At 64.5% G+C, this 51,885-nt stretch carries 40 protein-coding genes and 2 pseudogenes; 15 read left to right on the top strand and 27 right to left on the bottom strand.

Annotated elements, in window-relative coordinates; genetic code table 11:
* Positions 1–78: 78 nt before the first annotated feature.
* A complete protein-coding gene (gene bdcA / locus B146_RS0122225) occupies positions 79–792 on the bottom strand; it encodes an SDR family oxidoreductase (RefSeq protein WP_019994348.1) in 714 nt (237 codons plus the stop codon).
* Between the two features lie 73 nt (positions 793–865).
* Here bdcA and B146_RS0122220 point away from each other — a divergent pair, with 73 nt between their 5' ends.
* Positions 866–1,459: a TetR/AcrR family transcriptional regulator gene (locus tag B146_RS0122220; protein ID WP_019994349.1), complete on the top strand. Its 594-nt coding sequence runs from the start codon at positions 866–868 to the stop codon at positions 1,457–1,459.
* Positions 1,460–1,645: 186 nt separating this feature from the next.
* On the opposite strand, the gene B146_RS0122210 is transcribed toward B146_RS0122220, so the two are convergent.
* Positions 1,646–2,353, bottom strand: a complete 708-nt coding sequence (locus tag B146_RS0122210) for a helix-turn-helix transcriptional regulator (protein ID WP_019998690.1) — start codon at positions 2,351–2,353, stop codon at positions 1,646–1,648.
* An 84-nt stretch (positions 2,354–2,437) separates the two neighbouring features.
* Here B146_RS0122210 and B146_RS0122205 point away from each other — a divergent pair, with 84 nt between their 5' ends.
* Positions 2,438–2,863: a VOC family protein gene (locus B146_RS0122205; RefSeq protein ID WP_019998689.1), complete on the top strand. Its 426-nt coding sequence runs from the start codon at positions 2,438–2,440 to the stop codon at positions 2,861–2,863.
* A gap of 167 nt (positions 2,864–3,030) precedes the next feature.
* Here B146_RS0122205 and B146_RS0122200 read toward each other — a convergent pair whose 3' ends face one another.
* Positions 3,031–3,924: a LysR family transcriptional regulator gene (locus B146_RS0122200; RefSeq protein WP_019998688.1), complete on the bottom strand. Its 894-nt coding sequence runs from the start codon at positions 3,922–3,924 to the stop codon at positions 3,031–3,033.
* 110 nt (positions 3,925–4,034) lie between these two features.
* On the opposite strand from B146_RS0122200, the gene B146_RS0122195 reads away from it, so the two are divergent.
* A complete protein-coding gene (locus B146_RS0122195; protein ID WP_019998687.1) occupies positions 4,035–4,919 on the top strand; it encodes an SDR family oxidoreductase in 885 nt (294 codons plus the stop codon).
* Positions 4,920–5,207: 288 nt separating this feature from the next.
* On the top strand, positions 5,208–7,400 hold the full coding sequence (locus B146_RS28065) for a DNA cytosine methyltransferase (protein WP_019998686.1): 2,193 nt from the start codon (positions 5,208–5,210) through the stop codon (positions 7,398–7,400).
* Positions 7,401–8,009: 609 nt separating this feature from the next.
* Here the strand turns inward: B146_RS28065 and B146_RS0122185 are convergent.
* Positions 8,010–9,178 (bottom strand): IS3 family transposase gene (locus B146_RS0122185; protein WP_155897660.1). Its coding sequence is split into 2 segments (ribosomal slippage): positions 8,010–8,914 and positions 8,914–9,178, totalling 1,170 coding nucleotides; the frame shifts between segments, so codons are not numbered across the junction.
* Between the two features lie 447 nt (positions 9,179–9,625).
* Here B146_RS0122185 and B146_RS0122175 point away from each other — a divergent pair.
* Positions 9,626–10,408, top strand: a complete 783-nt coding sequence (locus B146_RS0122175; RefSeq protein WP_244498271.1) for a transporter substrate-binding domain-containing protein — start codon at positions 9,626–9,628, stop codon at positions 10,406–10,408.
* A 65-nt stretch (positions 10,409–10,473) separates the two neighbouring features.
* On the opposite strand, the gene B146_RS0122170 is transcribed toward B146_RS0122175, so the two are convergent.
* The gene (locus B146_RS0122170; protein ID WP_019998682.1) at positions 10,474–11,349 is read right to left on the bottom strand and encodes a LysR family transcriptional regulator; all 876 of its coding nucleotides are present in this window, start codon (positions 11,347–11,349) and stop codon (positions 10,474–10,476) included.
* A gap of 207 nt (positions 11,350–11,556) precedes the next feature.
* Between B146_RS0122170 and B146_RS0122160 the strand changes: the two genes are divergently transcribed.
* Positions 11,557–12,737 (top strand): IS3 family transposase gene (locus B146_RS0122160; protein WP_155897659.1). Its coding sequence is split into 2 segments (ribosomal slippage): positions 11,557–11,818 and positions 11,818–12,737, totalling 1,182 coding nucleotides; the frame shifts between segments, so codons are not numbered across the junction.
* 283 nt (positions 12,738–13,020) lie between these two features.
* Here the strand turns inward: B146_RS0122160 and pyk are convergent.
* From pyk to B146_RS0122125, 7 genes are all read right to left on the bottom strand, one after another.
* Positions 13,021–14,457 carry a pyruvate kinase gene (pyk, locus tag B146_RS0122155; protein WP_019998679.1) on the bottom strand — a complete coding sequence of 479 codons (1,437 nt, stop codon included), beginning with the start codon at positions 14,455–14,457 and terminating at the stop codon, positions 13,021–13,023.
* A gap of 106 nt (positions 14,458–14,563) precedes the next feature.
* Positions 14,564–16,069 carry a tripartite tricarboxylate transporter permease gene (locus B146_RS0122150; protein WP_019998678.1) on the bottom strand — a complete coding sequence of 502 codons (1,506 nt, stop codon included), beginning with the start codon at positions 16,067–16,069 and terminating at the stop codon, positions 14,564–14,566.
* 12 nt (positions 16,070–16,081) lie between these two features.
* Positions 16,082–16,570, bottom strand: a complete 489-nt coding sequence (locus tag B146_RS0122145; RefSeq protein ID WP_019998677.1) for a tripartite tricarboxylate transporter TctB family protein — start codon at positions 16,568–16,570, stop codon at positions 16,082–16,084.
* 32 nt (positions 16,571–16,602) lie between these two features.
* Positions 16,603–17,889, bottom strand: a complete 1,287-nt coding sequence (locus B146_RS0122140) for a glycerate kinase type-2 family protein (RefSeq protein ID WP_019998676.1) — start codon at positions 17,887–17,889, stop codon at positions 16,603–16,605.
* A 13-nt stretch (positions 17,890–17,902) separates the two neighbouring features.
* Positions 17,903–18,982, bottom strand: a complete 1,080-nt coding sequence (locus B146_RS0122135; protein WP_019998675.1) for a tartrate dehydrogenase — start codon at positions 18,980–18,982, stop codon at positions 17,903–17,905.
* A 74-nt stretch (positions 18,983–19,056) separates the two neighbouring features.
* Entirely contained in the window at positions 19,057–20,028 is a 972-nt protein-coding gene (locus B146_RS0122130; protein ID WP_019998674.1) for a tripartite tricarboxylate transporter substrate-binding protein, read from the bottom strand.
* 88 nt (positions 20,029–20,116) lie between these two features.
* Positions 20,117–21,424, bottom strand: coding sequence for an MFS transporter (locus tag B146_RS0122125; RefSeq protein ID WP_019998673.1), 1,308 nt, complete (start codon positions 21,422–21,424; stop codon positions 20,117–20,119).
* Between the two features lie 118 nt (positions 21,425–21,542).
* Here B146_RS0122125 and B146_RS0122120 point away from each other — a divergent pair, with 118 nt between their 5' ends.
* Complete coding sequence (locus B146_RS0122120; protein WP_019998672.1) at positions 21,543–22,457, top strand: LysR family transcriptional regulator; 915 nt, start codon at positions 21,543–21,545, stop codon at positions 22,455–22,457.
* A gap of 140 nt (positions 22,458–22,597) precedes the next feature.
* Here B146_RS0122120 and B146_RS0122115 read toward each other — a convergent pair whose 3' ends face one another.
* The gene (locus tag B146_RS0122115) at positions 22,598–25,171 is read right to left on the bottom strand and encodes an HWE histidine kinase domain-containing protein (RefSeq protein WP_019998671.1); all 2,574 of its coding nucleotides are present in this window, start codon (positions 25,169–25,171) and stop codon (positions 22,598–22,600) included.
* Positions 25,172–25,412: 241 nt separating this feature from the next.
* Here B146_RS0122115 and B146_RS0122110 point away from each other — a divergent pair, with 241 nt between their 5' ends.
* Together B146_RS0122110 and lov are read left to right on the top strand one after the other, a co-directional pair.
* A complete protein-coding gene (locus tag B146_RS0122110) occupies positions 25,413–26,144 on the top strand; it encodes a Crp/Fnr family transcriptional regulator (RefSeq protein WP_026358857.1) in 732 nt (243 codons plus the stop codon).
* A gap of 96 nt (positions 26,145–26,240) precedes the next feature.
* Complete coding sequence (gene lov, locus B146_RS27100; protein ID WP_040408882.1) at positions 26,241–27,275, top strand: blue-light-activated histidine kinase; 1,035 nt, start codon at positions 26,241–26,243, stop codon at positions 27,273–27,275.
* A gap of 240 nt (positions 27,276–27,515) precedes the next feature.
* Here lov and B146_RS27095 read toward each other — a convergent pair.
* Positions 27,516–28,085, bottom strand: a pseudogene (locus B146_RS27095) (helix-hairpin-helix domain-containing protein); the annotation flags it as partial.
* Between the two features lie 850 nt (positions 28,086–28,935).
* On the opposite strand from B146_RS27095, the gene B146_RS29210 reads away from it, so the two are divergent.
* Both B146_RS29210 and B146_RS28055 read left to right on the top strand, forming a co-directional pair.
* Entirely contained in the window at positions 28,936–29,283 is a 348-nt protein-coding gene (locus tag B146_RS29210; RefSeq protein ID WP_019998667.1) for a hypothetical protein, read from the top strand.
* On the top strand, positions 29,240–30,004 hold the full coding sequence (locus B146_RS28055; protein WP_081631102.1) for a nucleotidyl transferase AbiEii/AbiGii toxin family protein: 765 nt from the start codon (positions 29,240–29,242) through the stop codon (positions 30,002–30,004). The genes B146_RS29210 and B146_RS28055 overlap by 44 nt, the downstream gene beginning before the upstream one ends.
* 511 nt (positions 30,005–30,515) lie before the next feature.
* On the opposite strand, the gene B146_RS0122085 is transcribed toward B146_RS28055, so the two are convergent.
* On the bottom strand, positions 30,516–30,851 hold the full coding sequence (locus B146_RS0122085) for a DUF5983 family protein (RefSeq protein ID WP_155897658.1): 336 nt from the start codon (positions 30,849–30,851) through the stop codon (positions 30,516–30,518).
* Between the two features lie 330 nt (positions 30,852–31,181).
* Here B146_RS0122085 and B146_RS27085 point away from each other — a divergent pair, with 330 nt between their 5' ends.
* Positions 31,182–32,849, top strand: a complete 1,668-nt coding sequence (locus tag B146_RS27085; RefSeq protein ID WP_019998664.1) for an ATP-binding protein — start codon at positions 31,182–31,184, stop codon at positions 32,847–32,849.
* A 411-nt stretch (positions 32,850–33,260) separates the two neighbouring features.
* Here the strand turns inward: B146_RS27085 and B146_RS0122075 are convergent, their stop codons facing one another.
* The 10 genes from B146_RS0122075 to B146_RS0122030 all read right to left on the bottom strand — a co-directional run bounded on the left by B146_RS0122075 (position 33,261) and on the right by B146_RS0122030 (position 46,399).
* Positions 33,261–34,325, bottom strand: coding sequence for a DUF3800 domain-containing protein (locus B146_RS0122075; protein ID WP_019998663.1), 1,065 nt, complete (start codon positions 34,323–34,325; stop codon positions 33,261–33,263).
* A gap of 139 nt (positions 34,326–34,464) precedes the next feature.
* On the bottom strand, positions 34,465–34,857 hold the full coding sequence (locus B146_RS27080; protein ID WP_019998662.1) for a DUF6527 family protein: 393 nt from the start codon (positions 34,855–34,857) through the stop codon (positions 34,465–34,467).
* Between the two features lie 6 nt (positions 34,858–34,863).
* On the bottom strand, positions 34,864–36,261 hold the full coding sequence (locus B146_RS0122065; protein ID WP_019998661.1) for a ThiF family adenylyltransferase: 1,398 nt from the start codon (positions 36,259–36,261) through the stop codon (positions 34,864–34,866).
* A gap of 1 nt (position 36,262) precedes the next feature.
* The gene (locus B146_RS0122060) at positions 36,263–37,129 is read right to left on the bottom strand and encodes a multiubiquitin domain-containing protein (RefSeq protein WP_019998660.1); all 867 of its coding nucleotides are present in this window, start codon (positions 37,127–37,129) and stop codon (positions 36,263–36,265) included.
* 88 nt (positions 37,130–37,217) lie between these two features.
* Positions 37,218–40,574 (bottom strand): ATP-dependent helicase, encoded by a 3,357-nt coding sequence (locus B146_RS0122055; protein ID WP_019998659.1) that lies wholly within the window; start codon positions 40,572–40,574, stop codon positions 37,218–37,220.
* A 3-nt stretch (positions 40,575–40,577) separates the two neighbouring features.
* On the bottom strand, positions 40,578–41,123 hold the full coding sequence (locus B146_RS0122050; protein WP_019998658.1) for a hypothetical protein: 546 nt from the start codon (positions 41,121–41,123) through the stop codon (positions 40,578–40,580).
* Positions 41,120–41,779 (bottom strand): RNA polymerase sigma factor, encoded by a 660-nt coding sequence (locus B146_RS0122045; RefSeq protein ID WP_155897657.1) that lies wholly within the window; start codon positions 41,777–41,779, stop codon positions 41,120–41,122. Before B146_RS0122045 ends, B146_RS0122050 begins: the two co-directional genes overlap by 4 nt.
* A 257-nt stretch (positions 41,780–42,036) precedes the next feature.
* The gene (locus B146_RS27075) at positions 42,037–42,915 is read right to left on the bottom strand and encodes a TfuA-like protein (protein ID WP_019998656.1); all 879 of its coding nucleotides are present in this window, start codon (positions 42,913–42,915) and stop codon (positions 42,037–42,039) included.
* Positions 42,912–44,180 carry a YcaO-like family protein gene (locus B146_RS0122035; RefSeq protein WP_019998655.1) on the bottom strand — a complete coding sequence of 423 codons (1,269 nt, stop codon included), beginning with the start codon at positions 44,178–44,180 and terminating at the stop codon, positions 42,912–42,914. The genes B146_RS27075 and B146_RS0122035 overlap by 4 nt, the downstream gene beginning before the upstream one ends.
* Positions 44,181–44,449: 269 nt before the next feature.
* Complete coding sequence (locus B146_RS0122030; RefSeq protein WP_019998654.1) at positions 44,450–46,399, bottom strand: tetratricopeptide repeat protein; 1,950 nt, start codon at positions 46,397–46,399, stop codon at positions 44,450–44,452.
* 379 nt (positions 46,400–46,778) lie between these two features.
* Here B146_RS0122030 and B146_RS27070 point away from each other — a divergent pair, with 379 nt between their 5' ends.
* The 3 genes from B146_RS27070 (at position 46,779) to B146_RS27060 (ending at position 49,656) form a co-directional block, all read left to right on the top strand.
* On the top strand, positions 46,779–47,123 hold the full coding sequence (locus tag B146_RS27070; RefSeq protein ID WP_026358854.1) for a hypothetical protein: 345 nt from the start codon (positions 46,779–46,781) through the stop codon (positions 47,121–47,123).
* Complete coding sequence (locus B146_RS28050; protein WP_019998652.1) at positions 47,116–48,213, top strand: type II TA system antitoxin MqsA family protein; 1,098 nt, start codon at positions 47,116–47,118, stop codon at positions 48,211–48,213. Before B146_RS27070 ends, B146_RS28050 begins: the two co-directional genes overlap by 8 nt.
* A gap of 453 nt (positions 48,214–48,666) precedes the next feature.
* Positions 48,667–49,656, top strand: a complete 990-nt coding sequence (locus tag B146_RS27060) for a putative phage abortive infection protein (protein WP_019998651.1) — start codon at positions 48,667–48,669, stop codon at positions 49,654–49,656.
* A gap of 37 nt (positions 49,657–49,693) precedes the next feature.
* Here B146_RS27060 and B146_RS30320 read toward each other — a convergent pair.
* Positions 49,694–50,110 (bottom strand): annotated as a pseudogene (locus B146_RS30320) (integrase core domain-containing protein); the annotation flags it as partial.
* 948 nt (positions 50,111–51,058) lie between these two features.
* Positions 51,059–51,813, bottom strand: a protein-coding gene (locus B146_RS28675) for an IS5 family transposase (RefSeq protein WP_155897655.1) whose coding sequence is annotated in 2 segments (ribosomal slippage) — positions 51,059–51,490 and positions 51,493–51,813 — 753 coding nt in all. Because the reading frame shifts where the segments join, the coding sequence is not laid out codon by codon here.
* Positions 51,814–51,885: the final 72 nt, after the last annotated feature.

The following is a 51,885-nucleotide window of genomic DNA, read 5'->3' as shown; positions in this document are numbered from 1 at the left end:
GGGTGGAAAGGCGACTGTCCGCTTTCCGCCGACCGAGGCAGAAAGCGGACCATTTCCTCACTGGTTGAGGGAGAACTGCTAAGCGCCGAAGGCCCCGTCTATCGTATGCATGGCCCCTGTCACGAAGCCAGCCTCTGGACCGGCGAGCCAGGCGACCATGGCGGCGACCTCTTCGGGCCGGCCGTGGCGTTTGATCGCCATGAAGCCGTGCATGAGGTCCCGCATCGGTCCGTCCGCCGGGTTGGCATCGGTGTCGATGGGGCCGGGCTGCACGATGTTGATCGTGATGCCGCGTGGCCCGAAATCGCGGGCTAGACCCCGGGCCAGCCCCTGAAGGGCCGACTTGCTCAGCGCATAGGAGGCCATGCCGGGCACGGGCATGCGGTCGCCGTTCACCGAGCCGATCACGACGATCCGCCCGTCCGACGGCATGTGTCGCGCCGCCTCGACCGAAGCATGGTAAGGCGCATGGACGTTGACACGGAACAGGCGGTCGATCTCGTCCGGGTCTTGGTCCAGCGCATCGCCGAAGATCGCGAAGCCGGAATTGACGATCAGGACGTCGAGCGGACCGCTTTCGCGCACGGTCGCAATCACCGCGTCCCGGTCGGCGCTGTCGGTTCGAAGGGTACGGCTTCCGGTCTCGGCAGCCAGCACCTCGGCCGCGGCCTGTGAGCCGCTATAGGTAAAGGTCACGGCCGCGCCGTCGGCTGCAAAGCGCCGCACGATCGCGGCGCCGATCCCGCGGCTTCCACCCAGAACCAGAACCGTCTTGCCTTGAAACGTCGTCACGTCCGCCTCCTTGAGGAATAACTTAGGAGTCGCTACATAAATATGGGCCTTTAGGCCGTCAACGAGTTCTGTAATGTCTAATACAAAAATACCCCGGTCCCGCGGACGGCCCCGCGGCTTCGACACGGAGCAGGCGGTCGCGGTCGCCGCCGATCTCTTTCGCGCCCGCGGCTTCGATGCCGTAAGTGTTGCCGATGTCATCGATGTTCTGGGCATCAAGCCGCCGAGCTTCTACTCGGCCTTCGGCAGCAAGCAGGGGCTCTACGCACGGGTGCTGGAACGCTACGCAGCGATGGGAGCAATCCCGCTCGACGATATCCTGAGACAGGACCGTCCCGTGGCAGACAACCTGACGGCGCTGTTGGATGCAGCAGCCCACCACTATGCCGCCGATCCGGAGACAGCCGGTTGTCTTGTGGTGGAAGGCACCCGCTGCAACGATGCGCAGGCCCGCGAGGCGGCTCTGGCCTACAACCTTGCCGTGGAAACACAGATCCGGGACCACATTGCGAAGCGCCATGCAGCGGAAGCGGCGGTCCTGACGGACTTTGTGGCGACGACCCTGTTCGGCCTGTCGGCCAAGGCACGCAGCGGCCACCGTCTCGACCAGCTTCGCACGACGGCACGCCTAGCGAGTTCGGCGATCCGGTCCGCGCTGATGGAGTAGGCTCGGTTCGAACGACCGCTTTTGATCGCCGTGTGTAACGAAGTGGATGTCTGCGAAGGGTCGGTTGCGGATGGACCGCTTTCAGGTGTCCGCTTCCAAGGCGCCGATCGGCGCGATCGGGTGGTTTTGAGACGGTCCGCTATCAAAGATAAAAGTATGATAGCGGACCTGCACTTGGCGACAGCCTCATATGCGCGCATCCGGCGTTGGATGCTGCCGCTTCAGTTCCGCTATGTAGTCTCGCAGGAGCGCAGCCCGGCGCGGCCGAAAGCTTGACCCGGCCAGGGAGACGCTCTGAATGCGGTCGGTACGGAACATGCGGAAGTCCTCTCGCAGGCAGCACCACGCGAGCATGGTCTGCGTCCGGTCGGTGTAGACGACGGCGAGAGGCAGGACCATCCGTTCGCTGACCGCGTCGTTCTTGTCGGCATAGCCGATCCGTAGCGCTTCCTCCCGCCAGCACGCCCCGCGCACGATCTCCATGTGAGGCGTCATCTCATAGCGCGGTGTCGGCCGGAAAACCTGTGAGATGGCGTGCAGGAGATACTGCTCGCGGTCGTCGGGCAGCGTAGCGGCGACCTTGGCGAGGACCGATGCCGCCGCCTTGGCCAACACGGGGTCGCCCATGCTGGCGACCTCCGCCATCCCGAGCGCGATCGCCTCGATCTCGGCACGCTCGAACGTCTGGGGCGGAAGCGCGTAGTCTTCGATCAGGCGGTAGCCGTAGCCTCGCTCGCCCTCGATCCGAGCCCCTGCCGCGCGTAGGGCGTCGATGTCGCGGTAGAGCGAGCGCTGCGAGACCTCGGTCGCTTCCGCCAGCCGCGCCGCGGTGATCGGGGCGGCCACGGTGCGCATGGCCTGGAGAAGACGGAACAACCGATCCGACCGCGCCATGCCATCGCCCCCTCGCCAACTGCCGCAAACTGTCAGTTGGGTCGGTCTAACGTGTTTTCTGTCAGACACGAAGAGGCAACTGCCATGACCATCCAGACCGTCACCCACCTGAACTTCCGCGGGCAAGCTGGCGCGGCGCTCGCCTCCTACCAGTCCGTGTTCGGCGGGCGGCTGACGCTCGTCACCTTCGCCGACGCGGGGGCCGTCACCGATGTGGCCGAGGCCGACCAGGTGATCTGGGGCGAGGTCTCCTCCGAGGACGGCTTCCACGTTATGGCGATGGACGTGCCGGCCGCGCGGGACTGGAACCCCGGAACGATACCCGTCTTTGTGTCGGTGCGCGGCACCGACGCCGATCAAATCACTCGCTACTGGAACGGGCTCGGGGAAGGCGGCACGATCATCCAGCCGCTGGGTCCGGCTGGCTTCTCGCCGCTCTACGGCATGGTGCGCGACCGCTTCGGCGTCACCTGGGTGTTGGACGTGCAGGCACCGCAGGTTCGCTCCTAGCCGTCGCGGGTAAATGCAGGGCGTACGGCGTTCGATTCACGGAAGGTGTCTATTCCCGCAAAGTAGCTTCGGGGGACGCGCACTGGTTTTGCATGCCCGTTTGTCGACCCCTTCAGATGTCGTGATATGGGGTCCGAGACGGCACTTGCCTCGTCGCATCGGTTGGCTCAACCGTCGACATAGGTCGCCAGCTCCTCCGGGGTGCCCCGGGGGAATGCCTCTCTCAACAGATCGAGGAAGGCGGACACGCGAGCGCTAAGTAGGCGTCGCGAGGGGTAGAGCGCCCACAACGTGATCTCGGATCCCGGTACCTCACCCCAGCCGACCAATCGTCCACCGGCGAGATCGCCACTGACGAGCGAGACGGGCAGGCGCGCCGCCCCGACGCCCGCGCGCACCGCATCGCGAACCATCACCAGCGACGACAGGCGCATGACCGGGTCGACGGCCACGTGCATCTGGCCTTCAGCGATCTCAAGCTCCCAGATCGCGTTCGGATCGCCCGATCCGCGAAGTACCACCGGGAGGGTGTCGTCGTGCGAGGGACGCGCGAGGGCGGGGCTCGCCACGGTCACCAGCCGATCGTGCAGGAAGGCGCGCCCCACCAGAGCGTCGTCCGGCGCCGGGTTCACCCGGATCGCGAGGTCATACCTTTCTTCGATCATGTCGACCGGGCGATCGTCGGTCGTCACCTCCAGTCGGACCGCCGGATGCCGAAGGGCGAACGCCACCGCCAGGCGTCCCATCGCGGTCTGCGAGAACAGGAGCGGCGCGCTGATCCGGAGCCGGCCGCGGACTGCTTCGCCGCCCGACGCGATCGCCGCGGTGGTCTCCTCGAGTTCGGTCAGGAGGCTGCCCGCCCGCTCGAACAGGGCCCGCCCTTCCTCCGTCAGCTTGAGGTCGCGTCGCCCCCGCTCGAACAGGCGCAGGGACAGAGCGGCTTCGAGTTCGGCTACGCGACGTGACAGCGTTGCCTTGGGTCGTGCGGCCGCTCGGGCGGCCTTTCCGAACCCGCCATGCTTGGCGACGAGCGTGAAGTCGACGAGGGCGAGGAGATCCATACTGTTCCACCAGCGAGACGGCGCGTCCCAATATGCCGGCTATTGGTACGGATGTGGATCGACGATCTTTGGGTCAGCCAAACCGGCTCGAACCGAAAGGACCCCCTCCCATGACCATCCTCGTCACCGGTGCCACCGGCCGCGTCGGCCGCAACGTCGTCGACCAGCTTGTCCAGCGCGGCGCGAGCGTCCGCGTCCTGACCCGCGACCCCGCCAGGACCGCCTTCCCCGACGGCGTCGAGGTGGCGAAGGGCGACCTACTCGACCTCGATGCTCTGCGCGCCGCCTTCTCCGGGGTCCGCACGCTCTTCCTCCTGAACGCGGTGGCGGGCGACGAATTCACCCAGGCCCTCATCGCCCTCAACATCGCCCGCGAGGCCGGTATCGATCGCATCGTCTACCTGTCGGTGTTCGAGGCCGATCGCGCCGTCAACGTCCCGCACTTCGCGGTGAAGTACGGCGCCGAGCGGATGCTGGAGGCGATGGGCTTCGGCGCCACGATCCTGCGGCCGACCTACTTCATCGACAGCGAGGTGATGGTGAAGGACGTGATCGTCCAGCACGGCGTTTACCCGATGCCGATCGGCTCGAAGGGCGTCGCGATGGTGGACGCACGTGACATCGCGGAGGTCGCGGCGCTGGAGCTGATCCGCCGAGACTCGGCGACGGAGAAACTGCCGATCGAGACCATCAATCTCGTCGGCCCCGACACGCTAACAGGCGACGATGTCGCCGGCATCTGGTCCGAGGCGCTCGGTCGACCCGTCGTCTACGGCGGCGATGACCCGAGCGGGTTCCAGGCGAACATGGCGAGCTTCATGCCCAAGTGGCAGGCCTACGAGATGCGCCTGATGGCCGAGCGCTATGTCAGCGACGGCATGATCCCGGCGGACGGCGACGGCGAGCGTCTGACCAGGATGCTCGGCCGCCCGCTGCATTCCTATCACGAGCTCGCTTCGGCGATCGTCGCCTTCGGCGTTAGCGGTGAGGCATGAGCGCTAGGGTGCCTCTGGGTAGTCTCGCAGCACCCTGGTATCATGCGGAATGGATGTCTGCTTCGCGGACGTTTTGGCGGCAGCCCCAGCGGCAATGTTGGGTCGCTTGCTGCCATCAGCATGCACGAGCCACCAATTCGGGCGGTTCGTAACCATGGCATCGCCGTTGTCCGCGGCAGTCGCCACCTCCGAGCCATCACCGCCATCCCTAAACCTTTACGATCCTCCTTCCCGGGCCCTTAGGGACCAGCAGCTAGCGTTTCATTTCGGGAAACGGAGCGAATCAGCATGGCGAGAAAGTCGGTCGACGAGAAGCGTGCGGAGGACCGCAGGATCGCGCGGCGCCTGGACAAGCTGAAGAACAAGGTCGGCTCGTTGGGCAAGCGCGGCCTCGAGGACACGTTCGCAGCCGGCGAAGCCTTGGAGGAAGCGGCGGTCCTGCTCCGCGGCGGCTTCACGGGATGGGTGCGCGAGGAGTGCGGCATCGATCCGCGAACGGCCCTGAACTTTCGGAAAACATTTCGCGTCCTCGGCCCCCGGAAGGAGTGGCTGCTCGAGATGGGTGTCGCGCCCAGCGTCGCCATCACCCTAGCGGCCGCCCCGCCCGAGGGTCGCGAGCGTGCGCTCGAGGAGATCGCCGCGGGACGCAAGCTCACCGCGGCCGACGCGAAGCTACTTGTCCGGGTCGTTTCCGCCGAGCGTCCTGGGAAGCGCGCTGCCGGCCCGAAGGCGCTGGAGCGTTCGGCCCGAGCGTTCTGCACGCACGTGCTTACGGAGGCCGGCCGGATCGTCGAAGCGGCATCCCGAGCGGACGACGCGGACGAAGCCGCGCTCGCGGACCTCGCCGCGGCGGCGCGCAGCCTCCACCCCCTCGCAGCCGTCCTCGACCGCGACACCGCGGGAAGCGGTCAGACCGAGGTACAAGGTTTCAACTCGGCGTTGGCCACCCTGGCTGCCGCAGAGCGACCGGACGACGTTCGCGCCGCGGCGGCGGCGTTAGTGCGGGTATACGAGCTTGCTGAGCCGGACCCGGCATCTGTCGAAGCGGCGCCCTTCATCGTCGATGCAGATCGCGTGCCTGCCGGCTCGCCGCGGTCGCGAACCAGCTTGGTGTCCTCGACCTTCAAGCACGGCCTGACCGCGTTCGAACTCTGCGCCGGCGGCGGAGGCCAGGCTGCCGGGCTCGCTAAGGCCGGCTTCCGCCACGTGGGCCTCCTCGAGCGCGAGATGGCGCCCTGCAAGACGCTGCGCGCGGCCTTCGGCCCAGAGCACGTCATCGAAGCCAGCCTGGTCGGATACGAGCCGGGCGACGTCGGGCCGGTCGACCTCCTAGCGGGAGGGGTGCCCTGCCAACCGTTCTCGCCGGCCGGCGAGCAGAACGGAGAACACGACGACCGCGACCTCTTCCCCGAGGCGCTCCGGCTGGTGAAGCGGCTTCGCCCCCGCGCCGTCATGCTCGAGAACGTGAAGGGCATCCTGTACGCGGTGAACGACAGCTACCGTGCCCGGATCCTCTCCAAGCTGTCGCGCATGGGCTACCAGTGGGACTGGTGGGAGCTGAACTGCGCGGACTTCGGCGTGCCTCAGAGGCGTCGCCGTGCGATCCTCGTCGCCTTCAGGGAGCCTGCGGCCTGGGCCCGCTTCAAGCGCCTCAAGTCCATCGGGGACTTCGCCGAGGACCCCGTCACGGTAGCCGAGGCGCTTCAGTCCTACCTCCGCTCGCGAGGCTTCGATCCGACGCCGGAACTCCTCGAGCGGATGCGGCGCGTTGCGCCGACCGTCATCGGCGGCAGCCTCCAGAAGCAGAGCTCCGACCTCGGGCAGGAGAAAGCCCGAGCTGAATGGGAGAAGATGGGCTTCTACGGGAAGCGATGGAGTGTCGCCGCGCCCGGCCACGAACATGTCGGCGAGATCCTGCCGACGAACGAGATGATGGCGCTCTTGCAGTCTTTCCCTGCCGGATGGCCCTTCCAGGGCGAGACGCGCGACGTGAACCGCCAGATCGCCAACGCCTTCCCGACGCCCGTGGCGTTCCGGCTCGGCCTCGCCGTCGCCGAGGCGCTGACGGGCGAGTGCTTCGATCCGATGGACCAGGTTGTCCATGAGGCGATGCGCTGGAACCATGTTCCCCTTTCAAGATCCGGACCTCCAGCGGCCGCGCTGGAAGCTCCGCCTCCAGCCGCCTCGTCGGCGGGCGAGCCCTCAAGAATACCACTCGCGAAGCTTCGTGAGGCCTCGTCGATGGCAGAACCGGAAGGCGTCAGCCGCTACGCAAGGTACTCGGACGAAGACGTGGACGACCACAACGTCGACGAGGAGGACCACGACATCGACGACGACAGCCACATCGACGGGGAGGACCACGACATCGACTACGAACTCCTCGGCCTCCGGTTCGGCCCGTGGCCCAAGCACCTCTGGGCACATCAGAGGAAGTTCGGACGCCTTGGACGTAGACCGTCCAATCGGTCGCCCAACTGATTGAAGGCTTGGAGCGGTGTAGTCTTCGGCGAGGACGGCATCAACGGTCGTCCTCCCGCCTCTCCAGTCAGCTGGCAGTTGACGCGGCACCTGCGATCGGGCGGGAGTACGGCCCCGTACCCTACCCGTCGTCGTTGGGTCGCTTGCCCAAACAAATCAGTTCCACCGCGTCCACATTGGCCTATTCCTTGCCGAGCTAGGCTCGCTTGGACCGCCACTGGGGGGCGCGTTCGCCAGCACGTGACGCGCGCCCTGCCCCTCCCTCGCATTGTCGAGATGTTCGGCCTGCATCACACCGACCTGCCGCAAGACAAGACAGCATTGTGCTCGAGCGTGTCGCCTGACGGACGTACGTGGTCAGATCGGACGCGGTGCCGATACGGGTCAGCGCCGGGCGCGCATTCTGAGGACTGGCGACTTGCATGAAACTTCTGTCGCTCGAAGCTTAGTCGATGCATCCCGTCCTGTATGAGAGGCCCTTGGCGGTCTGTCGGTCTTCCACCGCGAGTTGGCGTCCTCGATGAGCGGCAGGATGCGATGGCGCATTATTGATACGAAGCCGCGAGGCGGCGGGACTGGCCTGCCCCCGTTAGGTGGCCCGGTTCAAATCTAATGCATGGTGGGCTTGTCGGCGACGTTTGAGGTGGCCGGCGAAGCGGGCTGGGGTAGCGCAGCCGGCCACGGCACGGCGGTGGGAGCGGGTGGACGGTAGCCCAGGCTCGAGTGTGGACGTTTGGTGTTGTAGTGCTGGCGCCAACTCTCGATGACGATCCGGGCTTCGGCGAGGCTGTAGAAGATCTCCCCGTTCAAGAGTTCGTCCCTGAGCTTGGAGTTGAAGCTCTCGCAGTACCCGTTCTCCCAGGGACTGCCTGGTTCGATGAACGCAGTCCTGGCTCCGACCGCGGCGATCCACTCGCGCACCGCCTTGGCGATGAACTCGGGACCGTTGTCGGAGCGAACGTGCCCCGGCACGGCGCGTAGGATGAAGAGGTCCGACAAAACGTCGATGACGTCCGAGGACTTCAGCTTCCGGTCGATCCGGATGCACAGGCACTCGCGGGTGAACTCGTCGATCACATTGAGCATACGGAACTTACGGCCATCATGGGTTCGGCCCTCTACGAAGTCGTAGGACCAGACGTGGTTCGGCCGCTCTGGCCGAAGCCGAACACACGAGCCGTCGTTCAGCCAGAGCCGCCCTCGCTTGGGCTGCTTGGCTGGCACTTTCAGACCTTCCTGTCGCCAGATGCGCTCGACCCGCTTCACGTTGACCACCCACCCGGCATCTCGCAGCAGGGCCGCGATCCGGCGATACCCGTAACGCCCATACCGCATCGCCAATTCAATGATGTCGGCGGTTAGCGCGGCATCGTCGGCTCGACCCTTCGGTGCCTTGCGCTGCGTCGATCGGTGCTGCCCCAGAACCCGGCACGCCAGCCGCTCCGACACACCGAACCTCAAAACGGTATGGTCGATGCAGCGACGGCGCCGGGCGGGGCTCACCAGTTTCCCGAGGCGGCTTCCTTGAGGATCAACTTCTCAAGCGTCAGGTCCGACACGGCCTTCCGCAGCCGCTCGTTCTCCTTCTCAAGATCCTTCAGACGCTTCACCTGGTCCGACTTCAGCCCGCCGAACTCCTTGCGCCATCGGTAGTAGGTAAACGGTGTCACGCCGATCGCGCGGATCGCTTCGGCAACCGGACGACCTTGCGACAGCAGCACGTCGACCTGCCGGAGCTTCGCGACGATCTCTTCGGGCTTGTGCTTCTTCTGCGGCATTCTCGGCCTCCTCCAAAGGCTCAAAAACCTACTTCACGGAGGGCCACTTTTCAGGGGGCAGACCAGGTCATCCCCGACGAAGGCGACCTCTCCTTAGTTGATGCAGGCAATGGTCGTGGGATGGTGGTCGCGGACATCGACATCGACCGCGTCACCCTAGCAGGAGCACGACGGCCTACGGTTCGAGAACGGTCGCGGCAGGTCCGCAAAGCCACCCCCTCTCATTTCGCGAGGCCCGAGAAGGAGCGTTGGCACCGCCTAACGCATCGACCTAGGTCCGGATCGCCCGGTGCGTACAGGCGGCGCAAACCAGGTACCACGGCGCCATGATTGCAAACTCGGAACGCTCGGACTTGGCACGGCTATGTCCGCGAACTGGACGGTGCATGCAGCGCACCATAAGCTGCGGCCATCGGAATCGCATCGGCAGGGACAGGCGAAATGGTTATGGCTCCGCAAGCATGGATGTTGGCGGTCTCTACGGCGGCGGCACTCGCGTCCACGCCAGCGTTCGCGCAGGAGTCAGCATCCCGTCTGGACCAAATTCTCGAACGGAAGACGCTGAACGTGTGCACCACCGGCGACTACCGACCCTTTTCGTATCGTCCCGATGGGGCGAACGACTTCGTTGGCATCGACATCGATCTCGCCCGTTCGCTGGCCAAGTCGCTCGATAGCGAGGCGGTTTTCATCCATACCAAATGGTCCGACTTGCTCGCCGACTTCAAGACGAAGTGCGACGTGGCCATGAGCGGCATCTCGGTGACCCTGCCGCGCCAACGCGAGGCGTCCTTCAGCGAGGGCTACCTCGTGAACGGCAAGGCCCCCATCGTCAGGTGCGAGGACGTCTCCAAGTACCAGACGACCGAGGCGATCAACCAGCCGTCAACCCGTGTCGTCGTGAACCCTGGCGGTACGAACGAGAAGTTCGCCCGAGCAAACCTTGCGAACGCGCAGATCCAGCTTTTTCCGGACAACAGGGTCATCTGGCAAGAGATCGCGGACAAGCGCGCCGACGTCATGGTGGCGGAGTCCGTCGAGGTGAAGCTTCAGGAAAAACTGCACCCCGGTCTGTGCGCGGTGAACCCCGACCAGCCGCTTCAGTACGGTGAGATGGGTATACTGCTGCCGCGCGGTGATGTCGCGTTCAAGGCGTACGTCGACCAATGGCTGCACCTCGCTAAGGCAACGGGCGAGTTCGACCGGATCTTCGACGCAAACATGAAATGAGACGGCGCCGCTGCGGCAACAAGACATCGGACGGAATGTTTCGGTCCGCCCGATGTACGGAGCCGTCACGTTGCCTGGACTGCGGCGTCCGAAGCTGCCATGGCCCGGCCGAAAGCGGCCGCCAGCGCACCTCCCTTGCGGTCCTGTCGCTCCAACAGCACGACGCGCCGACACAACTGAGGCTCGCCAAACGGTAGGCAAGCGAGATCGGCGGGTCTGTGTCTGAGCGGCAGCACCGCCACTCCCAGTCCCTTCGCGACCATCCTGAGGATCACCTCTTGGCTGTCGAGAACCATTTCCTCGCGAACCACGAGGCGTAGGCGCCGGAGTTCCCTGTCGATGGTACGCCCCGCCCAAGCACGACTGTCGAACCGAATGAAAGGTCGATCGCCGAGGACATCCCGCACCGTGGCAGCGGAGCAGCCAGGTGGTGCCACAAGCCAGAAGTTGTCCTCGTAAAGTGTCGACCAGATCAAACCCGGAGGGTAAGGGCGAACCGGCTCCGTTGTCACCGCAGCATCGAGATCGCCAGCGGCAACCGCCACCGCGAGTTCTGCGGACATCCCCGCAGCGACGTGGACACGCACCCGTGGATGGGCACGGCTCATCGTGATCAGCGCGTCCGGCAGGCTGCCCGACAGCGCTGTCTGGATTGCCCCAAGCTTCAGTCGGCCGGTCAAGCCATGCTCTGCGTCGAGTTCGCGGGCAATGCCGTCGTACAGAGCCAGGACTTCCTCCGCTCGAGCGAGCACGATTTGCCCAGCCTCGGTGAGAACCGGACGCCTGCGGGAGCGGTCGAACAGCTTGGTCCCGAACTCCTCTTCCAGTGCCTTCACCTGAAGGCTGACAGCCGACTGCGTAAGTCCCACGACCTCGCCGGCACGGGCGAAGGAACCGTGGTTTGCGATGGCGACAAGTGTCCTGAAGGCTCGAAGTGACACCGCATCTCCTGATGTGTCCTCCCGACCTCTTCGTTTCGGGGAAGGATTTCGTACAGCGTCCCATGTCCGAAACCAATGAGAAAACCTCATCAGTTTGTCGAGAAATAAGAATTTTTCCTGCATCTCTCGGCACAGTAGAAGGTGATCCACCCCCATTGAAATGGTCCGCCCTGAAGTATGGCTTTGAGAGCCTGAAGGAGGACGGATATGGCAAGACGACCCAAGCCCGAAGAGATTGTCGCGAAGCTGCGGCAGGTTGACGTTCTGGTGTCGCAGGGACGCACGGTAGCGGATGCGGTGCGCTCAATTGGCGTCACGGAGGTGACCTACTATCGGTGGCGCAAGGAGTTCGGTGGTCTCAAGGTCGACCAGGTGAAGCGGCTGAAGGATCTGGAGACCGAGAACCAGCGGCTTCGCAAGGCGGTCGCCGATCTCACGCTGGACAAGCTGATCCTGGCGGAAGCTGTACGGGGAAACTACTGAGCCCCGCACGCCGGCGCGCCTGTGTCGAACACGTCATGGCGGTGACGAAGCTGTCCGAGCGGATGGTATGCCGCGTCCTCGGGCAGCACCGTTCGACACAGCGTCAGGTGCCGCGGGGCCGGGACGACGAAGAGCAGCTCACGGCCGACCTCATCGAGTTGGCCCGTCAGTATGGCCGGTATGGGTATCGCAAGATCGCGGCCTTGCTGCGGGATGCGGGTTGGGTCGTCAACGACAAGCGTGTCGAGCGCATCTGGCGCCGAGAGGGTCTGAAGGTGCCGGCCAAGCAACCCAAGCGCGGGCGGCTCTGGCTGAACGAGGGCTCCTGTGTTCGGCTTCGTCCCGAACATCCCAACCATGTTTGGTCCTACGACTTCGTCGAGGACCGCACGCATGATGGCCGCAAAATCCGGATGCTCAATGTCATCGACGAGTTCACGCACGAATGCCTCAGCATCCGCGTCGCTCGCAGGCTCAACTCGACGGATGTCATCGACGTTCTGTCGGACCTCTTCGTCCTGCGCGGTGTGCCCGGCCACGTTCGGTCCGACAATGGCCCCGAGTTCATCGCCAAGGCCGTGCAGGATTGGATCACGGCCGTTGGAGCAAAGACCGCGTACATCGCACCCGGTAGTCCGTGGGAGAACGGCTATGTCGAGAGCTTCAACGCTCGCCTTCGCGACGAACTTCTCGACGGCGAGATCTTCTACAGCTTGCGCGAGGCGCAGATCGTCATCGAAAGCTGGCGGCGTCACTACAACACGATCCGGCCGCACGGATCGATCGGCTACAAACCGCCGGCACCAGAAGTGTTCGTACCGGCCTTCGCCGCTTGGCCGACTGCGCTTACCCGACCTGCTCCGCCGGCCAAGCTAACGCTGGTGCAAAGACCAACCCTGAACTAACTTTCCAATCGGACCACTCAGTGGGGGCCGATCACGGCCCGCTCGGGCGCATTAGTAGGAAGCGGTAGCATCCGCCGTGCCGTATGGCTTAGGTTCGCGTGCCCAGGCTCATGAACCAAGATGCCTGCCAGCTTGCCCCCCATCATCACCGGCAGGTGCCAGCGGTAGACCGCCCGCAGCTTGCCCTCGCAGATCGTCGATAGGCTCAGTGTGAACGTTGCGCCCGGCAAAACCGCCTCTGAATCGAGTATCGCGGCTTGACGAGCTACCCGCCTGTTGGAAACTAAACGGGTGGTAGTCCGCCGGAGCCGACATGGGCAATGCGGAGCATGTTCGTGGCGCCCGGCGTGCGAAGTGGCACCCCGGCGGTGACGATCAGTCGTTCGCCGACCGACGTGTAATGCTGCTTCACGGCGACACGGCAAGCCTTGTCGACCATGTCGTCGAGATCCAGGGCGTCCTCAGTCACCACGCAGTCGAGACCCCAGACGAGGCTCAACCGACGTGCGGTCGCGATGACGGGCGACAGGGCGAGGATCGGCACCCGCGGGCGCTCCCGCGCCGCGCGGAGCCCCGTGGTTCCCGTGGCCGTATAGCTCACGATCGCGGCGACGCTGAGTGTCTCGGCGATCTGGCGCGCGGCGAGCGACACTGCGTCCGCGCCCGTGGCTTCGGCGGCGGGGCGCTGGGCGAAGATGATGCCGGGATAGAGCGGGTCCTTCTCCACCTCGACCGCGATGCGATCCATGGTCTGGACCGCCTCGATCGGATAGGCGCCCGCCGCCGACTCCGCCGACAGCATGATCGCGTCCGCCCCCTCGAACACCGCGATCGACACGTCCGACACCTCGGCACGCGTCGGCACCGGGGCGGTGATCATCGACTCCAGCATCTGGGTCGCGACCACGACCGGCTTGCCCGCGCGGCGCGCGGCACGCGTGATGCGCTTCTGGATGCCCGGCACCTGTTCCAGCGGCATCTCGACGCCCAGATCGCCGCGCGCCACCATGATCGCGTCCGACAGCTCGATGATCTCGTCGAGCCGCTCCACCGCCTGCGGCTTCTCGATCTTGGACAGGAGCCCGGCGCGCCCGCGCGACAGCTTGCGCGCCTCGGCCAGGTCCTCCGGGCGCTGGATGAACGAGAGCGCCAGCCAGTCGATCTCGGCCTCCAGCACCGCGTCGAGGTCGCGGCGGTCCTTGTCGGTCAGCGCGCCGCTGGTCAGAAGCGTATCGGGGAGGCTGACGCCCTTCTTGTCGGAGATGCGCGTGCCGGCGACGACCTCGCAGCGGATCGCGGTGCCGGTCGTCTCCAGCGCGCGAAGCTGCAGCTTGCCGTCGTCGATCAGCAGGCGATGGCCCGGCTGCACGGTCTGCAGAATCTCGGGATGGGGCAGGTAGACGCGGGTGGCGTCGCCCGGCTCGGGGTTGTTGTCCAGCGTGATGATGTCGCCCGGCTGGAGATCGACCTTTCCTTCCGCGAACTTGCCGACCCGAAGCTTGGGTCCCTGGAGGTCGGCGAGGATGCCGATCGGCCGATCCACCTCCGCCTCCACGCGGCGAATGCGCGCCACAAGCTCGCGCATCGTGTCGTGGTCCGTATGGCTCATGTTGATGCGGAACACGTCGGCGCCCGCCTCGTGCAGCTTGCGGATCATCGCCTCGTCGGACGAGGCCGGCCCGAGCGTTGCGAGAATCTTCACGCGGCGATTGCGTTTCATGCTGTTTCCTGCCTCGCCCTTCAGCTCTCTTTCGGAAGGTCGAACCTTCCCAGTGAAGCGGCATTTAAGATGCTTGGTCTGGGGTATGTGTGGGGTTCTGCGTCGATCAATCGTCCTCGACGAAGACCTCCTTGCGCTTGCTGCGGATGGAGGGAAGGAGCGCGAAGATCACGCAGGCCAGCCCCAGCGCCAGGAGCGAGGCCGAGATCGGCCGCTCCAGGAACACCATCGGATCGCCGCGCGAGATGATCATGGCGCGGCGCAGGTGCTCCTCGAGAAGCGGTCCGAGCACGAAGCCGAGGAGGAGCGGCGCCGGCTCGCAGCCGAGGCGGATCAGGACGTATCCCAGGATGCCGAAGACGCCGATGGCGTAGACGTCGAACGGGTTGTTGTTGATCGAGTAGCAGCCGATGGCGGCGAACAGGACGATCGCCGGGAAGAGGATGCGGTAGGGGATCGTCAGCATCTTCACCCAGATGCCGATGAGCGGCAGGTTGAGGATGACAAGGAGCACGTTGCCGATCCACATGGAGGCGATGATGCCCCAGAAGAGGGCAGGCTGCGTGTTGATGACGTTCGGGCCGGGGGTGATGCCCTGGAGGATGAAGGCGCCCACGATCAGCGCCATGACCGGGTGTGCGGGGATGCCGAGCGTCAGGAGCGGGATGAACGAGGTCTGCGCCGCCGCGTTGTTGGCGCTCTCGGGGCCCGCGACGCCCTGGATCGCGCCATGTCCGAACTCGGACTTGTCCCGCGCCAGGTTCTTTTCCATCGAATAGGAGGCGAAGGAGGACAGGACGTGGCCGCCGCCCGGCAGGACGCCGAGGATGGAGCCGAGCGCGGTGCCGCGGATCACCGGGCCGACGATGCGCTTGAAATCTTCCTTCGTGAGCCAGAGGCCCGACACCTTCTTGACGCCCACCTTGCGCGTCGTCTCGTTCTCGAGGTTGCGGAAGATTTCCGCCACGCCGAAGACGCCGACGGCGATCGAGACGAAGTTGATGCCCTGGTAGAGCTCGAGCTGGCCGAAGGTGAAGCGCGGCGTGCCGGTGTAGATGTCCTGTCCGACCGTGCCCAGAAGAAGCCCCAGGACGATCATCGCGAGCGCCTTGACGATGGAGCCGTGGGCGAGCGAGATCGAGACCAGGAGGCCGAGCACGATCAGCGCGAAATATTCGGGTGCGCCGAACTGGAGCGCGACGCGCGCCAGCGGCGGCGCGGCCATGGCCAAAAGCAGCGTCGCCACCGATCCGGCGAAGAAGGAGCCGAGGGCTGCGGTGGCGAGCGCGGTGCCCGCCCGCCCTTTTCGCGCCATCTGGTAGCCGTCGATGGCGGTGACCGCCGAGGAACTCTCGCCCGGCAGGTTGATCAGGATCGCCGTGGTCGAGCCGCCGTACTGGGCGCCGTAGTAGATGCCCGACAGCATGATCAAGGCCGTCACAGGCGAGAAGGTGAAGGTGATCGGCAGAAGCATGGCGATCGTCGCCGTCGGCCCGATGCCGGGCAGGACGCCGACCAGCGTGCCGAGCAGCACGCCGACGAAGCACCAGAAGACGTTGATCGGGGTGAGCGCCGTCTCGAAGCCGAGGGCGAGGTTTGCGAGGAGATCCATCGTGTCCGCGCCTCAGGAGAAGGTGAGAAGGGAGCCGAAAGTCGGCAGGGTGATGCCCAGGCCCACCTTGAAGACGAGCCAGCACAGCGCCGCCATGCAGGCGGCGATGAGAAGCGCCGAGCCGATCGAGTTCCTGGCCGAGGCGAGCGCTACGACGGCGGTGCCGATGAAGACCACCGGCACGAGGCCGAGTAGGGTGCCGAATTCGCCGAAGATCACGAGGGCGGCGAGGATCAGGACGATGCCCTTCCACGGGATCGGCGTCTTTTCGACCCGCTCGTCCTTCTTCAATCCCGAGACGGCGATCGTCAGGCCGAAGATCGCGAGCAGGATGGCCAGCGTCATCGGAATGAAGCCGGGTCCCATGCGGATCGCCCGGCCCATGTCGTAGTTCGACGCCTCCCACGCGAAGCCGGCGGCGATGACAAGGAAAATCGAACCCGCGACGACGTCGCGCGTGAGGCGGGATTGGTGAGCATGCGCGTGCGGATTGCCGTCCATCGTTTCCCCTCCCAAGGAACGAGGCCGGCTCGTCAGGGCATGACGAGCAGGGCCCGGAAGTCGTTGACGTTAGTGAGCGTCGGTCCCGTAACAACGAGGTCGTCGATGCGGGAGAACAGGCTGTAACTGTCGTGGCCGCTCAGCATGGCGGCGGGGTCGAGCTTCGCCGCCCTTACCCGCTCGATGGTGTCGGGTGTCACCAGCGCGCCAGCGGCGTCCTCGGTCCCGTCGATGCCGTCGGTGTCGGCCGAGAGGGCGAAGACGCCGGGTTCGCCCCGCAGGGAGATCGCCAGCGAGAGCAGGAACTCCGTGTTCCGCCCGCCCCGTCCCGGTTTTGCCGACCCGACGGAGACCGTGGTCTCGCCTCCCGACAGGACGACGGCCGGTCCGGCGAGCGGATGACCGTGCCGGCGCATCGAGCGGGCGATGCCGGCCATCAGGATCCCGGCTTCCCTCGCCTCCCCTTCCAGGGCGTCGCCGAGGAGCAGTGGCGTGATCCCACTGCGACGCGCAACCTCAGCAGCGGCTTCCAGGGCCATCTGCGGGGTCGCGATCATCCTGTAGTCCGCCTCGAAGGGGTGCATCGCTTCGGCGGGACGCAGCAGGAGACGTCGGGCGGCCTCCGGCAGTTCGGCGCCGAGCCGTTCGACGACACTTGCTAGATCCTCGTCAGCATCAGGGTCGTGGACCGTCGGTCCCGAGGCAATCGCCCGTGGGTCGTCTCCCGGGACGTCGGAGATCGCAAGGGTAACGAGCCGCGCAGGCCTCGCCGCCTCGGCAAGGCGGCCGCCCTTGATCCCGGAAAGACGTCGGCGGACCTGGTTCATCTCGTTGATGCCGAGGCCGGAGGCGAGGAGCAGCCGATTGACCCGCCGCTTGTCCTCCAGGGACAGCCCCTCCGCCGGCAGCGCCATCAGGGAGGAACCGCCGCCCGAGATGAGGGCGAGAACGAGGTCGCCTTCGTCGAGGCCGGAGACGGCCTCCAGGATCCGACGGGCCGCCCGCTCGCTCGCCTCGTCCGGCACCGGATGGCTGGCTTCGAGAACCTCGATCCGCCGTGTCGGCGCGCCGTGCCCGTAGCGGGTGACGACGACGCCCGACAGGTCGACGTCGGGCCAAGCCTCCTCGACCGCCCGCGCCATCACTGCGGCGGACTTGCCCGCCCCGACGACCACGCAGCGGCCGGACGGCTTCTCCGGCAGGGCCGGCGCCAGGACCCGCATGGGGTCCGCCGCCCCGACCGCCGCCGAGAACAGGTCGGCAAGGATCTGCCGGGCCCGGGCATTGCCCGCGCCGTTTCCAGTCTCGGAGTTAGTCATGGGGCCGCTCCGCTCAGAGGACGATGTTGGAGCCGCGAATGGCTTCGCAGACGGCGTCGGTCACTTGCTTCGTGTTGGCGGTGCCGCCGACGTCGGGTGTGGTCACCCCGCTTCCCGTGACGGCTTCGACCGCGTGCATCAGGCGCTCTGCGGCCTTCGGCTGACCGAGGTGCTCCAGCATCTGCGCCGCCGTCCAGAAGGTCGCGACCGGGTTGGCGATGCCCTTGCCGGTGATGTCGAAGGCCGAGCCGTGGATCGGCTCGAACATCGAGGGGAAGCGGCGCTCCGGGTCGATGTTGGCGGTCGGCGCGACGCCGAGGCTTCCCGCCAGCGCGCCCGCGAGGTCCGACAGGATGTCGGCATGGAGGTTGGTCGCCACGATCGTGTCGAGGCTCCGGGGCTTCAGCGTCATGCGCACGGTCATCGCGTCGACGAGCATCTTGTCCCAGGTCACGTCCGGGAACTCGGCGGCCACCTCCGCCGCGATCTCGTCCCACATCACCATGCCGTGGCGTTGCGCGTTGGACTTCGTGACGACGGTCAGGAGCTTGCGGGGGCGCGACTGGGCGAGCTTGAAGGCGTAGCGCATGATGCGCGTCACGCCGACGCGGGTGAAGATCGCGACCTCGGTGCCGACCTCTTCGGGCAACCCACGATGGGCCCGGCCGCCATGGCCGGAATACTCGCCTTCCGAGTTCTCGCGCACGATCACCCAGTCGAGATCGCCCGGCTTCACGCCCGCGAGCGGCGAGACGATGCCAGGCAGGATCTTGGTCGGGCGCACGTTGGCGTACTGGTCGAAGCCCTGGCAGATGGGCAGTCGCAGCCCCCAGAGCGTGACGTGGTCGGGCACGTCCGGCGCGCCGACCGCGCCGAAGAAGATGGCGTCGAAGGGCTTGAGCTGCTGCGTGCCGTCGGCCGGCATCATGACACCGTGCTTCTTGTAGTAGTCCGAGCCCCAGTCGAACTGCGTGACGTCGAGCTTGAACGTGCCCTCGCGCCGTTCCAGGGCCTCCAGCGCCTGGAGGCCGGCGGCGATCACCTCGGGGCCGATACCGTCGGCGGGGATGGCGGCGATCTTGTAGGTCTGCATCGTGGAGTTCTTTCGAAGGTTTGGTGGGGGTGCGCTGGCCGAAGCTCGTTCGTCTAGCGCGATCGGCGATCGGGTTACTGCTGCCCGGCGTCGGAGAGAAGCTTGCTCCAGCGCCCAATCTCGGACTGGAAGCGCTGATCGAGAGCAGCGGGCGTCGCGAGGTCCGCGGCGACGGGGGCGGTCCCGAGGCCAGCCATGCGCTCGATCAGGACCGGGTCCGTCAGCGCCTTCTGGAGCGAGGCGGACAGGCGCTGGCGGATCGGTTCGGGCGTGCCCTTCGGCGCCCAGATCGCGTGCCATGCGGTGATCTCGAAGCCGTCGAGACCGCTGGAAGCGAGCGTCGGCACGTCCGGCAGGATGGCGATCGGCGCCGCCGTCGTGACGGCGTAGGGCTTGATCTCGCCGGCCTTGATCTGGTTCGCGGTGTTGGTGGTCTGGTCGCACATGAGGTCGATCTGGCCGCCGACAAGGTCGGTCATGGCCGGGCCCGTGCCCTTGTACGGAACGACCGTCAGCTCGGCACCCGTCGCCTCGGTGAGGAGCCGGCCGCAAAGGTCGGACACGGCACCGACGCCGGCGGTCCCGAAGGTCGCACCTGCCCCGTCGCCCTTCAGCCAGGTCAGGAGGGCGCCGACGTTCGCGGGCTCGAGGTCCTTGCGCCCTACAAGGGTCATGGGAACGTCGGTGACGAGGCCGACGGAGGAAAAGTCCTCACCCGGCTTGTAGGCGAGGTCCGGATAGAGCGCGCCGAAGGTCGAGACGGCGACATGGTAAAGAAGCAGCTTGTAGCCATCGGGCTCCGCCTGGGCCACCTGTCCGGCCCCCAGCGAGCCACCCGCCCCGCCCACGTTCTCAATCAGCACCTGCTGGCCTAGGTCACGCGTCATGGCCTCCGCGACGAGCCGGGCCACGGTGTCGCTCGGGCCGCCAGCGGCGGCGGGAACGACGATCGTCACAGGTTTCGAAGGATAGGCGTCCTGGGCGAAGGTCGGCGCGGTCAGCGCCATGGCAGCGGTGGCGAGGGCCACGGTCAGCAACGTCTTCATGTCTTTCTCCCTGGTGGTGTGGACGGCGAGCCGGGAACTCCCTTTCCCTCGGGCCCGTCGCTGTTAGGGTTCTTCCGGGTTGGCTTCCTCAGCGCCCCGCTTCGACAGTCGTGCCGGTGGGACGGCGCGGGCTCGTTCGCGAGATGACGAGGGTGACGATCGCAGACATGAGGAGCAGAGCCGCTACGAAGAAGAGGCCGCCCTCATAGCTTCCGGTGCGTTCCTTGATGGCGCCGATGACGTATGGGCCAGCGAAGCCTCCAAGGTTGCCGATCGAGTTGATGGTGGCGATGCCGGTGGCCGCGGCCGAGCCCGACAGGAACATGGTGGGCATGCTCCAGAGCGGCGGCTTGGAGGCGCTAACGCCGACGTTGACGATGACCAGGGCGCCGACGACGGCGAGCGCTGTGGTGGCGAAGCCGGCGAGAAGGAGGCCGGCCGCCGCCACGCCGCAGGCGATCACGACGTGCCAGGTGCGCTCACCGGTCCGATCGGAATTCCTGGCCCAGAGGAACATGGCCAGCACGGCGACGACCGCGGGGATGGCGTTCACGAGACCCGTCTGGAGCGACGAGAAGCCCATGCTGTGGATGATCTGCGGTGCCCAGATGCCAAGGGTGTAGAGACCCGCAGAGGTGCCGAAGTAGACCAGCGACAGGGCGAGGACCCGGATATCGGCGAGGCCCTTCCAGATGCTGTGGCTGGCGCCGGCGCGCTCCTTGGCATGGCGCTCGGCGTTCATCGTCTCGCTGAGCCAGCGGCGCTCGTCGGCGTCGAGCCAGGCGGCCTTCTCCGGACGGTCGGTCATGTAGAACAGCACGACGATGCCGAGGACGAGCGCGGGGACGGCCTCGAGCATGAACATCCACTGCCAGCCGTGCCAGCCGAGCAAGCCGTCCATCTCGAGGAGTAGGCCAGAGATCGGCGAGCCAAGCGCGACCGAGATCGGCGACGCGGCCATGAAGAGCGCCGTGACGGCGGCGCGGCGGCGTGCCGGGAACCAGTAGCTGAGGTAGAGGATGATGCCCGGAAAAAATCCGGCCTCGGCCGCACCGAGGAGGAGGCGAAGGGCGTAGAAGCTGCTGGGACCCTGGACGAAGGCCATGGCGCCGGAGATCAGGCCCCAGGTGATCATCACCCGGGCGATCCAGATCCGTGCGCCGACCTTCTCGAGGGCGATGTTCGAGGGAACCTCGAAGAAAAAGTAGCCGATGAAGAACAGGCCCGCGCCCAGCCCGAAGATGGACGGGGTGAGCCCGAGGTCCTCGTTCATGTGGATGGCTGCGAAGCCGACGTTCACCCGGTCGAGGAACGCCACGAAGTAGAGGATCATGATGAAGGGAATGATGCGCCACGAGACCTTGCTCATGACGCGCGCCTCGAGCGCGTCGCCCATGCCTACCTCCCGGATATTCGCGAATGCCGCTCCCACGGCCGCGTTCCGGTAGCCTTAAGCTTTTGGTAACCCGGACCCTAGGGTTTCCGAATTATATTGTTCTGTCATACAATAACGCATGGACCTGAAGCAGATTCGCTGCGTGCTTGCGGCGGCCGACGAGATGCACTTCGGGCGCGCGGCCCGCGCCCTCGACATGCTGCCTGCCGGCTTCGGCCGGCACATCAGGCTGCTCGAGGAGGAGCTGGGTATCGCCCTCTTCCAGCGCACCACGCGCTCGGTCGTTTTGACCGATGCCGGGCGTGAGTTCGTGCGTGAGGTCCGCCCCCTGATCGAAGCGGCCGACGGCGTCGTCGAACGCTTCCGCGACCGCGGTCGTACGGTGAGCCGGACGATCCGGCTCGGTGCCATCGACAGCGCGGCGGCCGGCCTCGTCCCATCGTTGATCCACGACCTTCACGAACTCGACCCCGGCCTGACGATCGAGCTCCTGGAGGAGAAGTCGATACGGCTCGTGCCGAAGCTTCTGTCGGGACGGCTCGATCTCGCGATCATTCGCCCCGGCGCCCGTCTCGACCCGCGCCTGCACACGCGCTTCCTGCTTTACGAAAAGGCGGTCGTGGCGCTTCCCGCGAGCCATCCTCTCGGCATCCGCACGGAGGTGTCGATCGCCTCGCTCGTCGACGTTGCGATGATCATCCCGGAGCGGCGCTCGCGACCCCATAGCCATGACCTGACGATGAAGCTTTTCGAGGAGGAGGGTTTGACGCCGCGGATCGCGCAAATCGCCGAGGAGAAGCAGACGATCCTCAACATGGTCTCGGCCGACATCGGCGCCGCGATCGTGCCTCTGTGGTCGGCGCGACTCGCGGTGCCCGGCGTCGTCTTCCGCCCCTTGGAAGGACACTCGGTGACGGGGGTGGACAGGTTGCCATTGGCTGTCGCTTGGCAGGCGCATGTACGCGACACAAACCGGGACCTTCTGTTGAGCCTTCTGGAACGAAATCTGGACCGATACGGCGTGCAGACGTGATGCGCGCCACCGTACGTTCGATTGATCAATAGGTCCTCAGATCCCCGGCTGAACGTCCTCTATGTAGATTACATGGCCGCGAAGCGGACCATCCGCTGACCACCCAACTGCGTCGATTGCGCGGGAACCGAGATTGCAGCCTACGGCGGTGCGTCCGCAGTCCCCATCAACTGATCGAAGGCCCGGGCGACGTTCTCGAGGGTGTACGGCTTCTGGACGACCTGCTGCCCGGCGTGCTCGGGCGGCAGGCGAACCTGCTCGCCATATCCGGTCGCGAAGAGGTAGGGGATCCCGAGTTCGCGCAGGCGGTCGGCAACCGGAAAGCTGGTGCGGTCGCCGAGATTGACGTCGAGCATGGCGACCGTCGGCCGATGGGCGTCCATGCTGTCGAGTGCCGCCTCGACGGTCGCGGTCGGGGTGACGAAGGCCGCACCCAGGCGAGAAAGGATGTCCTCGGCGTCGAGAGCGATGATGAGGCTGTCTTCCACGAGCAACACGTGATGCCCGGCCAGCATCCTCGGCGGCGGCGTCGATGGGTGCCCCTTGACGGGCCGCGGGAACTTGATCGCCGGTCCGGCGAACGACCGGGCTTCGGAGACGTGGCGAGCGGGGATGCGGAAGGTCGCCTCGACGCCCTCCGCCTTGTACTCGACGCTGGACTGCCCACCGAGGTCGTAGGGGACGGAACGGTCGATGATGGTGGATCCGAAGCCGCGCCGGGTGGGCTTTCGAACGGTCGGACCGCCGCTCTCGACCCAACGCAGGAGAAGGTCGCCGCCTGTCTCGCGCTCCCAGGTGAAGCGGACGTGCCCGGTCGTGGACAGGCTGCCGTACTTCGTCGAGTTGGTCACGAGCTCGTGCAGCACCAGGGCCATGGTCGAGTAGGCCTGCGGGTTGAGGAGGATCGGCTCCCCTTCCGAGACGACCCGGTCGTGCTCGTCGACGAAGGCACGCGCCTCGGCGTCCACCAGCGCCTGAAGGGGCGCAGGTCCCCAATGGTCGTCGGTGATCTGGTTGTGGGCTCGGGCGAGCGCATGGACGCGGCCGTCCACGACGCGCACGAACTCGGCCGCCGCCGGATCGTCCGGCTGCGACTGCCGGATCAGGCCGCGGATCACGCCGAGGATGTTGCGGACACGGTGGTTGAGTTCCGCGATCAGGAGCTCCTGTCGCGCGCTCGCCCGCTGGCGCTCGATCGAGGCCTCATCGGCAAGGCGCAGCACCACCTCGATCAGCGTCGCGCGCAGGGTCTCGGCGACGCGCAGTTCCGGCTCGGTGAATGGCTTCGATCGCCCTTGGACGAGTTCCTTCCACTCAGCGAAGCTCTCGCGCGGCGACAGGCGCGGACCGTTCGGTCCATACTCGACGGGCTTGTGCGGGTCGCCCCCCCAGCGCACGGACCGGACCAGCTCGCTTCGAAACAGGATCACGTAGTCGCGCGGCGCACGGGAGATCGGGATGGCGAGCATGCCCGCAGCCCGGGAGACGAAGGCGTCGGCCCCCTCGACGATCGAGCCGATGCGGTCGGTCGCGAACACGCGGCCGGACGCGGTGCCGTTGAGGGCGCGCACGATCCGGCGGAAGTCGTCAGTGTCCGGCGTCGTCCCCGAGGCGGCCTGCTTGCCGTTGATCCAGACACCGACACCGTCGGCCTCGATCACGCTCGTCAGGATGTCGCCGAGCCAGTCGGGATCGCGCAGGAGCGTCTCGTCCGTCGCGACCGCGCTCAGGAGCTGGTCCGAGACGTCCCTTGCCCGGCGCTCGTACTCGACGAGCGCGATCCCCTCGCGGCTCTCGAGCCGCATCGAGAACATCTGCGCGAAGAGTTCGGCCACGGACCGACTCGGGACATCGGGCCACTTCGGGGCGTAGTGGTGACAGGCGAACAGACCCCAGAGTCTGCCGCTGACGACGATCGAGATCGACAGCGAGGCCCCGACGCCCATGTTGCGCAGGTATTCGAGATGGATCGGCGAGACCGAGCGCAGGACCGCCAAGGAGAGGTCAAGCGGCTGGCCGCACTCGTCGAGCCGGGGTACGATCGGCACGCTCTCGCCGCTGACGTCCGAGATGATGCGCAGGAGGTTGCGCTTGTAGAGCTCGCGCGCCTGGGCGGGAATGTCGGTCGCCGGATAGCGGAGCCCCATGAATTTGCCGATGCCGGCACGGCACGTTTCCGCCACGACCTCGCCCGAGCCGTCCCCAGAGAAGCGGTAGACCATCACGCGGTCGTAGCCGAGCATCGCCCTGACCTGCCGGGCCCCCTCGCGAAGGAATCCGTTCATGTCCTCGCTCTGGTCGAGGCGCGAGATCATCGAGCGGACGGTCCCGCCGATGTCGCCGGTGGCGCCCGCGGCGGGCTCCGCCTCCAGCACCAGTTGCCCGCCGCTGACATGCAGGGCGACGTCGAACGGCTCGCCGCCCTCGACGAACACGCAACGCGACATCCGCTCGACCGCGTTCGACCCGCGCAACACAGCCATGCGGTTTCGGAGGTCGTGGACCGTCTGTCCCGCGACGAAATCCGCCAGCGGCCGGCCGAGCATGTCCTGCGGTGTCAGTCCCAGGAACCGTTCGACGTTCGCCGACGCCCTCGCGACCATCCAGTCGGCCGTCAGGGCCACCAGGAAGCCGACGGGCTGGATGGAACCCGGCACGTGGATCGGCTCGCGATCGCAGTTACTAAGGTCAACGGTCTCGGACAGTTCGGACAAGGCGGGCGGGCTTTCGTTCTTGCTGACACTGCGGCCCAAGCCGTGGTGCCCGTTGCGGGGTGGTCGTCTGTTCACGGCAATGTCAGCGGCGTAGCCTCTCCCGGTTCACCGTGCCATGCCAAGGGAGCGTCCGCGCCAAGCCGCCTTGTGTTCGCGAGTAACATATCGCCGATGGAACGTCTGACCACTTGTGCACATTAGCCAGGACCCGGCTGCCGCACCTAGGAGAGTGGAGACGAGCGTGCTTCCGACCGCCGACGATTTTGCCAGCAACATCCTGCTCGGAACCCTCAACGACGAGGACCGCAAGCGCCTGTCCCCGAACATGAAGGTGATGGAGCTGAAGGGCCATGACATCCTCCAGCAAGCGGGCGAGAACGTCGTGAACACCTGGTTCCCGTGCGGCGCGGCGATGGCGGCATTCTGCATCGAGATGAACGGGGGGCACACAACCGTGGAGGTCGCCCTCGTAGGATCCGAGGGTGCCGTAGGCGGGATCGTGTCGAACGGACATGTGCCGGCCTACGCGACGGCGCGGGTGCGGCACGGTGGGCGCTTCATCCGCATCAAGACCACGGCGCTTGAGCAGGCCAAGCTCGATTCGCTTGCCCTGCGGCACTGGTTCTCGCGCTACTCCGATTGCCTTCTCGCGCAGGTGTTCCAAACGTCGGCCTGCAATGCCACGCACACGATCGCGCAGCGCACCGCTAAGTGGCTGCTGGCGGCGATGAGCCGAACCCAGTCTCACGAGCTCACCATGACGCACGAGCAGTTGGCCGACGTGCTCGGGGTCGGTCGCACCTTTGTCACGCGGGTCATCAGCCGCTTGCGGCACGACGGGACGATCGAGACGCGCCGCGGCCTGTTCATCGTGAGGAACGAGCAGGTGCTTCGTGACACCGCCTGCGGATGCACGACCGCAATCGAGGAGCACTTCGACACGGTAATGCACGGGGTCTACCCCGTAAACTGACAACCGTCCGGCGGCTCGGTATGAACCGGATCTACGGTTTCGGAGTTGGTCGCTCAGCGGCCGTACTGTTTTTATGCGTAGCCAGCTGGAGTGGCGATGGACGAGACAGAGAACGGACGCTCGTTCGTCGGTGACGATCGAGTGGCAGTCGACAGTGGCGTGCTCGCTAATCGAAGGGAACTAGCCCTCGTCGCAGTTGAGCGCACCTGCATGCCGATGATCATCACCGACCCGCAGCAGCCCGACAATCCCATCGTCATGGCCAACACCGCGTTCCTCGATCTGACCGGCTACACCGCCGCCGAGGTCATCGGAAAAAACTGCCGCTTCCTTCAAGGCCCAAAGACCGACCCGGCAGAGGTCGACGCAATACGCGCGGCACTCGGATCGGAGGCAGAGCATTTCGAGCTAGAGGTGCTTAACTACCGCCGGGACGGCAGCACGTTCCGGAACCAGCTTGCCGTTAGCCGCGTGACGAACGAGGCCGGCGAGCTGATCTACTACTTCGCTTCCCAGAAGGATGTCACCGCCCTGCACCGGGCCGAGCGCCTCGAGCAGGCCGAGCACCTACTTCTGAAGGAGGTCGACCATCGAGCCATGAACGCGCTCGCTCTGGTGCAAAGCTTCGTCAGCCTCGGCGACGCTAAGAATCCCGAGAGTTTCGCTGCCGCAATCCGCGGACGCGTTCAGGCCCTCGCCTCGGCACACCGTCTACTTGCGGAGTCGCGGTGGCAGCACGTGGATTTATCGGCCCTCGTTGCGGGAAGTCTTCCAGCGGCCGCAAAGCGACAGATCTGGACCTATGGCGACCCGATCCGGATCCAGTCCCAACTCGTGCAGCCGCTGGCCCTCGCGCTCCACGAGCTTACGTCCAATGCCCTTCGTCACGGCGCCTTGTCGGAACCGACGGGCGGACTGGACGTGACTTGGCGTAATGATGGCGGGTGCGTCGTCCTGGAGTGGCACGAGCGGTGTTTCCGCGCCATCGAAGCTCCCATGCGCTCCGGCGTCGGTCTCCGCATGCTCGATGCGCTGGCGACGCAGCTCGGCGCGGAACTGCGGGTCGACTGGCAGGACGGAGGTGTACAGGTCGCTTTGGCGATCCCTGTACCGGACGAGGCGATGCCGTAGCCACGGCCATAGACGTGCAACTAGCGGCAAGGGCGGTCGACCTACGAACCCATCGACCGCCCGTTCCGGCCGGGGAGTCTTGAGGCGGAATGGACGGGAAGGCCAAGCCGGAAACGAGAACGCGACTGTCCTTCCAGCGGACGCGAGTTCGATCTTCTAGCCTCAACGGAAGTCCCGTGTCTTGACGCGAATCTCGTCGACGACGTGCCCATACGGATCCGCCATGACCTCAGCGGGCGACAGCGCGGCGTGCGGGACCCGCGCTCGACGCCACAGGTCGTCGACGGAGACGAACGGCGTGTCTCCCCTTGCCGCGACAGGGCGAGCCGCGTTCGCGTTGCTTAGGCCCCGCACCATGCGCAGCCCGAGCCGAACGGCGAACCGTCCGCCGTCGACGTCGGAAAACTTTTCCGCTTCCCGCGACTCCAGCGTGCAGTCCCAGCGGCTGGCATTGACGCAGACGGGGCGCACCTTGACCCTATGCTCCTGCGCGTCGCGCACGATCTGCGCCGGGGCGTAGAAGGTTGTGGGCTGGGCGTTCAGGAGCCCCGCGCAGAAGGCGTCCGGATGCCAGCACTTCAGCCAAGACGAAGCGTAGGCGATCAAAGCGAAGCTCGCCGCATGGCTTTCCGGGAAACCGTAGGATCCGAAGCCCTCGAGCTGGCGGAAGGTGCGCTCGGCGAACTCGCGCTCGTAGCCGTTGGCGACCATTCCCTCAACAAGCTTGTCGCGGAAGTCGGAGACGCCGCCAGTAAACTTGAACGTCGCCATTGCGCGCCTAAGCTGGTCGGCTTCTGGATCTGGTAGCCCTCAGGGAAGTGTGGATGACGGCAGCGTTTTCGATCCGACGCTGTCAGAACGGATGGATCGGGCAATGTTCCTGCGGTCGCTCGGCCATCGCATCACTGAACCTGTGAGCCGGACGATCAAGACCTGGAATACTTAGCTACCCAAGCCATAGCGGACTTCCTTCCGACGGAGCACGACCCGCCGTTGGACGGCATCCTGTTCCCTTTGACCAAACCGCGGAAGGAGACGACAACGTCGTCCTCTTCCACAAATCGTCACGCGTCGAGCCGCTGGAGTTGGCGGAGAGAAGCCAACTCGAATCGAGGAGCGGCATACTGTACGAGGAAGATTGGGAATGGGAATACGTCGTCCATGAGAGGGTTCCCGCCCCCCGCGCCCCCCCTCGAGCGCCAAAGCGGACGACGATTGGATCCCCGAAGGATGGGAAGCAACTCCATTTCGTGAAACGACACCTAAGCCCATTGCTAGCATCCGGGTCGTTCGGGGAACGATCATGGTTCATCACGTGCGTCCGGTTACGGTGGACACCAAAGAGCATGACGTTCGCCTCCTGCGCTGGGAAAGAGTGAGAGCGAACGTTCCGCCATTAGGTAGCAACCGCCACCAACGTCGCAACGGCCGCCCCGGCATCCCGAACCCTGGTTTCCAGGATGGACCGGAATGGACGTTGCATGGGATCCCAAGCGGAAATGAGCAAGAATCGAGACGCAGATCGCGCAGACGCGGGCGACGGCTCCAGCCCTGACCGTGTCTTGCTGCTCTACGACACGGAATGGACGGCAGGGAAGCAGGTGCCTTCCGATCGCTTGCCGACCCGTGCTAAAGTGGGAAAGCAGCAGAGACCGTCCCGATGAGCCGTATCGAAGAAGTCGACGTTCCCGAGGCTTGGCGTTCCCTGATCGTGAACGCTTGGACCCCCTATGGACGCGGTGGCTCCACGCTTGCCACCGTCTACGGCGTGATCGCCGGAGAGCGCGGCAGCGACCACGACCGCTTCATCGTTCGAACGCTCCTCGAGGGGAGCGATCCATCCCTCCTTTTTTCGGCCATCAGGCGATCGGCACTGGGCTATCGGTTCCTTGCCGAACTCGCGGACAACGTGGGCGCACGAAGCGGCGACAACGTCGCCACGATTCGGGACAGGGCCAGCCGACATGGAAACCGAAACGTCAGAGAGATGGCCGGCACTGCTCCGTGATGCCGAGGCCATCCTCGACCATTACCGATTTAAGGAGGGTTCGACGCTCCGCGTCGGGGGCGGAACGTCGTTGACGTTCTTCATCGACCACCGCCTGTCCTTCGACCTCGATCTCTTCGTCGGCGACCCAGCTCCGCGCGCCGGCCACCTGCAAAGGTTGATGGCGAGCGGGCTGCCGCGCAGCCTCACCCGCGACGTTCGGCATCCCGGCAACTTCGTGAAGTTGGTGTGGGACGGCATTGGCGAGATCGACCTGCTCGCCGCCGCGCCGCTGACCCCTCATTCCGGCATTCCGGTACGCGTCCAAGGCGTCGACCTATGCTTGGAGCATCCCGAGGAGGTCGTAACAAAGAAGCTCGTCTACCGGGCAACCAGTCCCGGTGCCGTGAAAGGCCGGGACCTCTACGACATCCACGCTTGTCTCGGTGCGGGTCTCATCCGGCCTTCCAACCTGGCGGGGGTCGTCGGCACCGAGCGGTTCGATGCCGTTCTCGAAGCCTTGGATTACGATACCGACCGGATCATGGAAGAGATCCGCAATCTCACGCGGCGCACGTTTGATCCCGACCCGCACGATCTGCGCCGCAGCGTGCTGGAGCTTGCATCGGCAACCCCGGCCGTCGATTTCGTCGAGCACGACCCAATCCTGAACTTCGGACATCTCGAGGCTAGGCTGGGACTGCGCTTGGAAGTAGATGCCGACACCAGGCGTTGCCCTTGAGATCTGGAGCTCGCCAGCCAACCCATCCACCTAACCGAAACGGAACGGTTGGTAGCAGTTGTTACCTCATGGCGGAACGTTCCAGTCCTGCTATCCACTAGCCGAGCGTTTGGGTGGTCTTCCGGAATTCTTGTTCTTCTCTGGATTCGCTCCGCCTCATCATCATCTTGGAGCGTGGTCTGCCCCCGTACTGCCGCCCGGCATCGCGCTGTCGATTCGCGGCGATGCCGGGAGCAGGTGGCGCCGGAGCACTGACGATCGGCCGATGCCCTGACCGATCAGCGGTCGCGGTGGTGCATGTTCGACCATTCGACCGAAGCAAGATGCGCCGCTTCAGCGCGGTTGTACGGAGACCTTGAGCATCGGCGAGAACCCAGCTTGAGTGGGTTCGAACCACGCCGCCCAACGTGGGCAGACTACCACTCAATTCGGCAGCATATGCCGCGGACTGAAGTATTTCTTACGCCGTCGTCAGACCTTAGGCTTCGGAATCGAGGTTGGCAGATCGCCTTCAAAGACCGGGAAGCGCAATATGATCGGGACCAACACCGTACCCGCCCACCGGCAAGTCGGGGTCGAAGTCGGCGTCCGCGTCAAAGCGCAGCAGCCAGCAGTTGCGCTGCCCAGCGAGTTCGGCGGCCGCCATGAACTCGGACGAGAGGCCCGATCTACGTAGGTCTTCGATGCTGCTGTCGCGGTACGGTCCGGGCATCAGCTTGGCCGTCGAGACAACCCAACCATATTCGTAGGTCATCACATCGAACGGCAGATCGGCTCCGTTCAGTAGAGGTACATCCTCCATCGTCAGATGCCCCGTTGATACGTCCATGAACTCGTAGATTGCCATGCCGTCACCTCCCTGGCAGATCACCAAGTGCTGGTCCAAAAGGGGCAAGGCACAACAGGGCTGTGTTGACGGCGCGATCGAACGCCAAGACCCTCAAAAGCGGTCTGGATATACGACGGTGGACACGGGGGAGTTGTCCGAGGGCCGCCATTGACGGTCTGACGAAGGTATCCCTTCAGCATCCTTTCCCCGTGTCGCCACTCGCTGTTGTGGAAGGGTGAGCGAAGGTTATCCGCTGCGCCAGCAAAGCGGTTGACGGTAACCGACAGTTGCATAATCTGCCGGCGAGGACTTTCAATGCATGGGAGGTCTTGCAGGGAGGGACCGCATTTGTCGAACGTCGATACCAGGCCAAGGTGGGTAAGGGACCTCGCCCGCTTCCTGCCTCTTAAAAGCCAGTTCGTCCTCACCGGCAACGTTCGAGACCTTCAGATCCGCACTTCGGCGACCGCCGCGACCGCCGCCTCGTTGACCGACGTCATCGTACTGGCGCTGGCGGATGCCGGCTACGAGGCTGTCGTTCGCTTCGACCCTGTCTCCGGGTTCTCGGTTCTCGCCCGCCCCGACGGAACGGAGCCTGACGCGGCTGGGGTCCTTGGACGGCTTGGGTTGACCGCCCCTGCCGGGATTGCGCCTGCCGGGATCGAGCTGCTCGGTGCGACGCTCGAACGGCTGGTCCGTCTTGACGGTCCGCCGATCGCGCTTGTCGCCGACTTCGCTTCCCGCTTGGTCAATCGCGCGGACACGCTGTCCCCTCAGGAGCAGCAGCTCTTCACCCGGGCCTTGGTCGCCGGACAGTCGGCAAAGGCGCGCCCCGTCGGCCCCAACCGCGCGCCGCGGTTCAACACGGTGATCTGGATCGCCGACAGGGAGGGAGACCTCCCCGACTGGCTGATCATAGACAACCCCAGACTCCGGCACATTCCGATCGCGCCACCGGACCGGGCGGCTCGTAGCGCGGTCGCGCCGTCTCTCGTCCGTGGCCTGCCAGGCGCGAGGGAAGCTGATCCCGTCGCCGTTCGCGACGCCGAAGACGCGTTGGTGGACGCGACCGAGGGCATGCTGCTGGTCGACCTGAATTCGATCGCGCAGCTTGCACGCGCCGAAGGGGTCGGGATCGCCGACGTCGGCGAGGCGGTACGGCGCTACAAGGTGGGCGTGACCGAGGACGCTTGGCGAAAGCTGGAGCGCGGACGCATCCGTAACGGGGCGGACTTCGTCTCCCGCCGAGCGATCGGACAGGACCATGCCGTCGTGCATATGCTCGACATCGTGAAGCGCGCGGCGACGGGCCTCGGGAGCAGAGGTGGCCGTCCCCGGGGCATCGCGTTCCTCGCCGGTCCGACGGGCGTGGGAAAGACCGAGCTAGCGAAGACGGTCACCGAACTCCTGTACGGCGACGAGAGCGCCTACATCCGCTTCGACATGTCGGAGTTCAGCGCCGAGCACGCCGACCAACGGCTCATCGGCGCGCCGCCGGGGTATGTCGGTTACGACGTTGGTGGCGAACTCACGAACGCGGTCCGGGAGCGCCCTTTCAGCGTCGTGCTGTTCGACGAGATCGAGAAGGCGCATCCCCGCATCACCGACGGAGCCTTCTCCGGTCTATCAGTGGGTTACGACCGGGATGACCGTCCGGTGATCCTGTCGCGCAGACGCGACGGGACGGAAGTTCAGGTGGACGCGCTTAGCGAGGGAACGCGTGATCAACTCTTCCTGGCGCTCCGGCTTGGCTCGATCGACGGAGCGGCGGGAGCCGCTGCGCTGCCCATCGTCTGCGACGACCTGCTGATTACCGCCGACGATGCGCGTGCCGCCTCCCTCCTCCGCGTGCTTGGGACCGCCGCCAAGCGGAACCAGGTGATCGTCTTCAGCCATCACGACCACTTGGTCGACGTGGCGACCAGGGCGGTTGGAAGCGATGGCTTCCGGCTGCACCGGATTGCGGCGGGCGGCGGGTCGAACGTGGATGGGCGCGCTGCCGTGTTAACCCCGTGACGGTCGGCATCACGGGTGAGGTTCGGAACGAAGAGAACAGCCGGCGGGCATGAGCGACCGAAGCAGCCGTATCACAAGCTCTGCGGATTTGTGAGCATCCATGGGATGCGGCCACATCGAACCAACGGCGATCTCCATCGACTGAGCCGCGGTTTTTGCCCGGAAGGCCCCTAGCCCCATCCGCAAGGCCTCGCCCACGTCGTCGACTTGGCTGCCGACGAACGCTCCCACGTCGTGGAGATCACGGCAATCCGAAGCACAGCGGACTTAAACCGTTCGGTCGGGTGAGGCACAGCGGTCTGCCCTTTTTCTTCGTGCCACCGAATACCGCTTCCAGCGCCGGAGCATGCCATCTCGAGGCGTCGTTCTCCACGGTTCTAGTAAAGTCCGGATGAACGCCTGCGTTGATCATCAACGAAAGATCGCGGCCATCATTTTGTCGACCGCGTCCGGACCTGACTGCCTTTCAGGCTGAGCTGGAGGAAACTCAGGGCGAAAGTAGACCCCATTGAAACCGAGCTCGCCAAACCCCGCTTCGACGACGTCACGCAGGACCTGTTCGTCGTCATCCGATTCCGGAGCAGCCTTGAGCTTGCCAGCGATGCCGGCGATCATGTCGCAAAGCTGGATCGCAGGATGCTCCCTGCTGTTCAAGGGTCGAACGTCCGACACCCGCAACGGGAACTCTACGGACGTACCGTCGCCAAGGTGTTGGAAGTCCCTCGGCGCATCAGGTCCGATGATCTTCATCAACAGATGCTTTCGCCTGAAGAGGTTTGCGCTCGCGTCGTGATGGACGACGAAGTCCTGATCGTGCTGCCGCCTCCAAGCGGCGACGATCGAAGTCACTGTGGTCACCTGCAGCTCGTCGCTTCCTTCGAAGGCCTCCAGTTCACTGAAATGGGTGAACAGCTCTGCACCGATGGCAAGCTGCTTCGCGATGAGGTCAGGGCCTTCCGGCAAGGAGTTGGCCATGATGCGGAAGAGGACCTGGATGTCCTGAAGCGTCGCTTCGCTCGGTGCGCGGGAGAAACGCTGCCAAGCCGTCACGATGGCATCGTACAGCTCGGGCGACCCCTCTTGGCAGACGCCCCAGAATGCGAAGTTGACGTACCGCGAACAGTACCCGTTGGCATACCAGTCATGACCAGCCGCGCGGTAGATTGGCTCGACGAGGAAGTCCAAGGCTTTGGTCAAGACACAGAAGCGCTTGTCAATCGTGAAGCCCTTGATACGCCGAGCGTAGGGGCCGATCTCGCGCGCGAATGCTGTCAGGGGTCGCTTGCGCCGCTGGCGCCAGAAGTTCGAGAAATGAAACTCGTCACCCTTGTAGGTCGGATAGGCCGACCGGAGGATGTGCTCCGCTTCCTCGTTCCCGATATCGGTGCTGGCCTCGACGAAAATCGGCGCGGTCGTGTCCAACAGGTTGTATCCCGTGAAGCCGCTCTCATCGAAGTAAAGTTCCTTCTCAGGCACCCATCCGCTCCTTGTGCGTCTTACGTCGCGTGGGCCCGTCCCACGACGGAGGAGAGCCCTCTGTTCCATGTCAGCTCTACTTCAGACCCTACGCATCCTGTGCCCGCTCTGCGCTCGGGCTGTTCCCGACCGACAAACCTCATCGAGGACTCCCCGGCCGGGTCGGCAAACCGTCCACCATTCCGGGTGGCATGCCGTCCTTGCACCACTCGATGCGGCCGCCCCTTACCCAGAAGTGACAGCCGCAAGCGTTCAGCTGGTGGACCGATGGCTCGATTGAAGGTCGCTGGAACCAGTCGAACCGAACCGTCCACCTCGGCCGCCGCTGCTTGTTCAGAGACAGGGGTATGGCAGCCCCGCAACCGCCGGGGCAAAGAAGGCACGCCCATTTCTCGATCCCGCCATCGACGACGTGAACGAGATCCCCGCTCGCGACCTGCCCTGCACCCGGGAACGAGTCCACCGCTTTCGAGAGCAGGTCGAAATCCAACAGCCCGAACCGCTTCAGCGTCTTGGCGATGATCCGTCGCATGACCGTTCACCCGATCCGATAGAGGAAGGGCTCGACGTCACCGCGACCCCAGACCCCCGCGCTTGCACACATCTCGCATCCATCCCTTGGGAGACAGGTGCTCGAACGGTCCTCGACGGTGTCGAACCTGCGCCGACGTTCGAACTTCATTCCCCCGGCCCCCCGGAAGGCGGTCAGTCCCTGCAGGAACTCGTTCACCGCCATGGACGCGGTCTCGGTCGTGAACGTGACGACGACGGGCGCCGGATCCCCTCCGCCGGACACGTAGGCCTCCTCCTTGCGGCGTTCGTACTCACCCGGATCGACGCGCTTCAGCGCCTCGTCGCGGGCAACGATGGGATCCACCAGCCCGCGGCAAAGAAGGCATGGAGCGGCAGGACCGACGACACTCACCCGTGCCGCCATTTCGTAAGGCCTGTCATTGCTCGCCGGGATGATGCGAACCCCCATGTCGATGAGGAAGATGCCGTAGAAGTAGGCCAACCTGTTGAGAAACAGTCGGCCGTCATGGTCGTCGGTGCAACCGAAGACGACGTCGCACGAACGGAGCGCGTCTCGGACCCCACGGTCGCCGACCCACCCCTTGAAGGTAGCGACATGGACGCCGAGTTCGGCGTCTCTAATCTCCCTTGCGATGACGTCGACTTTCGCCGCTCCGTTCTCGACGTCGCTCCGCTTGGAGCCGTGCACACGGTTGAGGTTCGTCAGTTCGATGGTGTCGTCGTCGACCAGCAACAGGTGGCCGACCCCAAGGCGAGCCAGCAGCATCGCGACCGGGCTTCCTGTTCCGCCACAGCCGACGACGCCGATCTTAAACGTTCGCATCACTGGATTGAAATCGGGACCGAACAGCCTCGCTTGCCTGTCGAGCATCTCGTCGACCGCACCTCGGGCAACACCGTGAAGGACCAGTTTGCGCCCGGCCACCAGCACGCGCTGGCATGAGGCAACAGCCCCGGGACTCGTCCACACTCTGGCGCAGATCGTGCCGTCACCGCCCAAAACCATGCTCGCGAAGCGGTACCCGGGCCCGGACCGGTTGCTCACGATCTGCAGGAGGTTCGCCTCGTTGCGGTCGTCCTGATCCGAAAAGAACGCATGGCTGCCCGGATGGGTATGGACGATGCCAAGGGTCATTCCGCCAGCCTCGGCCTTTTTCAGAAGCTTCACGAACGACCTGGTGGACCACGTGACGTGGACGCCGGACGCCGAGATGCGGTCTTCGTCCGGAACGGGGATCACTTGGTGGGAGACGAGGCGCTTTCGCGCCTCTCCCGTCCACGGATCGGCGGCAATGTCCACGGTTCCGAACATGACGTAAGCAGATGCCTCTACGCCGTCTTCCGCGCGCAGAACGGACCGGAGTTCTTCCTCGTGCGCCTCGAGCAGGATCATGTCGAGCATCTTAAGCGGCTTCCGAGAGCGCGCGCTCGATGCGCTTCACCATGGTCTGGATGCCGTCCACGCCCGGCCGCCAGGCGGTGTTGTGCCGGGACCAGCGCTGCCAGACCTCGCCACGAAACGAATGCTGCACCGAAGCGGCACGGGGTTCCGCGCCGGACGACCTCAGCGTCAGCCAAGGCGAGCAGTAGAACATGTCAGGCGGGCTGTCCGGATAGCCCGGCGGCAGGATGATCAGGATGTCCCCCTTATCCGACGAGAACTTTTCCGGCGGAAGCGGGAAATCCTTCAGAATGACCCCGGCTTGCCCCGCGTCCGAGCCGTCCTCGTAAGCGATGCCGCGCGCCGCCAGATACTCGGCGTCGCGAGGCGGCAGGAACAGCGTGCGCCCTTCGGTCGTCTGGGCGATCGCGGTGAAGAACTTCTCGACACCCGGCTTGGAAAGGTCGACCAGATCGGTGTTGCGGATCAGAAGGTCGTCCTTGCCGCGGATCTCCTGGTAGACGTCGTGGGTCGCTGCATCGATGCCCGCAAGCGCCTTGAGCGCCAGCCCGCTGATGACGGAAGGGCCCCATTCGCGGTCGCGGTCGTCGACCTTGAAGCGGAACGAGCGGTCGGTCCGGAAGATCAGAACCTTTTCGGCACCGCGACCGGTGAGGTCGAACAGTTCGTCTTGACGAAGCGTCTCGAGCGCGCCGTCCGGCAGGACGGCGATAACGAGATGCTCGTCGACGGGCCGTGCGCCTGCGGCGTCGAGAAGCTGGCGCCCGGTCACGATGGGATCCGGAATGACGACTTCCCGAAAGTTCAGGTCACCGTCGCCGACGAGAACCTGGAAGCGGGGAACGCGGGAACTGGAAGAGTGGGTCATGGCAGTCTCGCTCTTGAAGCGGTGGGACGGCCCATGCCGTCCCTTCTACCCATTCAGCGAAGCGGGACGGCCACATCCGGAAGTCCGCTCAAAAAGAATCTTCCGAAGTGCAGACAAAATAAAATGGACACGTCGGGCAGTCCCGACCGGCCTTGGGTTCGAACAAACCGCGCTCGATGCCAGCCACGCTGTCGACATAGCTCGCGACCGCCTTTGCGTCGCCCGCAGCAGCCATCACCACCCGGGCGCCTCTGCCCGGATAGAACGCCTCCAGCTGGACTGGCCTTCCGGGATACATCTGGGACGCGGCCAGTTGCATGAGCCCCCAGACGGGTTTCGAGGACTCGCTTTTGGACTGCCGTCCAGTCTTGACCTTTTGGGCGAGGATGCCGCCGGAAGGTTGCACCACGACACGGTCCGGCGAGGTCACGATGCGCTTGCCCGCGAGCTGCGCGGTCCAGACGCGGTCACCCTCGATTCCTTCCACACGCGTTACAACCGCCCCCTCGACCATTCTGACGGCCTCGGCGAAATAGACGGGTTCGAACGCATGCACTGGACCTCGTGCGGCCCAGACTTCCCCAAACCGTGCCTTGGCCCGCGGGACGTCGACTTCGCGCCCCTCGCCGAGCTCCTCGTATATCCAGCGGACGGTAGCCCTTACGCAGGAATGGAACTTCAGGAACGCGCTGTCGTCGCCATGGCCGCGAAGGCCGTCGATCACTTCGTATCGGTATCTGGCTGGGCACTTCGCGTAGATGTCGAGGTGCCGCTCCTCGTGCTCAGCCTTGGTCGCCACACGCACGATCTCGGGCGGTCTGCCCGGAGCGCTCGCCTTCGACACCGCGCGCGCCGGGGGCAGCACACCGAGAAGGCCATCCAGGAATTTCGAAGGATTGACGGTCTGCTTCTCCGTGTACCTGTCCGCGCTGCTGATCACCAACACGTCTCTCGCCCGCGACAGGGCCACGAAGAAAAGACATTCTGCCTCGGCCTTTTGGTCGGCAGCCGATACCTCGAGCCTTTCCAACCCAAGCGGCGGCGGACACGAGGAAGGGCGCGTGCGCCCGGGCACATATCGAGTGGCGACCTGGGGCAGATGAACCGCCCGGAACTCAAGCCCCTTCGACGCATGGACCGTCATCATCCGGACAGCCGCGATGCCTGCGGCTTCGGGCGGGACAATTCGGAATTGGCGATCGTCGTCGAGTCGCTCGAGCCGCCGGATGTCATCGAGGAGCTTGAGCCGTCCCCCCTCGCCTTTGTTGCCGTCGACATGTTCCCGGCAGAATTTCAGCAGCAGGTATATGGCGACAAGCGACTGCTGTGATCGAACGTCGCCTGCATTCAGGAGCGGGCGGAGATACTCGCTGATTTCGAGCAGGTACGTGGTCAGGAGATGCCAGCAGCTTGTCTTCCAGGCGACGCCCGCCAGATGCCGGGCGAGAAGCCCGAGCCCGACGATCCCCTGCGCCGAAAGTCCGGGAACAGCGGCGGCATTCGCGCAGACCGTCAGGACATCTTGTTCCGTTTCCCTTGCGAACGCGACGATCCGGACGGCGTCCTCACGGGTTGCGCCGTATTCAAGGAACTGTGCAACGCGGACGAGACCGACGCCCGATCGATCGGCTCCAAGGGAACAGAGAGCCAACAGGTCACGGATCTCCGACCGCTCGAACAGGTCGCCGAGGTAGAGGACGGGGACGCCGAGATCCTCGAGCATCTTCCCGAAGCGAGCTAGGCAAAGGTGGGTGCTCGCGAGGATGGCTTGGTCGCCATACTGAATCCCCTCGTTGCGCAGTCGCTCGATTTTGTCCCTCATCGCCACGGCTTCCGATCGGAGGTCGGGAGCCCGAACGAGATCGGCGTGGCCTACCCTTCCACGGTGCGCCTTCCAGGTCGCCGCGGGCTTGGGCGCGGCCACGATATCGGCGCCGTATTTCTCGAACACCCTCACCACGGACTCGCAGGATCGGTAGTTCGTCTTCAGCCGGCGTCTCTCTGCTCCCGCATAGCGGCTCGTGAATTCGGCCGCATTTCCCGGCGCCGCCCCGCGAAAGCGGTAAATCGACTGGCGAGGGTCCGCGACGACCCAAAGTCGCTTCCCTTCCTCAGTAAGATGCTTCAGCAGCGAGGTGCTGGCGAAGTTCACGTCCTGATACTCGTCGACCAGGATGTGGCGGTGCTTCTCCCGTACGGCAGCCCGTATTTCCGGGCTCGACCCGAGCAGCTTCGCCGCGAGGTAAACGAGATCGCCGAAATCGACGCAACCCCGGTCTCTCAGGGCCTGGGTATAAATACGGTACACCCGCCCCACCTCGACGGCCCTCTCGGCTCGTTCGATCTCTTCGATGGTCGACGCCACGCGCAGGCCCGCTTCGGCAGCATCCATATACTCGACGTCGGAAACCATCTCGTCCTTCGCCCGGGAGATGGCTCGCAGGATCGGCCTGAGTTCCAGTGACGGATCCCAGAGATTCTGGAAGTGAACCAGGGGCAGTTCGGCCAAGATGCTTTCGAGAAGCGCGAGGCCGTCTGTCTCGTCCAGCAACTGGAAACCGGGAGGCAGGGCGGCGGCCTCGCTGTGCAGGCGCAACAGTTCGAGCCCGAAAGCGTGGAAGGTCCCGACCCAGATGAGCGGGGAGGCAGCGGCGTCCACCGTCTCCACCCGCTCGATCATCTCTCCCGCAGCCTTGTTGGAGTAGGTGAGAGCCAGGATCGTCGACGGCGGGACTCCATTCTTAAGGAGGTGCTCGATCCTTGCGATCAGGGTCCTTGTCTTGCCCGTTCCCGGTCCGGCATCGAGGATCAGCGGCCGCTCGTCCCATTCGGCGGCTTCCACTTGTTCGGGATCCAAAGGCTGACGGGACCCGCCGCTCTCGGACGGAACCGGGGTTTCCAGCGGCGGAAGGAGCAAGGCTCGTATTGCCTGCATCCTCACGAAGCCGATCGGCAAACCCGCTTCGGCCGCGATCTCGGATGGCTTTTTCTGGTGCGCCACGAATTTCTCCCGCAGCCGATCGGCGGGTAGCAGAAACTCTTGGGCGAATATGTCCGCTTGGACTTCCTGGCGTTGGCGGGGTGAGTAGGCGACGACGTGATTGGCCCCGGTTTCCATCGGCTGTCCGCCGAAGCCTGCCTCCGTCGAGCGGATCATGTACGCCGACTCGTCGTGCAGCCAATAGTGACCCAGTTCGTGGGCGATGACGACGGGTCTCTGCTCGTCAGCGAGGTCGGAAGCCAGGCGAACAAAGCCGTCCTCGCGCTCCAACGCTCCAAGAACGCCCGGTCCGAAGACACTCCCCGGATCGAACTCGTCCACCTGCAGCCCGGCGTCCTTCAATCCGGCCCGGACCAAATCCCGCGCCAAGTTCGAAGCGGTCTTTCCAGCAGCCAACTCGTGGCGCTGGCGCGCCTTCAGCCGGATGTCGCGCCAGATGTCCATCTCTCAGTCCTCGGCAAGCCAGAACGCCTTGCGTTCCTCGCTCATGTCCGATCCGCGGACCGCCTCTTCCCAAGTCCGCTGGCGTCCCGCGCTCGGAAGCTCGCTGGCCTTGAACGAGGGAGCGAAGGCGGCCTCATTGGATGAGACCACAACCGAGTGGAACCAGTCGGGCGATCGCTGGAGACGCGATGCCGCAAGACGCGAAAAGCGTCGAGGGATCGTTGCTTCGTCGATCCGGCCGGTGTTCACGTCCGCAACGATCGAGCGGGAGATGTCCAGACCGTCGGCGAAGTCCCGCAACGACGTTCCAGCCTCCTGAAGGGCAGAGCGCAGAGTGACAGCGGACATAGCGGGAGCCGCTACCGGCGCTGGGGAGCGAATTTCGGCCAGCAGCTCCATGTCGATGATCTCCACGGCATGGGCACGGATCTCATCCGCAAATTCGGGATATCTCGCGGTCCATTCGGACAACAGCTGCGGAGTGACGGTGTCCGCAGCCTGGTGGAAGCCGAACAGGACGTCGTCGAGCGTTTGCGTTCGATCATTCATCTTTTTGACTCCAGGAGTTCGAGAATTTGTCGTTCCGCCCTCTCGACCCAATTCTGCACCGTCTTCGGGGATTTGCCCAACATGACGGCAATGCTCTCGTCGGGATTGGAAGACGTGTAGTGGAAGCCGAGGCGGTGAAGCTGGAAAGCCTTCCGATGTAACGCAGGCAACTTCTCGATGAGATCCCGAATGACGACGATGTCCTCGGGACTCAGTTGGCGAAGGTCGGGAGCTTCGATCGTCGCGCCCGTTTCTGGATCGACGGCTTCCTGCTCGACGACGGCGGCAACACGCTGGGACGCTCGAATGCGATCAACCAGCCGTTGCCGGAGCTTTTTATGAAAAGCCGTCTCGAAACCCGTACCGTCTGCAGTCCCGGGAGTTAGAACGGCAACAGTCAGGATCTCGATGACCTCTTCGATGACCTCGCGGCCACCGTCGACCAAGTCCTCGCGCACCCTCTTTTGAAGATAGGAACGAGCATGGTCGGCCAAATGGGAGAGAAGCTCTCCCTTCAACCGCTCCGGAAGAGGTGTATCGAGCGCACGGCACGCCCGCACGAGCTCCTCCGGTCGTCTGGAACCAAGTTTCCCCCCATCGCTCAGATCCTTCCATTCGTGCCACCAAGGCTGCCCGACGTCGTTACGTTTGCTCAATGAAGGCCCCTTGAATTGGGCGCCTGATCCATAAGCGAATGGACAGGCTGTTTTTCGGTAGATCGCGATCGGAAAAATCTTCCGATGCGCGTTGCGGAGTTCCCCTTCCGTTCTTTCCCTGCAGCCAAACGGTCATCATCCGCTTGCGGACGGCTTGATGCACCCGGCCATAGCTGGTCGGCACGAATGGCCTGCCACAGTTTGCCGGAGCCTCCATCCTGGCTCGATTGGGAAAAGCACTGAACGGGCTGGATCGGTCAGCCAGTCCGGGGTGTGTCGGTTGTCACCCAGGTCCGAGAAACCTCTTCTGGACGAGGCGACGCCGGCGATCGGCGAGCAGTGCCTCCCCGGACACAAGCTTTGACCGCCATGTTCTGCTGTCCCCGATCGGCGAACCTGCCGGCTCGAAAGCCATGGATCCGCTCGAGATCCTGTTCCAGCGACTGCCAATGCGACGTTCTCGACAAGGTCCAAGGCACGTGTAACGGACCGCTGGTTGAGGACAGCCACCTTGCGACTCTCCAGGCGTCTTCCCGCTTCCGGTCCCGGACGGTCGCTTGCAGCCGCTCCAGCACATCGCAGCGGCGCCGTTCGCTGATGGCCTCAGCCATTTGGAGCGCTCGGCGAAACGTCCGCTCCGTGTAATGCAAACGGTGACCCGCGATCATCAGGAGGTCGCGCTCATCGGGAGTCACGTCACCCCTGACGGCTGCCTCCACGATGGTCGCAGAAAAGTTCACCCACGGAACGCTGAGGGGAAGCCAGTCGATCTCGGCCGGCCCGTGCGACAGGCAGACCTCCTCGTCGTCGCTCAGTCGCCCGCTTTTGTAGTCATCGTAGATCCCTCCGACCCCTTGCATTCCGAAAGCGTCGCACTCGGCAGCCCTGAGAGCGCCCATGCTCGCCCCACCGCCGACAGGAACGCCCCTTTCGAGGGCGAACAGGATCTCCTTGTGCCACACCGACTGAGAGGCTCCGAAGCATCCGTCGACGAGCCCTATCGCCGTCGCCCCGTCGACGACCGCCATCGCCACGTCTCCGCGTATCGCCGGAGGCCTCAGCTCGAAGTCGGGATGAAGTGAGGCGAGATGCTCGCGCTGGCCATGAAGGCTCGGACCGACGAATAACACCTTCATGCCGCGGCTCTCATCGCTCTGGCAGCCCGCATGCCGAGCTGGACGTTTTCGCCCCCGATGTCGACCTCAAGTCCCGGGACCACGACCCTGACAACGGAAAGTCCCAGACTGGGATCTCCCATCGGGACCGCTATCGCCTCGTCGATTCCGGCCCTTGAGAGACGTTCGAGCACGCCGGCGATCTGACCCTGCAATGTTGCGTCCGGGTCAACCGTCAACCGAGGACTGCCACTCATCGGCGCGTGACGCAGGTTCGTGACGAAGGTATCATCGTCGAGGCTGCCGCGCTCGTAAAGGATCGCGGAGAAGTCGTCTCGACTTCCCGCGATGACGGTCAAACGCGACTGGGCAGCTTCGACGACGGCGCGGATTGCCGCCCGGGACGCGATGGGATGGCAGCCGGAACCGCCACACACCTCGGACAGCGAGTGCTCGGCACCACCTTCCCGCAGCTGGGGAACGATGACCGCACTGTATGCGGGAACGTCGATGTCGGAGGTCATGTCCAAGAGGATCAGTTCCAACCCGGCACGTTCGATGCGTGCGGCAAGCGTCTGCATGACCGGATCGCCGAATTGTGCCGGATCAATGCGAGCTCGGGCCACCCGCGAGGCCGACCAGAGCCGCATCAGCGTCCAGGCGTCCCTTTCGATCAGTTCGCACAAGCCGTGCAAGACAGCCTCGGCGTGGCTGTTCCCCGAGGAAAGCCCGTCACTGGACTGCTCGAAGCCACGAGGGCGGGGGTCGCGATGGTCGACGCCCACCAGCCACCACGGGACCGCTACCTCGACCCCACCCATGAGATCCAGACCGAAGCACCAAGGGATCGGCGCGTCCTCTCCGAACGTCCAGGGGACACATCGTGCGGTCCTGTCCAAACGTATCGTCCGCCTGCCCAGAGCCCTCATTCCCGCGACCGAGCCGAAGCGCAATCCCGCGGGAGGAAGTTCGGCTATGCGCGTCTCGAATGCTTCCATGGCCGCGGACGCCATGGAAGCGTCGATGTCCAATCCCTTCCCTTGGAAAACGGACAGCGTGAAGCTGTTGGGTCTGGTCGCAAACGCCACCGGTATGCCGATGACGTCCAGTCCGGTCAGCAACCCCAACCTGGTAATGCCCAAATCAGGAAACAGCGGACGGAGTTTCGCGAGGGTTTCGGAGGGCCTTCGGACGCGATCGTCGTAGCCGCCCCCCAAGCGATCGGTCCCGACTAGGTCGGCCTCGAGCAGCCTGATGTGATCGGTGGGAGAGCATCCGGAACCCAATGCCACGACGCTGGTCCTACCGAAACTTCATTGCGTGGACGACAGAGCCCATTCCGTTGTCGCGCGGAATGACCGGACAGGAGCCGATGGCTTCCCGGGCTTCGGCTGAAAGGTGGATTGGGCAAGCGGCAGGTGCCGCCTTGATCGTCGCATTCGCCTTCATGTGCTTTCCCCTTTCACGACAGCGAGAAGGGGAATGCTTCGATCGAAGGCCGTCACACGGGCGTCAACGGCCAAGAGCAGCCCGTGACGGCTACGAGGCGTTGTCCTTAGTTGAGGCCTGCCAAGAACAGGCCCTCCATAAGCTTGCGCGTATCCTCCGGCCTCCGGTCGGGAACGATCTGCCAGACCTGCTCCACCCGAAAGCTTGGATAGTTCTCCCGGACGACGGCCGCGAAGCGTCGGGCCTCAGGGACACGTCCCGCCATGGCGCAACTGGCGGCCATGAGCCGGGACGTCGCGGCGACCCCGGAAACTGGCTCGAGCGCGCGGATCGCCTCGGCATAGTCCTCCAACTGGTAATGGATGCTTGCCTCGATCCAGTGGTAGTAGTCGGGCGGCAACGGGTTGACCCGCCTCGCCTCGATCATCGCGACGAGAGCCTCTTCGGTCTGCCCGTCGTGCAGAAGCGCGTCGGCGTAGTCCGCGAGAAGGTCACCGTCGTTCGGCATTAAAGACCTGGCTTCCGCGAAGTGGTCGAGGCTTTCGGCATGACGCTTGCGGTACAGCGACACGAAGCCGAGTTCCCTCAACGCCCGCCCGCTGTTCGGATCGTAATGTCGAGCGCGGTTGGCCATCGCCAACGACTCGTCGAGCAGCTGGCTTTCCGTCATACCCCGGACAAGCCATTCCATCGAATAAGTCCGCGACAGTCCGGCGAATGCCGACGAGAAGCCGTCACACCTGCGGACCGCCGCCTTGAACCAGCGACGGGCTTGCCGCAAGGATTCGAGGCGGGTACCCCCGATCGCCCGGCGCCCCTCCAGGTAGAGCCGGTACCCCGTCGAATCGTTGTCGTCGATTGGCGTCAAGGCTTCAGCCCTGTCCACCGCATCCGCCAGCGTCGCAACCGTCTTGCTGACGACGACGTCGAGCGACTTCTTCAAGTCGGTGGTGTCGATGGGCGTCTGAATTGCCCAGATCACCTCCTTGTCCGCCACGCGCGTCAAGCGACAGGACGCGCCGAGTTCCCCCGATCCGCCGCGAACCGAGATCGTTACCTCGTAGTCGAACTGCGTATCCGGGGATCCGGTCGCGGCCTCACGCCCGATCCGGGCAAGCTCGAAACTCGTATGGGCCGCGATGATCCGAAAGGACCTGTACTGACTGAGCCCGACCGTCACGTCCTCGATCAGGACCCTCCCGAGCCTCTCGTACAGGGGCTCGTCGGACAGCCCGGTTGGCGGCATCATGATGACACGTGGCGCTCCCAACCGTCCGTGTGTGGAGGCCGGCACAGCCTTCACGGGGATCAAAGCTGGCTCCTCGAGACCTAGGCGAATGGCCAAGGCATGCGTCTCGGCATCCGGCGACGCGTTGGCCTCCTCCCTCATGACGACACGGCATTCGTCCCATGCACGTCTTGCCAAGTAGGCCGATCCCGCGGCGACGTGTGCGGCCATGAGAGCCCGGTGCCCGAGACCTTCCGTGGGCTCTATCGCCGTGAGCAGCTCCGCAAGCCGAACCCGTGTGGCCAGGTCGGTGATACGTTCCTCGTCGGAAAGGATTTCCGTCAGGAGCGCGGCACGTTTTCGTGCAACCGTTCTCCGAGCCTCGTGAAGCCACTCCTCGAAGGCCGGGTCTTGCGCATTCAGGCCCTCCAGCAGCTCGCCCGACGCGAGCCAGGCGGGCAAGCCGGCCGCGAGTTCCAGCGCCCTGGCTCCCAACAGGTCCTCAACGTCGACACACCAGGAATTCCGAGGGAGACGTAAGGTCTCCCCGCCAGAAATCAGGCAGCGAGATGGCTCGGTCAGCTTGGACATCCTCGACAGTAACTGCCGCAGGTTGGCGGATTGTCGGCTTGGGGACACATCCCCCCACAGCATCGACTTGATGTCCCGGCGCTCGACCGTGCCTGCCGGCGCCAAGGAAATCAGTGCCAGAAGGCAGTAGCCCTTTTCGGGAACCGCCAGACTGGCCGAAGGCGTCCTCGCTTGCGGTCGGCCGAGCAGGTCAAGGCTGCCGCGCGCAGGTGTGGGACCCTGGACAATCTCGAGCATCGACACTTTCCAGACGTTTCACGAGCGTGCAGTTCGATGCCTGACGGCGGACCGCGACGATCAGGACCCCTTCCAATTTTCTCCGCTTATCAGATGCGCCCTTCGCTGCACATCACGGTTTGACGCCTCTGTGACGCCGGACGCGCGATAGAGCACCTCGAGGATTCGAGGCCGCTATCGACGTCCACAACGGTCGAGGCGATCCGCTCGCTGAGCTGGCACCCGGAGTGGGGCAGCGTCCATTCCAACAGGAAGTTGGCACCCGGACTTCAAATGCTGCCTCACGTCTGTCGGCCGACGTAACGAACAGCAGGACCGAGCCTAAGCATGCGCGCAAAAATCTGAACCACCCATTGCCATTTGAGTGTCACGGTGCTACATGAGTTACAGCAGTCAACAGACGGCAACCTTTGATCCTTTGGAGGTGGAGCGTCTAGCGCGAGGGCGGCATGTCGACATCATGCCGAACCCTTTGCAGGACATCTACGGTTTCGACGTGGATTACGAGGACATCTGCGAATGGCTATCAGAGTTCAATGATCATATCTCACGTAAAGATTGCGCCTTCATCAAGTCGAGGCCGACTGAGAAGTACCCTCCAGGCACGACATCATATTATTACCAAGCTTATGTTGCTCCGTGCAGAGCGACGATATTCATAAAATTTGCCATTTACCGCGATATCCTCGTCATTACCTCATTCAAGGAATATAACGATGACTGACGTTCGAGCCATCTTTTGCCTTGAGTGCGGCAGCGGAAATGTGTCCGAGGAGGTTTCGGAATTTGTGACGACCGTCCGGGGGAGGAAAATGATGATCCCCGCTGATCGCCACATGCGTTGTGCTGCCTGCGGGTCAATAAGTCATCCGGGCGAGATGGCCAGCATGCACATGCAGGCGGTCGGCGAGCGCATTCGACAAGTCGACGGCCTACTTTCTCTCGAAGAGTTGAAGGAGATCAGGGCTCGTTACGGCTTCCAGCAAGAGGAAATGGAAGCTCTCATCGACAGTGGACCAAAGACCTGGGTCCGGTGGGAGCGCGGTCGTGTTGTACCCTCGCCCCAATACGACAAGGTCATCCGACGCATCGCCGACGACCCCCGATACTTGCGACAGCTGATGCAAGAAAAGGGCGTACGCAACGAGACAGCCCTCGAAGTGATCGAAGAGGCTTGCGAACGGGAAGTTCGTTCACTTAGCGATGCGGTGCGCGAATCCCATGTTCCCACGACGGCGCCAGTGGAGGCCATTGTGTCCTCGGTACTCGTGAGGAGTTCGGAGGTTCGCAAGAGTCTGTTCAATGTCAGCCAGACTTCCGTCAACGTCCAAGCGACTATCGATCGTCATGTGGCAAGGGTCCCGGTGGACGTTGAGGGACTCGCAAGGGACCTTGGGATCTCAATCGCCCGCGACACGCGAATGACCATGAATTCGTCGGGAAGCATCACCCGGCAGAGGCGCCCTACCGGCGTCGCGGGCTTCCTTATTTCCGTGAATGGTCGTGAACACGTTCACCGTCAACGGTTCACGATCGCGCACGAGGTCGCACATTATGTACTGCACCGCGACCGGATCGGCGACGGGATCACCGAACCAGTTCTCAATCGATCCTTCGAAGGCCAGGATCCGATCGAACGAGAGGCCAATGCCATGGCTGCCGAACTGCTCATGCCCGAGACATCGCTACGAGAAGCCTTCGCTGACACTGGCGACGTCGCGGAACTGGCAAGACGGTTCAAGGTCTCTCCGGAGAGCATGGGGTGGCGCCTTTTCGCACTAGGCCTCACCAGAGTACGGCCGAGACAGAGCTGACCTCATCGTGACGGCGCTCCCGAACGTCTGCGCGGAAGGGATCGGCTGCGTCGCGAACGCTTCGTTCAGACCACTGACACGAGCGATTGTCCCCGCGGGCGGCGTCCCAGCCCACTGAGTCTCAGGAGCAGCTGTCTGAAAAGCCCGTTGCTCCGCCACGTATGGCCAAGTTCGGGAGCTTGACCGTACGTGGTGGAAGCGGTTGCACCTAGGCATGTCCATCGTATGCCTGCCGTGTTTCGTCGTTGGTCAAGCGGCGGTCCATCTGCGCGAGGAGGCCGAAAAACTGGCTTGATACCGCACCGTCTCTTGGTTCGCGCCGCCGGGTCCCGGCGCTTGGCCTGGACCGCCGCAGCGCGGCCCCTGTGAACTGGCCCGATGGTCGTGAGGCATTGGCCGCACGCCATGCGGCAAAAATCTCGCTTCGGTCTGGAGGAATTTGCGCCGTGAGGAATGACCCTCGCCGGCCAAATCGGAGAACACCACTTGATTCGCCTCTTTTCTCCGCTTCGAAAAGTGAAGCGCCTCCTGTCATCGCAGACCGCCACCAACATCCTGTTCTTCGCGTTCTGCGGCGCAGTAGCAACGATATGGCTACATTGGTTGCGCGACCCCTTCTACGTTGATTTGGTGGGAACCATCTGTGGCACGTTTGATTGCCCAGCCTGGACACCCAAGGCGTTCTTATCGACGGACCCCGAAGGGACCGCGACGCGACTGGGGCTTTGGGGCGACAGCTTTGGTGCATTGAACGCCCTGCTTTCCGCATTCGGCTTCATGGCCGTCGTCCTGACCTTGATACAGCAACAGCGTGACCAGCACCGGCAACGCTTCGACGCGACGTTCTTCGAGATGCTGAACATGCTACGTGAAGAACGGGAGGGCATCAGGTTCGCCTACAGCAAACGCTATGTGACATCCGTCCCTTCGACCCAGGAGATGGATGACAAGCCGGATCAGAAGTCGTATCGCGGCCGCAACGCTATACGTGCAGCCGCGAGAGAGTATAGTTTCTGGATGCGAAATCGCATCAACCAGCTCGACCTCATACAGCACGACCCCGACACGCTTCGAGCAGCCCTTGCGAAGCTCTACGTCTCGAAGGTTCACTCGCGATATGAAAGTCGGCTCGGCTCCTACTTTCGGGTTATGTACACGATCTTGGAGAAGGTCGACAGCGACCGACTCCTGCGCCCCGCCGAAAAGCAGCGTTACGGCAACATGCTGCGCGCCCAGATGACGAATTACGAAGTTCAGCTGGCGGCACTGAACGGATTGGCGGACTTTGCCAAGGACTTTCCGCTACTCATTCAGAAATACCGTATCATGAAATACATGAGAAAGGGCAAATTGCGTACTTACCTCATCCAGATATACGGACCGAAGGCCTTCGCCGGACGGGACGAGAATGAGGGCTTTGTAAATATAATCCCCAAGCGATGATGCCTTCGGCGCAACGGCACCCCGGCCCCCAGGCCCCCTAGGTGTTCAGTCCCAACATCTGGTGAATCGGACTCACGATGAAACGGTCTGGCTCTGAGAGACTGTTTCGAAAGTCCCCAGCGGAGGATCGGCGAGGGATTTTTCGTCGTCCACGAGGCGCGAAGCGCAGCGGATGCCGGCGGCATCGGCGAGCATTCGCAACGAAGTGACGGCGGAAAATCACCGCCGAGCCGACCCGGCAGACTTTTGAAACAGTCTCTGAGACCCGGATTTTGGCGGTGTATTCGTAGGGCGTGAGGCTGCCGAACGCCTTAAGCGGACGACCCAAGTTGTAAGCCGCCATGAAGTCGGCGAGGTGAGCCCGAATCTGATCGTGGCTCTCGTAGTGGAAGCATTCGACGGTCGGGTCTTTGATCGTGCGGTTCACCCGCTCGACCTGCCCATTGGTCCAGGGGGGTCGTTTTTCCGGAGCGACCGGCAAAGTCCCCGCGCACTCAGCGAGGTGTCGGGTTCAGAGGAGAGCTGAGCATGCGGATCGCGGTCGAAGACTGGAATAGCGTGGCGTATCCTTGCCGCGCGCCGGGAGATGACCGCCCGTAGGAAGGCGGCGGAGCACCTCGCGGTCGCCAAGAACCCGCTGTCGGTCGAGCGGGAGACTCGAGACGGCCTGATGGGCTGGATCGCAAAACCGCTGTCCACCTTGCGCCCGGAGCGAAGGCCGCCGACCTCGGCCGTCACTGCCCCCTGAACGCCGACGCGATCGTTGCCCAAGCTTTGGGGCGGCATCCGCCGTTTCCGATCGGAAGGCGGCATGGTCGCCATCCGAATTCAGCCGCATCCCTTTTTCGGACGGCCGCCTCGATCATGCCCGAGAGGCGCGCGCGTAAGCAACGCGCGAGACCCACTTTGGGTCTTGACGGCTGATTCTTTCTTGCGGAGGTGTCGTGTGACTCGAACACAGCGAAAGCCTGAGGCGCTGGTGCCGCTCGCCCTTCGCAGCGGTCTCTCGGTTCTGCAAGCCGTCGGAAAAGTTTTCCGGTCCGACGGAAGCCTCGGCCTGTCACGCGTGCTAGATCACACCGGACCCGATGCCTCGCGGGACGAGCAGGAACTCGACCCCACGCGGTCGGCCAGCATTCGCGCCAGTTCGAAAGCACTCGGCGTCTTCATGAAACGTTCTCTGTTGCCGAACGATCGTGGGCTTGATGCGCCGAACCCGCAATGGAAACCGCCTGCGCACGTCGCCTGCAATATTTGGGCCCGGTCGGTTTGTCTGGTCTATCGGACGCAGTGCCGTGGAAGTCGGTGCGCCGGCTTGGACGTCGTTTCGAGATTCCCTGCAGAGGCGGAAGAGCGGTCACCCAAACCGGAGGCGCGGACAGCTGCCTAGGGAGCGGACTCGTTACGCATTGATCCAGATGCGGACGGCGGCGAGCTTGATGGCAGCGAGGAAGTTGTCGGGCCGTCGGTCGTAGCGAGTGGCAAGGCCGCGCATTTGTTTGAGGCGGTTGAAGAAGCGCTCGACGAGGTTGCGCTGGCGGTAGACCCAGCGGCTGAAGGCGAAGGTGGCCTTGCGCATCGAGCGCGGTGGGATGTTGGCCCAGGCACCTTTCGCAGCCACGAAGGAGCGGATGCCGTCGGTGTCGTAGGCCTTGTCCGCGATCACGGTCGCACCGGGCGCGACGGTATCGAGCAGTTTGGCTGCCATGGGTGCGTCGCCAGCTTGCCCGGCGGTGAGTTCCAGACGCACGGGCCGACCTTCGGCATCCACCAGAGCATGGATCTTGGTCGTCAGGCCGCCTCTTGAACGTCCCATGCAAGGATCGGCAGGCCCCCTTTTTTACCCACCGCCCCATGCTGATGGACGCGCACGCAAGAGGAGTCGATCATGACGATGTCGCCGTCATAAGCTCGGCTCACGGCCTCCAGCAGCCGATCCCAGACACCGGCGGCACGCCAGCGCGTGAAGCGGTTGTAGAGCGTGGTGCGCGGGCCGTAGCGCTCGGGTACGTCCCGCCAGGACGAACCGGTCCGGAACCGCCAGAGGATGCCGTTGATCACCCGCCGGTCGTCCACCCGAGGCACGCCGCGGCTGTTCCTGGGCAAAAGCGGCTCGATCACCGCCCACTCGTGATCCGTCAGTTCATGGCGACGCATGCCAACCTCCTTCGCAGGAGATTGAATCAGATCACACCAAAACCGGGAACCCCGTTATGGGGACACGCCCTA

Source organism: Aureimonas ureilytica DSM 18598 = NBRC 106430 (genome assembly GCF_000382705.1).
GTDB lineage: Bacteria > Pseudomonadota > Alphaproteobacteria > Rhizobiales > Rhizobiaceae > Aureimonas > Aureimonas ureilytica.
This window is presented reverse-complemented; position numbering and strand designations above follow the sequence as displayed.

Excerpts from the sequence above, each read along its gene's own strand:
- B146_RS0122140 (WP_019998676.1), bottom strand. The coding sequence starts at position 17,889 with ATGACTAACTCCGAGACTGGAAACGGCGCGGGCAATGCCCGGGCCCGG.
- pyk (WP_019998679.1), bottom strand. The coding sequence starts at position 14,457 with ATGAAACGCAATCGCCGCGTGAAGATTCTCGCAACGCTCGGGCCGGCC.
- B146_RS28065 (WP_019998686.1), top strand. The coding sequence starts at position 5,208 with ATGGCGAGAAAGTCGGTCGACGAGAAGCGTGCGGAGGACCGCAGGATC.
- B146_RS0122205 (WP_019998689.1), top strand. The coding sequence starts at position 2,438 with ATGACCATCCAGACCGTCACCCACCTGAACTTCCGCGGGCAAGCTGGC.
- B146_RS29210 (WP_019998667.1), top strand. The coding sequence starts at position 28,936 with ATGAGCCGTATCGAAGAAGTCGACGTTCCCGAGGCTTGGCGTTCCCTG.
- B146_RS28050 (WP_019998652.1), top strand. The coding sequence starts at position 47,116 with ATGACTGACGTTCGAGCCATCTTTTGCCTTGAGTGCGGCAGCGGAAAT.
- lov (WP_040408882.1), top strand. The coding sequence starts at position 26,241 with ATGGACGAGACAGAGAACGGACGCTCGTTCGTCGGTGACGATCGAGTG.
- B146_RS0122085 (WP_155897658.1), bottom strand. The coding sequence starts at position 30,851 with ATGGCAATCTACGAGTTCATGGACGTATCAACGGGGCATCTGACGATG.
- B146_RS27075 (WP_019998656.1), bottom strand. The coding sequence starts at position 42,915 with ATGAAGGTGTTATTCGTCGGTCCGAGCCTTCATGGCCAGCGCGAGCAT.
- B146_RS0122125 (WP_019998673.1), bottom strand. The coding sequence starts at position 21,424 with ATGGGCGACGCGCTCGAGGCGCGCGTCATGAGCAAGGTCTCGTGGCGC.
- B146_RS0122175 (WP_244498271.1), top strand. The coding sequence starts at position 9,626 with ATGGCTCCGCAAGCATGGATGTTGGCGGTCTCTACGGCGGCGGCACTC.
- B146_RS0122145 (WP_019998677.1), bottom strand. The coding sequence starts at position 16,570 with ATGGACGGCAATCCGCACGCGCATGCTCACCAATCCCGCCTCACGCGC.
- B146_RS0122200 (WP_019998688.1), bottom strand. The coding sequence starts at position 3,924 with ATGGATCTCCTCGCCCTCGTCGACTTCACGCTCGTCGCCAAGCATGGC.
- B146_RS0122055 (WP_019998659.1), bottom strand. The coding sequence starts at position 40,574 with ATGGACATCTGGCGCGACATCCGGCTGAAGGCGCGCCAGCGCCACGAG.
- B146_RS0122150 (WP_019998678.1), bottom strand. The coding sequence starts at position 16,069 with ATGGATCTCCTCGCAAACCTCGCCCTCGGCTTCGAGACGGCGCTCACC.
- B146_RS0122050 (WP_019998658.1), bottom strand. The coding sequence starts at position 41,123 with ATGAATGATCGAACGCAAACGCTCGACGACGTCCTGTTCGGCTTCCAC.
- B146_RS28055 (WP_081631102.1), top strand. The coding sequence starts at position 29,240 with ATGGAAACCGAAACGTCAGAGAGATGGCCGGCACTGCTCCGTGATGCC.
- B146_RS0122065 (WP_019998661.1), bottom strand. The coding sequence starts at position 36,261 with ATGCTCGACATGATCCTGCTCGAGGCGCACGAGGAAGAACTCCGGTCC.
- B146_RS27060 (WP_019998651.1), top strand. The coding sequence starts at position 48,667 with ATGACCCTCGCCGGCCAAATCGGAGAACACCACTTGATTCGCCTCTTT.
- B146_RS27070 (WP_026358854.1), top strand. The coding sequence starts at position 46,779 with ATGAGTTACAGCAGTCAACAGACGGCAACCTTTGATCCTTTGGAGGTG.
- B146_RS0122030 (WP_019998654.1), bottom strand. The coding sequence starts at position 46,399 with ATGCTCGAGATTGTCCAGGGTCCCACACCTGCGCGCGGCAGCCTTGAC.
- B146_RS0122220 (WP_019994349.1), top strand. The coding sequence starts at position 866 with ATGTCTAATACAAAAATACCCCGGTCCCGCGGACGGCCCCGCGGCTTC.
- B146_RS0122060 (WP_019998660.1), bottom strand. The coding sequence starts at position 37,129 with ATGACCCACTCTTCCAGTTCCCGCGTTCCCCGCTTCCAGGTTCTCGTC.
- B146_RS27080 (WP_019998662.1), bottom strand. The coding sequence starts at position 34,857 with ATGCGACGGATCATCGCCAAGACGCTGAAGCGGTTCGGGCTGTTGGAT.
- B146_RS0122135 (WP_019998675.1), bottom strand. The coding sequence starts at position 18,982 with ATGCAGACCTACAAGATCGCCGCCATCCCCGCCGACGGTATCGGCCCC.
- B146_RS0122195 (WP_019998687.1), top strand. The coding sequence starts at position 4,035 with ATGACCATCCTCGTCACCGGTGCCACCGGCCGCGTCGGCCGCAACGTC.
- B146_RS0122210 (WP_019998690.1), bottom strand. The coding sequence starts at position 2,353 with ATGGCGCGGTCGGATCGGTTGTTCCGTCTTCTCCAGGCCATGCGCACC.
- B146_RS0122120 (WP_019998672.1), top strand. The coding sequence starts at position 21,543 with ATGGACCTGAAGCAGATTCGCTGCGTGCTTGCGGCGGCCGACGAGATG.
- B146_RS0122130 (WP_019998674.1), bottom strand. The coding sequence starts at position 20,028 with ATGAAGACGTTGCTGACCGTGGCCCTCGCCACCGCTGCCATGGCGCTG.